The sequence below is a fragment of the Sporomusa sp. KB1 genome, from assembly GCF_007830295.1.
Classification (GTDB): Bacteria; Bacillota; Negativicutes; order Sporomusales; family Sporomusaceae; genus Sporomusa.
The window spans coordinates 868,311-925,981 of the sequence record NZ_VLKC01000002.1; the positions used below are offsets into that span (position 1 = coordinate 868,311).

The 57,671-nt window shown below is 43.1% G+C and carries 55 protein-coding genes, 1 pseudogene, 3 riboswitches and 2 other annotated features (2 of these 61 cut by a window edge); of the genes and pseudogenes, 16 read left to right on the forward strand and 40 right to left on the reverse strand.

What is annotated here, in order from left to right; translation table 11 throughout:
- Positions 1–320 carry the 5' end (the start) of a Na/Pi cotransporter family protein gene (locus SALPA_RS07820; RefSeq protein ID WP_145091958.1) on the reverse strand. Its footprint begins 595 nt before the window's first position, so 320 of the gene's 915 nt are visible here — the first part of the coding sequence; it begins with the start codon at positions 318–320; its stop codon lies off the left edge, out of view.
- 345 nt (positions 321–665) lie between these two features.
- Here SALPA_RS07820 and SALPA_RS07825 point away from each other — a divergent pair, with 345 nt between their 5' ends.
- Entirely contained in the window at positions 666–1,235 is a 570-nt protein-coding gene (locus SALPA_RS07825) for an acyloxyacyl hydrolase (RefSeq protein ID WP_145091960.1), read from the forward strand.
- Between the two features lie 284 nt (positions 1,236–1,519).
- Here the strand turns inward: SALPA_RS07825 and SALPA_RS07830 are convergent, their stop codons facing one another.
- A complete protein-coding gene (locus SALPA_RS07830; protein WP_145091963.1) occupies positions 1,520–2,728 on the reverse strand; it encodes an MFS transporter in 1,209 nt (402 codons plus the stop codon).
- A gap of 333 nt (positions 2,729–3,061) precedes the next feature.
- The gene (locus SALPA_RS07835; protein ID WP_145091966.1) at positions 3,062–4,357 is read right to left on the reverse strand and encodes a dicarboxylate/amino acid:cation symporter; all 1,296 of its coding nucleotides are present in this window, start codon (positions 4,355–4,357) and stop codon (positions 3,062–3,064) included.
- A gap of 426 nt (positions 4,358–4,783) precedes the next feature.
- Here SALPA_RS07835 and SALPA_RS07840 point away from each other — a divergent pair, with 426 nt between their 5' ends.
- A complete protein-coding gene (locus SALPA_RS07840) occupies positions 4,784–5,536 on the forward strand; it encodes an exodeoxyribonuclease III (protein ID WP_145091969.1) in 753 nt (250 codons plus the stop codon).
- A gap of 64 nt (positions 5,537–5,600) precedes the next feature.
- Here the strand turns inward: SALPA_RS07840 and SALPA_RS07845 are convergent, their stop codons facing one another.
- The 9 genes from SALPA_RS07845 to modA (SALPA_RS07885) all read right to left on the reverse strand — a co-directional run bounded on the left by SALPA_RS07845 (position 5,601) and on the right by modA (SALPA_RS07885) (position 14,177).
- Entirely contained in the window at positions 5,601–6,458 is an 858-nt protein-coding gene (locus SALPA_RS07845) for a YitT family protein (RefSeq protein WP_145091972.1), read from the reverse strand.
- A gap of 55 nt (positions 6,459–6,513) precedes the next feature.
- Positions 6,514–6,975, reverse strand: a complete 462-nt coding sequence (locus tag SALPA_RS07850; RefSeq protein ID WP_145091976.1) for a chemotaxis protein CheX — start codon at positions 6,973–6,975, stop codon at positions 6,514–6,516.
- Positions 6,966–7,823, reverse strand: coding sequence for a response regulator (locus tag SALPA_RS07855; protein ID WP_222427906.1), 858 nt, complete (start codon positions 7,821–7,823; stop codon positions 6,966–6,968). The genes SALPA_RS07850 and SALPA_RS07855 overlap by 10 nt, the downstream gene beginning before the upstream one ends.
- A gap of 270 nt (positions 7,824–8,093) precedes the next feature.
- A complete protein-coding gene (ilvN, locus tag SALPA_RS07860; protein ID WP_145091979.1) occupies positions 8,094–8,591 on the reverse strand; it encodes an acetolactate synthase small subunit in 498 nt (165 codons plus the stop codon).
- Entirely contained in the window at positions 8,591–10,288 is a 1,698-nt protein-coding gene (ilvB, locus tag SALPA_RS07865; protein WP_145091982.1) for a biosynthetic-type acetolactate synthase large subunit, read from the reverse strand. Before ilvB ends, ilvN begins: the two co-directional genes overlap by 1 nt.
- Before the next feature lie 54 nt (positions 10,289–10,342).
- Positions 10,343–10,603 (reverse strand) — a binding site (T-box leader).
- Between the two features lie 78 nt (positions 10,604–10,681).
- On the reverse strand, positions 10,682–11,488 hold the full coding sequence (locus SALPA_RS07870) for a polysaccharide deacetylase family protein (protein ID WP_186450968.1): 807 nt from the start codon (positions 11,486–11,488) through the stop codon (positions 10,682–10,684).
- Between the two features lie 332 nt (positions 11,489–11,820).
- Positions 11,821–12,540, reverse strand: a complete 720-nt coding sequence (gene modB, locus SALPA_RS07875) for a molybdate ABC transporter permease subunit (RefSeq protein WP_255450987.1) — start codon at positions 12,538–12,540, stop codon at positions 11,821–11,823.
- A complete protein-coding gene (gene modA, locus SALPA_RS07880) occupies positions 12,521–13,327 on the reverse strand; it encodes a molybdate ABC transporter substrate-binding protein (RefSeq protein ID WP_145091992.1) in 807 nt (268 codons plus the stop codon). The genes modB and modA (SALPA_RS07880) overlap by 20 nt, the downstream gene beginning before the upstream one ends.
- A gap of 37 nt (positions 13,328–13,364) precedes the next feature.
- Entirely contained in the window at positions 13,365–14,177 is an 813-nt protein-coding gene (gene modA / locus SALPA_RS07885) for a molybdate ABC transporter substrate-binding protein (RefSeq protein ID WP_145091995.1), read from the reverse strand.
- Positions 14,178–14,712: 535 nt separating this feature from the next.
- Positions 14,713–14,831: riboswitch (molybdenum cofactor riboswitch) on the forward strand.
- A gap of 172 nt (positions 14,832–15,003) precedes the next feature.
- Between modA (SALPA_RS07885) and SALPA_RS07890 the strand changes: the two genes are divergently transcribed.
- A complete protein-coding gene (locus SALPA_RS07890; protein WP_145091997.1) occupies positions 15,004–15,393 on the forward strand; it encodes a hypothetical protein in 390 nt (129 codons plus the stop codon).
- 133 nt (positions 15,394–15,526) lie between these two features.
- Here the strand turns inward: SALPA_RS07890 and SALPA_RS07895 are convergent, their stop codons facing one another.
- Positions 15,527–16,183, reverse strand: coding sequence for a redox-sensing transcriptional repressor Rex (locus SALPA_RS07895; RefSeq protein ID WP_145092000.1), 657 nt, complete (start codon positions 16,181–16,183; stop codon positions 15,527–15,529).
- Positions 16,184–16,904: 721 nt separating this feature from the next.
- A riboswitch (molybdenum cofactor riboswitch) is annotated at positions 16,905–17,022 on the reverse strand.
- A gap of 56 nt (positions 17,023–17,078) precedes the next feature.
- A riboswitch (ZMP/ZTP riboswitch) is annotated at positions 17,079–17,165 on the reverse strand.
- A 265-nt stretch (positions 17,166–17,430) separates the two neighbouring features.
- Here SALPA_RS07895 and SALPA_RS07900 point away from each other — a divergent pair.
- The 3 genes from SALPA_RS07900 (at position 17,431) to SALPA_RS07910 (ending at position 21,004) form a co-directional block, all read left to right on the forward strand.
- Positions 17,431–17,838 (forward strand): PaaI family thioesterase, encoded by a 408-nt coding sequence (locus SALPA_RS07900; protein WP_145092003.1) that lies wholly within the window; start codon positions 17,431–17,433, stop codon positions 17,836–17,838.
- Positions 17,839–17,961: 123 nt separating this feature from the next.
- Positions 17,962–18,804 (forward strand): TIGR00266 family protein, encoded by an 843-nt coding sequence (locus tag SALPA_RS07905; RefSeq protein WP_255450989.1) that lies wholly within the window; start codon positions 17,962–17,964, stop codon positions 18,802–18,804.
- A gap of 76 nt (positions 18,805–18,880) precedes the next feature.
- Positions 18,881–21,004 (forward strand): EAL domain-containing protein, encoded by a 2,124-nt coding sequence (locus tag SALPA_RS07910; RefSeq protein WP_145092006.1) that lies wholly within the window; start codon positions 18,881–18,883, stop codon positions 21,002–21,004.
- Between the two features lie 65 nt (positions 21,005–21,069).
- Here SALPA_RS07910 and SALPA_RS07915 read toward each other — a convergent pair whose 3' ends face one another.
- The gene (locus tag SALPA_RS07915; protein ID WP_145092009.1) at positions 21,070–22,320 is read right to left on the reverse strand and encodes a saccharopine dehydrogenase family protein; all 1,251 of its coding nucleotides are present in this window, start codon (positions 22,318–22,320) and stop codon (positions 21,070–21,072) included.
- Between the two features lie 28 nt (positions 22,321–22,348).
- A complete protein-coding gene (gene nspC / locus SALPA_RS07920) occupies positions 22,349–23,452 on the reverse strand; it encodes a carboxynorspermidine decarboxylase (protein WP_145092012.1) in 1,104 nt (367 codons plus the stop codon).
- A gap of 552 nt (positions 23,453–24,004) precedes the next feature.
- Here nspC and SALPA_RS07925 point away from each other — a divergent pair.
- Positions 24,005–24,352, forward strand: a complete 348-nt coding sequence (locus SALPA_RS07925) for an ASCH domain-containing protein (protein WP_145092015.1) — start codon at positions 24,005–24,007, stop codon at positions 24,350–24,352.
- Between the two features lie 166 nt (positions 24,353–24,518).
- Here SALPA_RS07925 and SALPA_RS07930 read toward each other — a convergent pair whose 3' ends face one another.
- The 6 genes from SALPA_RS07930 to SALPA_RS07955 all read right to left on the reverse strand — a co-directional run bounded on the left by SALPA_RS07930 (position 24,519) and on the right by SALPA_RS07955 (position 28,449).
- Complete coding sequence (locus SALPA_RS07930) at positions 24,519–25,133, reverse strand: thiamine phosphate synthase (RefSeq protein ID WP_145092018.1); 615 nt, start codon at positions 25,131–25,133, stop codon at positions 24,519–24,521.
- 7 nt (positions 25,134–25,140) lie between these two features.
- The gene (gene thiH, locus SALPA_RS07935) at positions 25,141–26,292 is read right to left on the reverse strand and encodes a 2-iminoacetate synthase ThiH (RefSeq protein WP_255450992.1); all 1,152 of its coding nucleotides are present in this window, start codon (positions 26,290–26,292) and stop codon (positions 25,141–25,143) included.
- A gap of 5 nt (positions 26,293–26,297) precedes the next feature.
- Positions 26,298–27,065: a thiazole synthase gene (locus SALPA_RS07940; protein ID WP_145092024.1), complete on the reverse strand. Its 768-nt coding sequence runs from the start codon at positions 27,063–27,065 to the stop codon at positions 26,298–26,300.
- A 14-nt stretch (positions 27,066–27,079) separates the two neighbouring features.
- Positions 27,080–27,883, reverse strand: a complete 804-nt coding sequence (gene thiF / locus SALPA_RS07945) for a sulfur carrier protein ThiS adenylyltransferase ThiF (RefSeq protein WP_145092027.1) — start codon at positions 27,881–27,883, stop codon at positions 27,080–27,082.
- A 2-nt stretch (positions 27,884–27,885) separates the two neighbouring features.
- Positions 27,886–28,080: a sulfur carrier protein ThiS gene (gene thiS / locus SALPA_RS07950; protein ID WP_145092031.1), complete on the reverse strand. Its 195-nt coding sequence runs from the start codon at positions 28,078–28,080 to the stop codon at positions 27,886–27,888.
- Between the two features lie 183 nt (positions 28,081–28,263).
- Positions 28,264–28,449 (reverse strand): hypothetical protein, encoded by a 186-nt coding sequence (locus tag SALPA_RS07955; protein WP_145092034.1) that lies wholly within the window; start codon positions 28,447–28,449, stop codon positions 28,264–28,266.
- Positions 28,450–28,604: 155 nt separating this feature from the next.
- Positions 28,605–28,811 (forward strand) — a binding site (T-box leader).
- Between the two features lie 143 nt (positions 28,812–28,954).
- Between SALPA_RS07955 and SALPA_RS07960 the strand changes: the two genes are divergently transcribed.
- Positions 28,955–30,355, forward strand: a complete 1,401-nt coding sequence (locus SALPA_RS07960; RefSeq protein ID WP_145092037.1) for a sodium:solute symporter family protein — start codon at positions 28,955–28,957, stop codon at positions 30,353–30,355.
- A gap of 92 nt (positions 30,356–30,447) precedes the next feature.
- On the opposite strand, the gene SALPA_RS07965 is transcribed toward SALPA_RS07960, so the two are convergent.
- The 8 genes from SALPA_RS07965 to SALPA_RS30200 form a co-directional block, all read right to left on the reverse strand.
- Positions 30,448–31,152: an ABC transporter ATP-binding protein gene (locus SALPA_RS07965; protein WP_145092041.1), complete on the reverse strand. Its 705-nt coding sequence runs from the start codon at positions 31,150–31,152 to the stop codon at positions 30,448–30,450.
- Positions 31,153–31,926, reverse strand: a complete 774-nt coding sequence (locus SALPA_RS07970) for an ABC transporter ATP-binding protein (protein ID WP_145092044.1) — start codon at positions 31,924–31,926, stop codon at positions 31,153–31,155.
- A 9-nt stretch (positions 31,927–31,935) separates the two neighbouring features.
- A complete protein-coding gene (locus SALPA_RS07975) occupies positions 31,936–32,916 on the reverse strand; it encodes a branched-chain amino acid ABC transporter permease (RefSeq protein ID WP_145092047.1) in 981 nt (326 codons plus the stop codon).
- A 15-nt stretch (positions 32,917–32,931) separates the two neighbouring features.
- The gene (locus tag SALPA_RS07980) at positions 32,932–33,801 is read right to left on the reverse strand and encodes a branched-chain amino acid ABC transporter permease (RefSeq protein WP_145092052.1); all 870 of its coding nucleotides are present in this window, start codon (positions 33,799–33,801) and stop codon (positions 32,932–32,934) included.
- 48 nt (positions 33,802–33,849) lie between these two features.
- Entirely contained in the window at positions 33,850–35,007 is a 1,158-nt protein-coding gene (locus SALPA_RS07985; RefSeq protein WP_145092055.1) for an ABC transporter substrate-binding protein, read from the reverse strand.
- A 31-nt stretch (positions 35,008–35,038) separates the two neighbouring features.
- On the reverse strand, positions 35,039–35,809 hold the full coding sequence (locus SALPA_RS07990; protein WP_145092058.1) for a creatininase family protein: 771 nt from the start codon (positions 35,807–35,809) through the stop codon (positions 35,039–35,041).
- Positions 35,810–35,928: 119 nt separating this feature from the next.
- Complete coding sequence (locus tag SALPA_RS07995; protein ID WP_145092061.1) at positions 35,929–37,323, reverse strand: ATP-binding protein; 1,395 nt, start codon at positions 37,321–37,323, stop codon at positions 35,929–35,931.
- A gap of 300 nt (positions 37,324–37,623) precedes the next feature.
- Positions 37,624–37,851 (reverse strand): hypothetical protein, encoded by a 228-nt coding sequence (locus tag SALPA_RS30200; protein ID WP_222427907.1) that lies wholly within the window; start codon positions 37,849–37,851, stop codon positions 37,624–37,626.
- Between the two features lie 110 nt (positions 37,852–37,961).
- Between SALPA_RS30200 and SALPA_RS31410 the strand changes: the two genes are divergently transcribed.
- The gene (locus SALPA_RS31410; RefSeq protein WP_255450999.1) at positions 37,962–38,084 is read left to right on the forward strand and encodes a hypothetical protein; all 123 of its coding nucleotides are present in this window, start codon (positions 37,962–37,964) and stop codon (positions 38,082–38,084) included.
- A gap of 133 nt (positions 38,085–38,217) precedes the next feature.
- Here SALPA_RS31410 and SALPA_RS08000 read toward each other — a convergent pair whose 3' ends face one another.
- Both SALPA_RS08000 and SALPA_RS33185 read right to left on the reverse strand, forming a co-directional pair.
- Complete coding sequence (locus SALPA_RS08000; RefSeq protein WP_145092064.1) at positions 38,218–39,111, reverse strand: LysR family transcriptional regulator; 894 nt, start codon at positions 39,109–39,111, stop codon at positions 38,218–38,220.
- 130 nt (positions 39,112–39,241) lie between these two features.
- A pseudogene (locus SALPA_RS33185) lies at positions 39,242–39,403 on the reverse strand (hypothetical protein); the annotation flags it as partial.
- Positions 39,404–39,530: 127 nt separating this feature from the next.
- On the opposite strand from SALPA_RS33185, the gene SALPA_RS08005 reads away from it, so the two are divergent.
- The 5 genes from SALPA_RS08005 to SALPA_RS08025 all read left to right on the forward strand — a co-directional run bounded on the left by SALPA_RS08005 (position 39,531) and on the right by SALPA_RS08025 (position 46,383).
- On the forward strand, positions 39,531–40,724 hold the full coding sequence (locus SALPA_RS08005; RefSeq protein ID WP_145088854.1) for an IS256 family transposase: 1,194 nt from the start codon (positions 39,531–39,533) through the stop codon (positions 40,722–40,724).
- 347 nt (positions 40,725–41,071) lie between these two features.
- A complete protein-coding gene (locus SALPA_RS08010) occupies positions 41,072–42,253 on the forward strand; it encodes an MFS transporter (protein ID WP_186450969.1) in 1,182 nt (393 codons plus the stop codon).
- A 29-nt stretch (positions 42,254–42,282) separates the two neighbouring features.
- On the forward strand, positions 42,283–43,392 hold the full coding sequence (locus SALPA_RS08015; RefSeq protein ID WP_255451000.1) for a uroporphyrinogen decarboxylase family protein: 1,110 nt from the start codon (positions 42,283–42,285) through the stop codon (positions 43,390–43,392).
- A 295-nt stretch (positions 43,393–43,687) separates the two neighbouring features.
- Positions 43,688–44,923: a hypothetical protein gene (locus SALPA_RS08020; protein ID WP_145092070.1), complete on the forward strand. Its 1,236-nt coding sequence runs from the start codon at positions 43,688–43,690 to the stop codon at positions 44,921–44,923.
- Positions 44,924–45,156: 233 nt separating this feature from the next.
- On the forward strand, positions 45,157–46,383 hold the full coding sequence (locus tag SALPA_RS08025) for an IS256 family transposase (RefSeq protein ID WP_145090181.1): 1,227 nt from the start codon (positions 45,157–45,159) through the stop codon (positions 46,381–46,383).
- Positions 46,384–46,804: 421 nt separating this feature from the next.
- Here SALPA_RS08025 and SALPA_RS30205 read toward each other — a convergent pair whose 3' ends face one another.
- Genes SALPA_RS30205 through SALPA_RS28865 form a run of 3 tightly spaced genes read right to left on the reverse strand, consistent with a single transcriptional unit; the run spans position 46,805 to position 48,088 of the window.
- Positions 46,805–47,017, reverse strand: a complete 213-nt coding sequence (locus SALPA_RS30205) for a hypothetical protein (RefSeq protein WP_222427908.1) — start codon at positions 47,015–47,017, stop codon at positions 46,805–46,807.
- A 59-nt stretch (positions 47,018–47,076) separates the two neighbouring features.
- Positions 47,077–47,847 (reverse strand): transposase, encoded by a 771-nt coding sequence (locus SALPA_RS08030; protein ID WP_145092073.1) that lies wholly within the window; start codon positions 47,845–47,847, stop codon positions 47,077–47,079.
- Positions 47,813–48,088: a hypothetical protein gene (locus SALPA_RS28865; protein ID WP_186450970.1), complete on the reverse strand. Its 276-nt coding sequence runs from the start codon at positions 48,086–48,088 to the stop codon at positions 47,813–47,815. The genes SALPA_RS08030 and SALPA_RS28865 overlap by 35 nt, the downstream gene beginning before the upstream one ends.
- Positions 48,089–48,164: 76 nt before the next feature.
- Here SALPA_RS28865 and SALPA_RS08035 point away from each other — a divergent pair, with 76 nt between their 5' ends.
- The gene (locus SALPA_RS08035; RefSeq protein ID WP_145092076.1) at positions 48,165–48,932 is read left to right on the forward strand and encodes an acetoin reductase; all 768 of its coding nucleotides are present in this window, start codon (positions 48,165–48,167) and stop codon (positions 48,930–48,932) included.
- 1,001 nt (positions 48,933–49,933) lie between these two features.
- Here the strand turns inward: SALPA_RS08035 and SALPA_RS28870 are convergent.
- Positions 49,934–50,245 carry a hypothetical protein gene (locus tag SALPA_RS28870; RefSeq protein ID WP_222427909.1) on the reverse strand — a complete coding sequence of 104 codons (312 nt, stop codon included), beginning with the start codon at positions 50,243–50,245 and terminating at the stop codon, positions 49,934–49,936.
- 131 nt (positions 50,246–50,376) lie between these two features.
- Here SALPA_RS28870 and SALPA_RS30210 point away from each other — a divergent pair, with 131 nt between their 5' ends.
- Positions 50,377–50,559, forward strand: a complete 183-nt coding sequence (locus tag SALPA_RS30210) for a hypothetical protein (protein WP_222427910.1) — start codon at positions 50,377–50,379, stop codon at positions 50,557–50,559.
- A gap of 581 nt (positions 50,560–51,140) precedes the next feature.
- Here the strand turns inward: SALPA_RS30210 and SALPA_RS08045 are convergent.
- The 5 genes from SALPA_RS08045 to hutH form a co-directional block, all read right to left on the reverse strand.
- Entirely contained in the window at positions 51,141–52,412 is a 1,272-nt protein-coding gene (locus SALPA_RS08045) for a lactate racemase domain-containing protein (RefSeq protein WP_145092079.1), read from the reverse strand.
- A 26-nt stretch (positions 52,413–52,438) separates the two neighbouring features.
- Complete coding sequence (locus tag SALPA_RS08050) at positions 52,439–53,602, reverse strand: UxaA family hydrolase (RefSeq protein ID WP_145092081.1); 1,164 nt, start codon at positions 53,600–53,602, stop codon at positions 52,439–52,441.
- 24 nt (positions 53,603–53,626) lie between these two features.
- Positions 53,627–53,926, reverse strand: a complete 300-nt coding sequence (locus tag SALPA_RS08055) for a UxaA family hydrolase (RefSeq protein WP_145092084.1) — start codon at positions 53,924–53,926, stop codon at positions 53,627–53,629.
- Between the two features lie 238 nt (positions 53,927–54,164).
- A complete protein-coding gene (locus tag SALPA_RS08060; RefSeq protein ID WP_255451005.1) occupies positions 54,165–56,030 on the reverse strand; it encodes a sigma 54-interacting transcriptional regulator in 1,866 nt (621 codons plus the stop codon).
- Positions 56,031–56,194: 164 nt separating this feature from the next.
- Positions 56,195–57,671, reverse strand: partial view of a histidine ammonia-lyase gene (gene hutH / locus SALPA_RS08065; RefSeq protein ID WP_145092088.1) — the 3' portion only. 53 nt of this gene lie beyond the right edge of the window; only the last 1,477 of its 1,530 coding nucleotides appear in the window; its start codon lies off the right edge, out of view — the gene reads right to left on this strand; it ends in the stop codon at positions 56,195–56,197.

Here is a 57,671-nt window from a genome sequence, read left to right on the forward strand (position 1 = left end):
CAAATATAATTTGACGGAAGTGTCAAGTTAACCAGTCCCAGAGTAGAACAGGTACCAATATTTGCTCCCAGGATAATGCCTAATGCCTGCCGAAAAGACATATAATCAGCACTTACCAAGCCAATTGTGATTAGACAAACCGTTGTACTGCTCTGAAATGCAGCGGCAGTCACTGTGCCTAATAGCAAACCACGCCAAGGCGTTTTCGTTAGCTTCTCTAAAGCTATGTACAACCGATGCCACAGCGCCTTTTTCAACCCATACCGCATGACAAAGATGCCGCCTAACAGCATACCTATACCCAAAAAAACCGCCAACATATGCGCACCCTCCAACATATACTTTCTTTTACCATATGTTGGAGGGTGTTTCTGTATGTTTGCCGTCTATTCTTTTCACGCGATAATTTTACGATTGTGCCTGCTCCCGCGGGCAGGTTCAAAAGGCGGACAAGGGGACGAGGGTATCGCCTTAATCTCAAGACAGTTCCTCTCGTCCCCCAATAGTGACAAGTAAAAAATCTTTTATATACTGGATATTTAACAGGAAAATAATTGAGAATATAGAATATAAATAATGTTTTGCTCTGAAAAGGAAACTATGGTTATTTTTGTATAAGGGCATATAATTAGCGGTATTGAAACTCAAACAAGGGGTGTCGTATTATGCGTAGATTAATTGGTTTAGTAATGGTCATTAGTTTTTTGCTGGCCTCCGTGCCAGGAACGTCCGATTGCTATGCGGCCGCTTCTAAGACTGAAGTGGAGTGGGATTATTTAATTCCAAATAATAGAGATAAACGTGATGTTGATACAGTATCACTACATATACTTGAAAAAATTTCTGAAACAAAAAATAGGTCTGTATATAGAGGGATTACAATCACCCGACCACACGGAAGCGTTATTCTTGAGGGAGAGACTCACTCTCGAGAAAGTTCTGCAGTCGGCATTGGGCCTACTTACATGATTCGCAATGAAAAATACCGCTCTGGCAAACTATCGGCAGCAGTCGATATAAGCGGCGGAATTATGCTATATGATAATGTGTTCCCGGCCGGGGGAAGACATTATGATTTTATGTGGCGGATCGGGCCTCAATTCATTTACAAATTTAACGAAAACTCATCAATTAATGTGGGGTATATGTTCATGCATGTTTCTAATGGTTTTACAACTCATAATCCCGGGTATGATGCCCACGGATTTTCATTTGGCTTTGTGACAAATTTCTAAATCGGTAATAATTCTAGTCAATCAGCTATCCAAAAGATACAAGGGGACGGTTTTTGAAGGGATCAATCGGAAGTTTTGCGCGCAAAAAGGCTCAACTAACAGCTCTCAGCTGCCAGTTGAGCCATAAAACTATCTACGCGCAAAATTTTTGATTGCCTCAGAAGAATGAAGTCGCTGGCTGCCTAGCTATGGAGGCTCAGAAATCCCGATACCAGGTGCCTATTTCATCGTTTTGGGCCAAAGGAACCTTTCCCTTGACCGTCTATTCTTTTCACGCGATAATTTTATGATTGTGCCTGCTCCCGCGGGCAGGTTCTATACATAAAGACGAGAAACACCAGCCCGCCCAGCAGCATAAGTATACTACCGGTAAAGAGGAACACAGAGGCAATTCCCAGCCACGAGCTAATCACACCGCCCAAAACCGGTCCCATCATCTGCCCCAGTTGATTGGCCATTGTTGTCAACCCAAAGACCCGGCCTTGCGCATCGGCATCGGCAGAAGATATGGCAATCGCATTAATGGCCGGAAACACACCCACGATAAATAACCCGTAAAGAAATTGCAGTATGCCGAACTGATAAATATCATTGGCGAAAAACTGCCATAGATTAAATACTCCGGCACCCAGGAAAGCGATAACCATAATTTTGAAAAAGCCTCGTGTTTGACCCAATCGCCCCCATATGGGCGCCGCTATTGCTCCGGCAATACCGGCCAGACTAAATACCAAGCCAGCCTTTAACGCAACTCCATCCATAGTTCCCTGCAATTCAGCCACATACAAAGCAATAACCGGCTGCAGCACCATGCCAACGGCTTGCACAGCAAATAACAACAGCATCATCTGCACTAACTGTCGGTTAGCAAGCGCGGTTTTCAAATCCCCTAGTATACTGCCGGTCTCCTGGCAGGCAGATTGGTTCTCTGTCTCCGGTTCCACCACTAGCCAGCCTACGAACAAGGTGCCGCCAAAAATAATGCCAGCAGCTACCACAAAGGAAAGACGCATACCAAAAATGTGAGAAAGTGTCCCTCCCGCCAGTGGCCCCAATATGCCGCCAATTAGCAGTGTGGTTTGCATAATACCCAGGCTAAAGCCCAAATTCTCCTTAGGTGTCGAGGCAGCGACAATAGCCATAGCCGCCGGGACAAAGCCGTTAGCAAACCCTTGCAGCAGCCTCACAAAAAACAAATCCAACGGGTTCCTAACAAGTGAACCCAGAAAATAAACCACAGCCAGACTGAAGCCTGACCGCATGACCATCCGGCGCCGGCCGCTTTTATCTGCGCATCGCCCCCAGTAAGGAGCCAGCACAGCAGCAACCAGAAACGTAACTGAAAGCACCAGCCCTGACCACATATTTACCGTCTGAGGACTGGCCCCGATATCCAAAAGATATAGCGGCAAGAACGGTATAACCATAGTATAACTTGAGCCTGACAGCATCACTGCAAAAGCTAAAGTCCAAAGATTTCTGCGCCAATTCAAAGCTGTACAACTCCTTCTTTATCATACAATTCTAACATTAGGTTATAGGAGAAAAAAGCACCCAAAACTTACCTCTTCAGTAAGTTTATGGGGGCTTTTTATGCATCAGAACTTTATCTTGTTATAATTATACACCATTTTACAAAAAACCGCTACATCATCTACAGTTTCTTTGGTGAGACAGCCTCCTTTAGTATCTTCCTGAAAACAAAAGCGGAAGCCGTCTCCGATGCGGCTCCGCTTTTGTTAGCTACACACCAATACTAGGCTTATCAGCATAAGCCTCAACTTCAGTTACATTAGCGAGCTAATTTTGATATCCTGTTTTTAGAATTAAGCGCTTATTCCTGGTTTATTCGTTTCAGGAGTATCTGTTTCGAAACCAGCGCTGACTAATTTGGCAATGACCAAATCACCGGATACATTCAAAGTCGTTCTGCACATATCCAGGAATCTGTCAACGCCGAGAATCAATCCTAAGCCTTCCACTGGTATGCCAACATTTACACACAAAATAGCAATGATTGGCAAAGTACCGCCAGGAACACCTGCTGTACCGATACCGCCTAAGACGGCGGTTAAAACTACTACCGTTTGCTGACCAAATGTCAAATCAACGCCGAATACCTGAGCTAAGAACAGTAGAACAGCACCTTCGTACAATCCTGAGCCGTTTTGGTTAGCAGAAGCACCACAGGTTAGTACAAAACGCGAAATCCTTGGAGGAAGTTTGCACGATTTTTCTGCAACTTCCAAGGCAATCGGCAAAGTAGCATTCGAAGACGCTGTTGAAAATGCATATACATAAGCCTCTTGGCATTTCTTAAAGTACTTCCAGGGATTTGTTTTGGCAAAAACCTTGAGGCAAAGGGCATATACAACAAATTGCTGAATTAATAAGCCTAGTACAACAACACCGACAAAGTAAGCGACGTTTGCTAAGAAACCGGCACCCATACGGTAGGTAGTATTGAATACGATAGCGAAAATACCATATGGAGCGATTTGCATTGCCCAGTCAATGATTTTTAATGAACAGTCGTAAATGGCCTCAAGCGTTTTAACGAAGGGGTGGTTTTCATCTTTAACACAGATACTCAGAGCATAACCGAACAGCAACGCAAATACCATCATAGCCATAATTTCGCCGTTGAAGGCTCTTGCTGCCGAATCGATCGGATTCTGCGGAATCAGATCCGTAATATATGTAGTCCAAGGTTTCGCTTGCGCAGCTTGCATGTTTTTGTCTATCGAGATAACGGCCTGGTTTTTGGCAAGCTGGGCCGGGTCAAACTGCAGACCAACACCTGGCTGCAATATGTTGGTCAGCCCAATGGCAATAAAAACTGCAATTACGCTTAACAGGACGGTAAATCCCAGTGACCTCATAGCAACTTTCCCCAAACTGCGGCCTTTGCCCAGTTCGTAAACACCAAGAATTAGAGCCGAAACCAACAACGGAACAACAACCATAAAAATCATTTTAAGGAAAATAGCGCCAGCCAAGGTACAAATTTCTGTCCACGTTTTCATCCATGGATAAACTTTTTCAGGCAAAGTATAATATGCGATAATGCCAGCAATAACACCAACACAGAAGCCCAAAATAAGTTTCTGATATTGTTTCACTCTCATCCCTACCTTTCATAAAATTTAATGGTTCTCTTCATGCACTACTTTTGACCGGTCCTCTTACTTTGATACTTCAACTTCTTGTCTCTACATTGCGGACAGGAAAAGTATCTCTCCAGTATACTTTTGGTAATCATCTCCCGTCATAATAGTAATATTAACATGACCTAGAACACAATTGTGTTTATTTTTCTATTATAACTCATGCCTACCTGCAATTTATAGTCCATTTAACAAAATATACAAAAAACAATTTAGTATTTTTCGAATATTCATAAGTCTTTTTTAGGTGGACCTGCAGTATTTTACATTCTTGCCATCTATTTTACTTTTACTATATTCTGTTACATTTTGCTAAGAAGGATAATAGCAAACCGGCAGGGAATATACTTCTCGACGATACCGCAAAGGAAGAGGGATATTATGAAGCTGATCTCGTGGAATGTCAATGGACTACGGGCTTGTCTCAATAAAGGATTTCACGATTTTTTTGTTACTGTGGATGCTGATATCTTTTGTGTCCAGGAAACTAAGATGCAACAGGAACAATCTGAATTGGTGCTGCCAGGTTATCACGAATATTGGAACAGCGCCGCAAAAAAAGGCTACTCTGGTACTGTTATTTTTACGCGGTTCAAGCCCTTAGCTGTGACCTATGGCATGAATATCATCGAACATGATCAGGAGGGACGAATCATCACCCTGGAATTTGCTGATTTTCATCTAGTTACTGTTTACGCTCCCAATTCCCAGCGAGAGCTTGCCCGCCTCAACTACCGTATGAAGTGGGAAGATGATTTCAAAACTTACCTTACTCAGCTTGACAAAGGCAAACCGGTAATTATTTGCGGCGACCTCAATGTTGCCCATCAGGAAATCGATATTAAGAATCCGAAAACCAACCGCAAGAATGCCGGTTTTACTGATGAAGAACGAAATAAACTGACACTGCTGCTCCAGGCAGGCTTTACTGATTCCTTTCGCGCTTTATATCCAGATAAGCAGGACGCCTACAGCTGGTGGTCTTATATGATGAATGCCAGAGCGCGGAATATCGGCTGGCGTATTGATTATTTCTTAGTGTCTAAACGGCTAACAACCTCTATCAAAGAAGCCAGTATCTATGCTGACATCATGGGCAGTGATCATTGTCCGGTTGGTCTTGAGTTAGTATAAATACAAAGGCCAGTACCTAATTTAAGTACTGGCCTATTTTTTCGCATTAATTATGAAATCGTGATTAGTGAATTGCCTTTTTCTTAAATTGACCGCCCATTACCTCATGAACATCATTAAAGGTAACAAAGGCGTTTTCATCAACTTCATCAACAATCGATTTTAGTTTGGCCATCTCTAACCGCGTAATAACGCAATACAATACATCTTTGCGTTCCTTAGTATAGCCGCCCTCACCATGCAGGACGGTAACTCCCCGGCCTAACCGGGCCATCAGTGTTTCGGTTATCTCATCAGTCTTATCTGATACAATCATAACCGCTTTCGATTCATCCAGACCCTCGATCACTGTATCAATGACCTTGAAGGCAACAAAGTAGGCCACCAGTGAATACATAGCCTTATCCCAGCTAAACACAAACCCGGCACTGGTAAGAATAAATAAATTAAAAAACATGATTATTTCGCCAACTGAGAAGCTGGTACGCTTGTCCAGCAAAATAGCGACAATCTCTGTTCCATCAAGAGAACCCCCATACCGGATAATCAAGCCCACACCAACACCGACAATGATACCTCCAAATATGGCCGCTAAGAACAAATCATTAGTTAATCCTGGTATGGGATGAAAGACCGAAACCCAATAAGACAATGATACGATAGAAAAGAGAGTTGATATCGCAAATGTTTTACCAATTTGTACATATCCCAAATATAAAAATGGTATATTGAGCACTACCAAAAACAGGCTTAAAGGCAACCCGGTTACATGACTAACCATGATAGATATGCCTACTACACCACCATCGATAATATTGTTGGGAACTAAAAAAATCTCCAATCCAATTGCGGCAATGATTGAGCCTATGAAAAGCAAGATATACTTTTTTAAAATACGTAAATTTGAATTTCGTTTTGTCATATACCAACCTCCTTTGATTTCATCTGCTACTTCTCTAAGTAGCTCAGCTGACTTCTTACTTGTACAAACCCACATAAACCTTTATCTTGATATTATCCACAGAAAAATCAACTACAATAATGTTCGGAACTGCTAGTCTTACCTGTCCATCACCAATCAGCAAGGTTGGGGGCGATATATCCATGCCGTTAGTGCCAGACTTTACAAAATTGGTGCAGACATTGGCACACACCATGTTTCCCATCTCAGAAATAGCACTTTGCGCCAAACTATCGAATTCAGTTACTTCCATGCCCATCATCATTTTGGAGGCAAACTGCTTAGCTGAATCAATATCCATGCCAATAAGTATTGCGCCTTGCACCGGACCAAGAACACCAACATTAATAAGTGCGCCCTGATAAAGCAAAGTGGACTCCGCTAGCGAAACCCCTTGCCTCGTTACTGTTTGAAACCCAATCTGCGGCAGAATATTAGTAAAAGCCTCAAGTACAGGATTAATTATGCTTACATCCATAATACTATTCCCTTCTTAAAACCAATACCTAGATATATGCGCCCAAAATCGTTATTCGTATAGATACCCTGCAGTTGAATAGTAGGGCTGGCAATTTTCGTCTGCTCTCCATAGAATACACTTGGCGGCGATACTCTGAGTCCAAATGCCGGTTCCTTTTTATTTAACATCGAGCAAGCCACACCACCAACTATGTTGGCAAATTCTGCTGCCATTGCCATAACCTCTTCCTGGTTCTTTGCTGGCCGATGCAAAATGACTGCTGCCATTTTTTCCGCTGTTTCCCGTGACAGATCCAAGATCATTGAGCCTGAATAATGACCAATTATGCCGATAACTACTGTTATCCCCTGCGAAACCTCTCTGTCTGACTGCGTCCGTTCCGAAAATGTAGTTGCTGTTTTGGTCATGCGAGTTATGCTTTGCGCCAATGCTTCCTGGAACATATCAATACTCCAGCTTTCCAGTTGTTCGTATAAACGGTCTGGAGACATAACCCCAGTAATAACCCGCTTCAATACCTCTGACTCAACCGGCTTTTGCACATAACCCACCACACCAATACGCCGGACCTCAGCTTCCGTTTCCTTATCCTTCATGGAACTAATTATGATAATTTTGGCCATTGAATCATGGGCAAGCAGTACTTTGCTGCACTCAAACCCGTCCGCCCCAGGCATGGCTATATCCATAGTCACAATATCCGGTTTACATTGGCTATAGGTTTCTACTAAAGACTCCAAACAATCGGCCTCACCAACAACCTCATAACCCTCTTGCTGCAAACTATCTGCTAAAATCACACGGGAAAATGCTGAATCGTCAACAATCATAATGCGAATACTCAAGTTTTAAACCCTACTTTCGTATTGTATTTTACATCGCCAACCACCACTAACCACCCCCCAAAATATGATTTCCTATGTTAATAATAACTCAAACTGCTTAAGATAACAACTCCGTAAATTATCAAAGACAAAGGAACTGGCCTTTGTCTTTGATAATTTCTATTAGTTATAGGGATATTTGACTCAATAATTAACAATGATCGGCTTGACACCACACCAAATAGTAACTGATATAGACTGGATAAACTGGTAAAGTAAAGTTTAGCAGCACTACATCTCTTTGGCCGGAACCGGCCCCCGCGCCAGTGCGATTTTACCTGTCCTGACGATCTCAATAATCCCGAAGTCTAACAATACTTCGCAAAAAGCGTCAATTTTGCTTTCCTCGCCGGTAAGCTCAATTGCCACCGTTTCCCGGTTAACATCAATGATTTTGGCCCGAAATATCTCTACGACATTTACCAGATCAGAGCGGTTGGTTTTACTGGCTCTTACCTTAATCAGCGCCAATTCCCGCTCAATAGACTCAACATAGGTAAGGTTGACGATCTTAATGACATCAACCAACTTAGAGAGTTGATTGACAACCTGCTCCAACTCAACCTCATTATCGGCCTCAACGCTAATAGTAATCCGGGTAGTGTCTGTCTCTTCCGTATAGCCGGCGGCAATACTCTCGATATTAAAAGCCCGCCGGCTAATAAGTCCCGAGATATGTGTCAATACCCCCGGCCTATTATCTACCAACACCGCCAATGTGTATTTCATCAGCCCATTCCTCCTAACAGCATTTCATCCAGCCGGCCGCCTGGTGGAACCATAGGCAATACATCCTCCGTAGGCGGCAGTAGTATCTCGACCAGCACCGGCCCTTCCATGGTTAGCGCTTCTTCCAGCACAGCATTGAGCTCTTCAGGATGAGTTACGCGCAAACCAGGTACTCCCATGGCCTCGGCAAGCTTGACAAAATCGGTTTTCCCCTTGATGCTGGAATGCGAATAGCGCTGACCGTAAAACATCCGCTGCCACTGATGCACCATCCCCAGCACTTCATTATTCATAACAAAAATCTTTAGCGGCAAGTTATTATCGGCTACAGTCGCCAGTTCCTGACAATTCATCATGATACTGCCGTCGCCGGTAAACAGCACCACATTTTTATCAGGCAAACTTAGCTGCGCACCAATGGCGGCCGGCAAACCATAGCCCATCGTCCCTAAGCCGCCTGAAGTAATGAACGAGCGGGCTCTGGGGAAATTATAGTATTGAGCGGTCCACATTTGATGTTGTCCAACATCGGTCACAATAACAGTATTCTCTTGGGTAAGCTGACTTACCTTCTCAATAACTGTTTGCGGCATAACTTTGGCTGATGCATGGTCATAGGTTAATGGCTTTTCCTGTTTCCAGGTTTGCATACGCTCATTCCACGTGGCAATTCCCTGCCGCCACTCTGCAGGACTGCGCCTGGCTACCTTTTCACAAAGCAGTGGCAATGACCAGCGAAGATCACCAACAACCCGCAGATCGGCACGTACATTCTTATTTACCTCAGCCGGATCAATATCAAAATGCACAATCTTGGCCTGGGGCGCAAAATTTTTGACTACGCTTGTTACCCGATCATCAAACCGAACGCCAATACCCAGTAAAAGATCACACTCGGTAGTAGCCATATTGGCAACATAGGTGCCATGCATACCCACCATCCCCAAATGCTGCGGCGAATCAGACGGAATACATCCCAAGCCCATCAAACTTGATACCACGGGAAAGCCGGTCAGCTCAGAAAACTTACGAAACTCCCCGGCGGTATCGGAAAGAGTAACACCGCCGCCAACAAAAATAATCGGATTTTCAGCTTCCAGCATAGCCTGTACAGCCAACTCCACGCTCTCAGAATCACCATCAAACAAGGGTGTATAGCCTCGCAATGCAACCGTTTCCGGATACTCGAAATCCAAAGTTGCGTTAAACACGTCGCGCGAAACATCAATAACAACCGGTCCCGGCCGTCCAGTCCGCGCAATATAAAAGGCTTCTTTCATGATTCTCGGCAAATCCTGAACCTTCTTAACTAAATAATTATGCTTGGTAATAGGGGTCGTGATACCCCGGACATCGGCTTCCTGAAAAGAATCTTTGCCTATCACCCCAACCCCCACCTGTCCGGTAATGGCTACCAAGGGGACAGAATCCATATAGGCAGTGGCAATACCAGTTACGAGGTTAGTTGCTCCAGGGCCTGAGGTGGCAAAACAAACTCCCGTTCTGCCAGTTGCCCGCGCATAGCCATCAGCAGCGTGAACGGCGCCTTGCTCATGACGGGTTAAAATATGGGGAAAATTAGCTTTAAACAACGCGTCATACAAGGTTAATACACAACCTCCCGGATAGCCAAACACCAGGTTTACCCCTTCGGCCTTCAAACACTCAATAATTGCTTCCGCTCCTAACATTTTCAAGCTAATTTCTCCCTTCTATACTTTTTATAAATAAAAAAACCTCTGTCCCTTATCAAAAGGGACGGAGGTTAATCCGCGATACCACCCAAATTCTATGGTTAATAACCATAGCTGCTCATAGGTACGGAGGTTGAACTCGATACCTCGCCGCAATAACGGGCGGCAATTTCTCTAAAGAGAACCCGGCGTAGCCTACTAACAATTCAGCTCGCAACTCGCGGATGATTTTCATTATATTTGACAGTGCTGGCTCACACCACTCCCAGCTCGCTGTTGCTATCATAATATAACTACTCTTCCGTTCATCGTCATTTCGTCTTCTATTTTACTGATTGTTATATTACAGAAAAATCGTCCGGTTGTCAAGAACATTCTTTTACTGTAACTTGCTAATCATATTTCCGGTGAATATTGCAGCAGCTTGGTTTTGACTTGATTAGTGTCCAACAGCATAAATAAAGCATTAAAGTCGGTAGTGCTGTAGATTGGTATGCGCCGTAATAAATAAATATTATCCCGGTCTGGGGTATTGAGACCCGGCAGGACAGTAAACGCCGCCTGATAACCGGCTGATGCTGTTACTTCCCAGGTACTTAGATTAAAATACCCATAGGGATAAGAAAATAATTCTGAAGTTTTAGCAGTAATCTGTCTAAGGTCCTTTTTGATATCCTTAACCTCTTGTTGCAACTCCCGCCCTGATAAAGCTGTTAAGTCACTATGCGTCACCGAATGGCCGCCAAAAACAATTCCCTGGGCGGACATCTCCCTTATCTGCGCGCTTGACAGCCGCTTGTCCCTGTCAATATTCACTCCCGGAATAAAAAATACAGCACTAAAACCATATTGCTTTAATATCGGAAAAGCATTCGTATAATTATCCTCATAACCATCATCAAACGTAATGAGAATCGGCTTGTCGGGCAGCGTAACCGGTTCCTGCCGCATATATGCTACAAACATTTCCGGTGAAATAGTTTTAAAACCAGCTGCTTTCAACATGTCCATCTGACGTTCAAACTCTTGCGGTGTCACCGTCAACTCCGGCAAATCACTAGTATCCTCACTCACATGATGATACAACAATACGGGAATACCATTAAGATACTGGGCATATGCGCTATTTGCAAACATAGCAGGTACAAGTCCAACAAGCAGGCAAATAAGTTGGTGACATAATAATTTTTTTCCAAGTTGCATTTGCATCCCTCTTCTTGTTTTATCTTCTTTTATTATAAACCAACTCCAACAGAAATAAAACGCCGTGTTGCCTGGGGCCTAAGATTCCCTTGCACGAATAAACCAGAAGGATAGCATAAAAATGCAAATAACGGCCTTGTTCCCAAATTAAGATAGGAAACAAGACCGTTTGCATGTTAGTCAACACGTTAACATGGCAAAAATTCATTTGATAAGAAAAGACTTGGCTTGTGCCGGCGTCCTCTAGGACGCCGGCACAAGCCTTAGTCGTTCAATCCAGGAAAAGTTACCCTTTCCAGCTGGACCAAAAAGCCGAACCAGCTGCCTGCAGCTTAGAATACGCTCTTTACTGATGATTTCCCGCAGTTCCTCTTAGACCACACATTAAGCCCAAAAATGAGAAAAAAGGTTATCCCACTGATCATTAGAACATACGCACCAGCCAACGTCAAATCATTAGATTCTGCTGCGAAGTAGATTGCCAGTGGAATCGTTTGTGTCTTACCGGGAATATTGCCAGCCACCATAATGGTTGCGCCGAATTCCCCCAGTGCCCGGGCAAAGGACAATACTAACCCGGCTACCAAGCCCGACCAGGATAAAGGAATGGTTATTGTCCAGAAAACCCGCCAAGAACTGGCTCCTAACGTCCTGGCTGCATCCTCAAGGTTGCAGTCTACAGCTTGGAAAGCTGCTTTGGCACTCTGATACATTAACGGAAATGAAACCACTGCAGCAGCAAGCACCGCTGCATAAGGAGTAAAAATAAATTGAGTATGGAAACTTTCAGACAGAAATTTCCCTATCGGCCCTTGCTTTCCAATCAAAACCAGCAATATAAAGCCAGTCACTACAGGTGGCAATACTAACGGCAAAGCAAATAACGCCTCCAACGCGCTTTTGCCTGGAAATTCAAAGCTTCTCATACCATAAGCAGCAGCAACTCCAAAGATAAATACAAAAATTAATGAACTAAGTGCAACCTTGATTGATAGTAGGACTGGCTGCCATTCCATCACAATATCACCTGCTTTATTGGCTTGAACCGACAAAAGTAAAACCGTATTTCTTAAAGACCGCAGCACTTTGCTCACTACACAGATATGTCAAAAACGCTTCAGCCTCTTGGGGATGTATAGAATTAGCCATAATTACTGCTGGAAACGTAACCGGCATATGCCATTCATCGGACGCAACCGCGACGACTTTAACTTTATCACTTAACGCTGCCACTGTCGAAAATGCAATTCCTGCATCAACATTTTCCGTCTCAACATGAGTGATGACTGTGCGAACATCCTTAGCCTGCACAGCTTTATCTTTAACAGCTTCCCAGATACCAATACTTTTAAGCGACTCGATAGCATATTGACCAGCAGGCACTGTTCCCGGCTCTCCCATTCCAAACCTTGCAACCTTTGTTAAATCTTGAAAACTTTCGATTGCTGATTGAGAATTTTTAGGAACAACCAGAACCAGTTTATCACTAACCAGTACTTTACGGGTAGCAGGTACTACGAGATTTTTGTTTTGCAGTTCATTCACCTGTTTCGGCGAAGCAGAAATAAACATATCTGCAGAAACTCCCTGTTCCAACTGTTTCTGTAAAACTCCGGCAGGCCCAAGATTAAACACAAGTTTTACATTCGGATTCGATGCTTCATATTCTTTTTGAATATCCTGCAGAGCATCTTTCAATCCGAGTGCGGCAGAAATATTAATTTCTACCGGCTCTGTCAGTTTAACTGGTGCAACAGGCTTTATTGCCCAAATCGTTCCGGCAACAGCTATAACTGCAACAACTATAAACAGCCAATTAACTACAACCTTCCCTTTCACGGTTAACTCCCCCTCGTACTACCAGCAGCACTACCTGCTATTTCCCCATAACAAAGCCGTATTTTTCAAATATAGCTTTGCTTTCTGCACTAAACAAATACTCCACAAAGGCTTCGGCTGCTTTCTGCTGCTTGGTACCGGTAGCCACGGCAATAGGATAGACAATAGGCTGATGAGTGCCTTCCGGGGCAACAGCGACAACTTTCACCTTATCGCTGGAAGTAGCATCTGTTTTATACACAATTCCTGCCTCAACATTACCTGTTTCAGTATACGCCAAAACAGAGCGGACATCTTTGGCAAATACGACCCGATCCTGCAGTTTATCCCAAACACCCAGTTTTTGCAAAACCTCCTGAGCATACTGGCCGGCAGGCACCGTGGCGGTCTCACCAAGCGCAATCTTTTGCACACCATCCTGAGTTAAGTCTTCAAACTTGGTTATGTTGAGTTTCGTTTCCTTTGGCACAACTACAACTAACTTATTTTCAACCAAGTTTTTGCGGGTGGCTTTGTTCATTAGATTTTTAGTTTCCAATTCGTTCATTTGTTTAGGAGCAGCAGAAATAAAAATATCTGCAGGTGCACCCTGCTCGATTTGTTTCTGCAAAGCGCCAGAGGCCCCAAAATTATAGACAAGTTTACTATTGGGGTTTTTTGCCTGATAATTCTTTTGAATGTCCGCAAGTGCATCCTTGAGACTCGCCGCAGCTGACACATTAATTTCTACCACCTGCGCTTGCTGCGCCGCCGGTGGAGCTTGTTTTTCCCCGCCGCAGCCAACCAGACTAAAAATAGCAACTACTACCAAGGCCAGCATACCAAATACGCTTGAGTTAATCCTTCTCATCTTTCTTCCCCCTTAAATTTGCTCTATCTCGCAGGCTATCCAGCGGATAGGCATATAGTACAGAACTAACCGCAGAGAATATCAACCAACCCGGCAAATTTCTTACCGTAGCTAGCATAATACCGCCAGCCACCCTATTTGGAGTTTAGGGCTTATCTGCCGCAGCTCCTGCACAACCTTTTTTAACTATATCGACTTCAAAATGAATGTTCAACCACCAGGAAAACCACTTTAGAGACAAGTCAATCATAAACTAACGTATTATAACATAAACCAACAATAATCCCCATGCTGTTATTATAGTATTTGTTATATGCTATTTGCAAGAGATTACCAAATAATTTTGTACAACCTCCTAAAATTCGAAGAATCAGGACTCCTGCTTACCTGCATTATAGTCCAAACTGAAATCGCTCTCCTCAATATACGTCTTCCCTATTGCTTTATACAATACCAAACAATATAATAGTATTGTAGTTTGGTATTTTTGCTTACGTTAGTTAATGTTGGAAACGCACCTCCAAAGTTTCACAAATTGAATAGTCTGCTCCTTAGCCGATTTACCTAAGCCTCTCAAGGTATGGTATCCGGCCGATCGGTATAGCGGGAAACGGCTATGTCTCCCTTTTGGAAAGGAGCAATATTTTAAGCGGTGCATTATTTGTGCCTATTTTGTGATTCTTTCTGCGCCCGCTTAAATTCATTGCCAAGCCCTTTCCGTTTCGGATAGGCTTGGCATATTTTATTGTTGTTTAGAGTTGAAATCGTGACTGTTATGGCAGCACAGATCTATGTCAAGAATACTATTTTGCTAGGAGGAACAATTATGTTAGAACGAATCCATGCCAACAGCGATATTTTGACAAGCGGAAAAATAATGCTATTGGTCGACTGCGAACCCGGCTGTTACACACTAACCGACTTAGAATATTCAGAACACACACTTCAGGAACTCCTTGTTGATACCCATAAAGCCATTCAAGAAGCCATATCGACCAAAAACGACTTTACTTTTGAAGCCTATGTCACTATCCTCGTATCGTTGACAGACAACATTAAAAATATCACGGAATCTCTGCTTACAATCAAAGCAGCAATCCAGGCCGCCAAAAGCGAGCAAGGTACAATTATTTCTGAGTCTTACCAAAAGGAAAGGGTGAGTATACTGCAAAACTGCAAAAAAATTGCAGTAAATCACCCAAGTCATGGAACATAAAAAGAGGACTCCTGACTCATCGACTTTGGTAAATGCAAATGGCCTTGGCTAACCCACAATTTTGTAGGATTGGCCAAGGCCACTTGCATTTATCTAGCCACACTTTCCGGTTCTTTCCGGTTCTTACAATTAATTAACTACAGCTATCATTCGTTGCTACATGCTTAAGATCAAAGGTCAATTGGCTAAACAAAGAAGTCATATTTACCTGCGTTATGGCAATATCCTGAGGAGCAAAAATTGGGAATGAAGAAAAATTGACAATTCCTTTAATCCCCGCCCGAATCAATTGATTTGCAGTTTTCTGGGCATGTGATGGTGGCACAGCCAGTATACCAATAGTAATTTTTCTGCTGCAAATAATATCTTTAATATTTTCAATCGACTCTATTGTTAATCCTAGATTATGTACTGCCATACCTTGATTTTTCTTACCCAGGTCAATAATAGCTGCAATTTTAACTGCCTCAGGCCACAAACGCGGATAACACATAATGGGTACTACTGTCGGCATATCCAAGCCAACCAAGACTGTATTCCAGCTAGTGTCATAACCCAAAATTTCCTCGATTCGTCGAAAAAGGTAGTCAGTTTCATACCCTACCCCTTTAGTACCAAATCCCCCAAAATACGCTAAATCTTTTCTGATGAGATGTGGCGATATACCGGTTCGCCGGCCCAATTCCTTGGAAATACAAACGGTTATACCCTCCTCCTGCATCAGCTTTAAAACGCTGTGATATAAAACCATTCTTTGAATAGTAAGCCTAGATATATCTTCCCGTAACATTGTGTCCCTCCTATCTCTTCAGAAGGAAAATCCTTATTATTTTACTTAATCGATTCAGGTTCCGAAACAGATTTCCAAACATCATTCATTAGGAACAAATTTTTTACTGTTAAAACGAAGGTAATGAGTAGTCCCAACAATAGAAGAGGAAGTATCAACGCGAACATAAAGGTATACTGATGAGCCTGATTTGCATAATCATCTTTAAGAAAGGCTACTATCTGCGAGCCTACGATTCCGCCGCACCCCATGCGACCTTCTTTTCCCACATAGTAACTTTTCTTGCACTTACAAGTAATTTAGGGCACAAGTACAACCAATACAGTGAAGCACTTCTATTGTCTACTGCCGACAACATTTTTTTCGCAACACCTCCCTCTGTGGTTTAATAACAGGCTTATGTCAAAAAGCATTCCTACGTTAAGCCCTCTATTTTGACAATTGTATTTCAACTGTCTCAATATTCTAATTAGCAGCCGATATTTTTATCATTTTATCTTCGCCCATCAAGAGTTGAAGCCGCTGCAATTACACATTCTGCCTTGCAAAATAATAAAGGCCGGACGTCTCCTAATTGGGCAAGGAGGCACCTGGCCTTTAGCGTTAATCAATCCGGGTTCCATATTGCGAATAAAAAACTAAGCCATATGGCATTGGTATTTATCGAGCTATATACTTCACTGCAGCCCCAAAACCCAATCAATAGGACATAACTATCCCGAATATCAATGGTAACGCTCCTTTCCAAAAGGGAGGCACAGTCGTTTCCTACTGCACCCATCGGTTGTCTATCATACCTCAATGGGTTTAGAATAAACAACTCGGAGCTGATGAAATTTAACGATGCACGGAGATCACAAAAGACCACCTGAGCATACATTTACACATTTATGTGAATTGTTGCCCAGACGGTCGACATTGCCTTCAAGAATTTGCACTTCACGTGGTAACCGCCACTTAACCGTCAGTAGCACAAATCTACTATTTGACTATGTACATAGTTTAACAAGCTTTTCAGTAATCGTCAAGACAAATCTTTTGGACAAATATGGGTACCAAAAACAAATATACCTTCGCTTGTACAGGCAAAACTTTACTGTATTTTATATAGGTTTCCAGCAGGACATAGTCTTTGCCATATAGAAGATATTCTTAACCTGCCATGAGAGTAGATATGTTTTTTAACACATTGTATATAGCACGCTAAAATAATGGTTATTGCCAGGAGGAATATAGGAGGATATAGAATGGAAAAAGTCAAGCAGTTTTTTTCTACTAATGATCAATTTGCCAAGCATGTGGGTCTTGAGTTATTAGAAGCCGAGAAGGGTTATGCCCGGGTAAAAATGGTAATCCAGCCACACCACTTGAATGGAGTCCAAACCGTACATGGTGGCGCTATTTTTACACTTGCCGATTTTACCCTTGCGATAGCTTCGAATTCTCATGGTCGTATTGCTATGGGTGTTAATGCCACTATCTCATATATGAAGGCCGTTAGTACCGGAATCTTGTTTGCTGAAGCGCGGGAAGTCTCACTAAATCATAAACTGGGGCATTACCTTGTAAATATTTATGATGAGCAGCACGAACCAATAGCTTCGTTTCAGGGAATGGTATATCGGAAAGAAGCACAATTAACCTTCGAGGGTTAATTTTTTTTAAAAATTCTGCAGGATTTTGGAACGCTGCAGGATTTTTTTATTTGGCTACGGAATAGTATATTACTTTCAAATTATGGCATTGTTTTATTTTTAAAAATTAGAGGTGATACTGAGATGAGTGGAAATTACGCTGATGAGATTGACTACAAAATTTTCGGCTCAGAAATGCAGTTTGTGGAAGTAGAACTTGATCCTGACGAAAGTGTGATTGCCGAAGCGGGAGCCATGATGTACAAAGATAGCACCATCAATATGGATACCATATTTGGTGATGGCTCGGCAAAAAGCAGTCAGGGCGGCTTTTTCGATAAACTGGTTGGCGCCGGTAAGCGCTTACTTACCGGTGAAAGTTTGTTTATGACAGTATTCACCAATAAAGGTCGTAACAAAGGAAAGGCGGCTTTTGGCGCACCGTATCCTGGAAATATAATTCCTGTTCACCTGCCGGAAATCGGCGGTACAATTATCTGCCAAAAAGACAGTTTTTTATGTGCAGCCAAAGGCGTTTCTGTCGGTATTCACCTGCAACGCAAAATTATGACAGGCCTGTTTGGCGGCGAAGGCTTCATTATGCAAAAACTCGAAGGCGATGGCCTAGCCTTTATGCATGCTGGCGGAACCATCGTGGAACGCCAACTTCAGCCTGGCGAGGTCCTACATGTTGACACCGGCTGCGTGGTGGCTTTTGAACCTAGTGTGCAATTTGAAATACAACAGGCCGGCAATGTGAAAACTGCGTTATTGGGCGGTGAGGGCTTATTCTTTGCCGTCTTGAGCGGGCCAGGTAAGATATGGTTGCAGTCCTTGCCTTTCTCCCGCTTAGCTGGCAGGATGCTGGCTGCAGCACCGAAACAAGGCGGTTCGAAAGAAGAAGGCAGCATCCTTGGTAAAACGGTTTTAGGCGGAACTGTACTTGGCGGCCTGGGAAGCTTCCTTGGCGGCGACGACAACGACTAATTTTGCGAAGGTTTGGCTCAAAGAGGAATCGCGGGGGCGGTTCCTCCTTGATTTTTTATAAAAGGATTTGACGCTTATGAAATACTTAGATATTCGAATGTCCTATAAAATATTCTTAGTTATTGTAGTTATGTCCCTTTTCCTTGGCATAGTAGGTTTTTCCGGATTTATCGCTATTAAAGAACTTTCCCGCAATATGGAGATTATGTATAATAAACGGGTCGTTTCCTTGGAAATGCTGGGACAATGCCGAATTCTCAGCAAAAATATCGAGCTAACTATGCTAACTATCATTACAAACAGGACAGATAGCCTAGAACGCAACTGTAGTAAAGATGCTGTTATACAAAACCTAGAGGAAATTGACCGGTTGCTTGCCGGATTGCATGATAACTCCCTGGATGCGCAGGAACAAGCTTCCATTGATCAACTATTGGTACAAAGCTATATTTATCACAATGGCCTAAGTACTGTCCTCCGACTGATCAATGCCGGGGATTTTGTTTTGGCCTCCAGCTATTACGAAGAAAACGTCAAAGGTTACGCCAAGCACATAGATCGTACCCTTTGGCAAATGATGAGCCAAAATCAGTTTTTGGCCGATAAGCAAAACATAGCTGGACAGCAACTAGTGAACCGGTTTTCTACTGGCATTATACTTCTTTCCATTGTTTTTGGTTTTATAGCTATTCTTGCAGGAATACGATTTACGAAAATGATCACCCATCCGATCAATGAGATGGTACGCCAGGTTGAGCAGGTTGCCTCAGGAAATGTAACTGCGTTAAGTAATTATGTCCCAATAGATACTACTGATGAAATAGGCCGGTTATCCCGTAGTTTTTACCATATGGCAAACACATTAAAAGCTTATGTACAAGAAATTATCACGGTAAATGAGCAACTCTTGAAAGTTGCCTATCAGGATGCGTTGACTGGCCTGCCCAATCGCCGGTATTTTTTCGAACGGTTAAATAAACTTTTTTCAGAAAAAACAACACACCATCTGGCACTCTTATTTATTGATTTAGATCGTTTCAAATATATCAATGACACCTTGGGACATCATGTCGGTGACCAGATATTAGCTGCTGTTGCCGAACGGATGGCGGCCTGTTTGCCTGACATAGACACCCTGGCCAGATTAGGTGGCGATGAATTTATCTTATTATGCCAAAATATTACGAATGAACAACAGGCTGCTACGCTGGCAGAGCAAGTCGTCGCCATATTTGAGCAGCCTTTCTCAGCCCAGGCTAACGCCTTTTATATCACCTGCAGTATAGGCATTAGTTTATATCCGCAGGACGGCAAAGACATGGACTCCATTTTGCGGGCTGCCGATACGGCTATGTATGCTGCCAAACAACGCGGCAACAATAGTTTTCATTGCTACACAAGAAAAATGCAGCAAAAAGTTCTTCGCCGGATGGAATTGGAAAACATTATTCATCAAACCATTGAAAAGGATGGCTTTCAAGTTTATTATCAGCCCCGGGTTACTAGTAACTCCGGGCAAATTGTGGGAATGGAGGCCCTACTGCGTCTACCCTATAACGGCGGTTTTATTTCGCCGGCTGAATTTATTCCAGTTGCTGAAGAAACCGGGCTTATTCTTTCTTTAGGAGCGTGGGTCCTGCGGACTGCCTGTAGACAAAATAAGCAATGGCAGTTAGCCGGCTATCCGCCGCTGCGAGTTTCCGTCAACCTCTCTCCCAACCAATTTAACCAGAAAGATTTGCTGCTTCAAATCAAAGAAACCCTTACAGAGACAGAACTTGCCGCTTGTTGGCTAGAACTTGAAATTACCGAAGGGGCCTTTATGAACAAAGCAGCGGCAACACTGAAAACATTTGCAGATATAAAAAGTCTGGGAATCCAAATATCAATTGATGATTTTGGAACAGGCTATTCTTCTTTAAGTTATTTGAAACGCTTTGATATTGACTGTTTAAAAATAGATAAATCCTTTGTGGATGAAATTGGCCAGGATTCCAAAGACTCCAGCATTGCCCACACAATTATTAGCATGGGCAAAAGCCTGCATATGATGCTTGTAGCCGAGGGGGTTGAAAAGCAGGAGCAATTGGAGTTTCTACAAAAACACAATTGCGATCAAATACAGGGATATATTTTTTCCCGGCCTCTGCCGCCTACCGAATTTGAGAAGCTATTGCAAAAACAGGTTCGATTCATTTAGAAAAAACCTCCTGCGGCTACCCAACCGGGTAACCGCAGGAGGTTTTCATATATAATCAAACACCGCTATAAGGATTCAATAACTGGTGCCATAAAGGTTGCAGGCTTTTCAATAACTTCTGTCGGCAAGCCCATGTTATCTAACAACTCGATAAATGGCCTGGGATCCAGCTCTTCTACATTTACCATGTGTTTTACGTCCCAGTCGCCACGGGCAATCAGGATGGCTGCCGCGACCGGGGGAACCCCTGCCGTATAGCTGATCGCCTGAGATTCCACTTCGTGGTAACACTCGGCATGATCGCAAATGTTATAGATAAAAATTTCGCGTGGTTTATTGTCTTTGGTTCCCTTAATAAAATTGCCAATGCAGGTTTTACCGACATAGTTAGGCGCGAGGGAGGATGGGTCCGGCAACAACGCTTTTAGTACTTTAAGCGGTGCAATCTCCACACCTTCAGCTATTTTAAGCGGTTTTTCCGAGGTCAAGCCAAGGTTGGTCAAAACCGAAAACACATTCAAATAATGCTCGCCAAAGCCCATCCAAAAACGAATGGAATTGGCATCAATATTCTTAGAAAGAGAATGCAGTTCATCATGGCCTGTCAAATACACCGGACAATTGCCTACAACCGGAAAATCATAGTCCACTTTTATCGCGTGTACTTTTTGCAGCACCCATTTGCGATCAATCCAGGTCCATACTTTTCTAAATTCCCGGAAGTTGATCTCCGGATCAAAGTTGGTGGCAAAAAACTTACCATGGCTGCCGGCATTAACATCTAAAATATCAATGGTATCAATCGTATCAAAATAGTCCTTTTGGGCCAACGCACACCAGGCATTAACCACTCCGGGATCAAAGCCAATCCCTAAAATCGCGGTAACACCTTTTTCCGCACACCGCTCCTTGCGTTTCCACTCGTAGTTGGCATACCAGGGCGGATTTTCACATACTTTGTCCGGATCTTCATGGATAGCAGTATCCATATATACAACACCAGTTTCAATGCACGCTTCCAAAACCGTCATGTTAACATAGGCCTGACCAACATTAATAACGATTTCCGATTTAGTATCTTTGATTAACTGAATCAAAGCTGGAATATCCATCGCATCCACTGAACGTGAGTATAGCTTTTTTGTTGTATCCTTCAGATGATTTTTACGTAATACACTTTCAATAATCGCATCACATTTTTGCTGGGTACGCGAAGCAATGCAGATATCACCCAATACATCATTGTTCATTGCACATTTATGGGCAACTACATGACCCACGCCACCAGCACCGACAATTAAAACGTTTTTTTTCATTTCCTTCTCCTCTACTCGTAAATTTGAATTAGGACAAACTATTTGTAAAATCTGTATAACTAAATTTGCGAATAACCTCTATTGACCCATCCAGCCTGCGCACAGCAATTGCAGGCATTTGTAGTCCATTAAACCAATTCTTCTTTACCATAGTATAACCAGCTGCATCGGCAAACCGAATTTCACTGCCGATTTCCAGCTTATTTTCAAATTGGAAGTTGCCAAAAACATCGCCTGCCAGGCAAGACCGCCCAGCTACTATGTATTTATGCTTCCCGGCATCGCCTGAATCAATTTTGGCTGACAACCGGTATATCAATAAGTCCAGCATATGTCCCTCGACAGAAGCATCAACAATAGCAATATCCATATCATTATGCACCAAATCAACCACACTGGTAACCAGTTCTGCACAGCCGGTAATGGCGCTTTCTCCTGGTTCTAAATACACCTGTACATCGAACTCGCGCGCAAATTCTGCCAGCCTTTGGCTAAACTTTTCTACCGGGTAGCCCTCTTTGGTGAAATATAAGCCACCGCCAAGACTTACCCACTGCAGTCGTTTAAGCATATCCCCATAGCAGTCACCAATTATATCCAGTTGCTGACAAAAGGTATCAACATCATCATTTTCACAGTTATAATGAAATAGAAAACCACTAAGGCGATGTATTTGTTTTGCCAGCTCATCTTTATCCACTACGCCCAGCCGCGAATGCTTGCGCGCTGGATCGGCCAGATCAAAATGTGAGTAACTGATTCCCGGATTGACACGCAAACCAAGTTTAGCTGACTTGGCGATATCGTAATATCTGTCTAGCTGGGAAACCGAATTAAAAATGATTTTGTCGGCAAATTTAGTGACAGCCAGGATATCCTCTGGAGAATAGCCCACACAATACGCATGAGTTTCCTTGCCGAATTTTTCAAACCCCAGTCGTGCTTCAAACAGCGAGCTTGAAGTTGTGCCATCCATATACTGCTTCATCAGCTCAAATACACTCCAGGTGGAAAAGCACTTTAGCGCTAGTACCGCCTTAGCTCCCGCAAGCTCACGCACCTGCTGAATGATCTTTAGGTTGCGCAGCAGCCTTTTCTCATCAATAAGGTAATAGGGTGTGGGAATTTTCATTGCATCAGGCTCCTACTTCTGAATGATGTCCTAAATTTAGTATAATTAATCTACTTAATAATAATAATAACCGAAAATAAGCCGCCTTGCCCCTAATAATCCGACCAGCAAATTATTAGGGACAAAGCAGCAGAAAAAAGCATGTTTTTTCCATCGATTACTATTTCTGCATCCTACTTTTATCTATGACTTTAATAATAGCAAAAAACAATGCATTTGTCGAATATTCTTTGAAAATGACCAGATTTTAGCGATAAACCTCGTTTCACAGCAAAATTCCAGGCTCTCTAGCTATCGCTATCCCATCATGCCTCACCGCACATAAGCCTTAGCGCCACTGAAGCTGCGGCTCATGCATCCTGCCTGGCTGCTATTGGGGAGTTAGATTTTTATCAATAGGCTGCTACTTCTTCTGATTTATTTGTTTAATCAAGAAGGCATGCAGGATTTTATACACACATGCAGAAACAATATACAAAAGATAAACCCGTCTTTACGCAACACCGCCCTGTATGATCGATTTTATAAAATACCTATAATGGAGGGATTACGATGTTCGCACTTAACTTTATTTCGGAACACAACAAACAGTTATTACTGTCGCGCCAGAAGAGCACGACAATTCGTCCAGGAGATATCAGAGATAGCTATCCTGAGAATTCAATTGTTTGGGTTACTTTTGGTAAAAGATATGGCCAGAAAAAGCGACTGTTTAAAGCCATCATTGATAAAGTACTCACAAAAAAATACAGTGATTTGACAACAAGTGAATTGTCTCATCAAAATCCGGAGATTCAAACTGCCGAGGAACTTATTCGTATCTTTGAAGAGATCTACGAAAGACAAATCCATATTGACGATGTGGTTACCGTAATTCATTTTTCAGAAATAATAGAATAACACTGCAAAATGTAAAAAGGCTTAACTCCTTCAATCCGGAGCTAAGCCTTTTTGATTAACCAAGCGCCAAGCTTCCTCTGGAGAGACATAAAAGCCCAGCAAAATGAACCTCCCTTAGGAAGGCACATTTTGCTGGGTTTTATTATTGACCACCACAAGGGGACTATCACCCACTATGGTTACAAACTACAGGGAGAAACGCCGTCGCAAATTCATGTACCAGCGCCGCCGGCTCCTGGCAGGTCATGGCCTCTGACATGGTGCAGCAACCTTTCGCTCCACTTTCCAATATCTCCTTCACGTTGTTGCTGGCAATCCCGCCAATGGCAAAAACCGGCAGGGAAACTGCCTGGCAGACCTGCCGCAAAAAGGACAACCCACGGGGCGGGATTTCTTTTTTGCAATCTGTGGCATAAATATGTCCAGCCACAATGTAAGCCGCCCCCAATGCCTGTGCTTCCTCAGCTTCTGCAACCGAGTGGACCGACGCCCCCACAAGTAAGGAATGCCCTCCCTTCTGATAGGCTCGCAAAGCCGGCAGCGACAATTGCAAATGGGTAAGCTTCATTTTCTCGGCAACCGTGCTGTTTTGATGGAGAATCAGGAGCACTCCATAGCGGTCACATATTTCTTTCACTTTCCAGGCCAACCGCTCATAGGACGGTAAATCCAAATCTTTTTCCCGCAGCAGTACCGCATAGGGCTTTGCCTGGGCTAATTGCTGAATGCGGTACAAAAAATTCTCTTGGCACAGCTTGCGCTGAGTCACACAAATCAACATATGCGCTCTACACTCTCACATAGTCGGTATAAACCGGTTGGAGCCCTCTGCCAAGAATCATCTGATGAACCTCTACTACACTGCGTGGATCGGCAATCTCAAATTGCTCGTCGCCTTTTTCTTCTGCAGTATGACCCCCGACACCAACACTAACTCCGGCCGAGATTTTGGTAGCCGCCATACCAATGACATGGTCGCGAAACCCGGCGCGCTCCCGGGTGGAAATTGTTATTCCCGCAAAAGGCATGAATAGGCGATATGCCAGCATGACCTGCAAGAGTTGCCGTTCGTGAACATCATTGGAATTGTTCTCAGCATTATTAATAAAAGGCCGCAAGCGGGGAGTCGAAAAAGAAATTTCTGCATGGGGATATTTCTGCTGCAGAAAGTAGGCGTGCAGACCAACAGCAAAGGCATCCTTCCGAAAGTCACCCAATCCCAGCAATGCACCAAAAGCTACGCCCCGCATTCCTCCCCGCAGAGCCCGCTCCTGGGCATGAAAGCGATAGGGATAAATTCGTTTCGGTCCACGCAAATGAACCTGCTCATATTTGTCTGTATTGTATGTCTCCTGATAAACGCAGACAAAGTCGGTCCCGCATGCATGCAAGTACTCATATTCATCGCTGTTTAAGGGGTAAATCTCAATCCCAACCGTCGAAAAATAGCGGGCCGCACATTTGACGGCCTCCCCAATATAGTTAACTCCTGACTGATGGCGGGATTCGCCGGTGAGCAGCAGAATTTCTTTTAATCCTGTTGCAGCGATCGCTTTTAGCTCCGCTTCGATTTCCGTTAAGGTCAGCTTTCCTCTGTTGATCCGATTGTGGCAGTTAAAGCCACAGTAGACGCAATGATTCTCACAATAGTTGGCAATATACAGCGGTGTAAACATCTGGATCGAGTTGCCAAAATGCCTCCGGGTCGCCGCAGCGGCTTTCGCAGCCATTTCCTCCAGATAATCCGTGGCTGCCGGAGACAAAATTGCCGCGTAATCTTTAATCGAAAGCCGCTCTTGCCGCAGTGCTCGCTGTACATCAGCACCAGTAACCTGCTGATAATCATACGTTTCCACCAAAGCACTGACTTTTTCCATCAAGTCTGAGTCAATAGCCTCCATCCCTTCCAGATATGCCATATGATTTTCCCGGCCTGTCATTATCATCACTCCTCCAAAAATCCAGTCAACGGGCTAGATGCCTCCGCCTGACCAGTCAAAATACGCCCCAGACCGGCTAGATACGCTGCCCGCCCTGCCTCAATGGCCTGTTTGAAAGCGCTTGCCATTTGGGCAACATTGCCTGAGGTAGCAATAGCCGTATTACACATCACCGCGTCCACACCCATTTCCATCGCTTCACACGCTTGCGATGGCCGGCCGATTCCCGCATCGACAATGATTGGCAGCTCGATTTCCTCCACCAGAATACGGATGAAATCTTTGGTACACAGCCCTTTGTTGCTGCCGATCGGCGCCCCCAGGGGCATGACTGAAGCCGCCCCGGCATCAACCAATGCGCGGGCGGCATTCAGATCCGGATACATGTAAGGCATAACAATGAATCCTTCTCTGGCCAGAATCTCCGTAGCCTTGATTGTTTCGTAGTTATCTGGCAGCAGGTATTTAGAATCATGAATGACTTCCAGTTTGATAAAGTCCCCGCAGCCTATTTCCCGGGCCAGCCGGGCAATCCGAACGGCTTCCTCGGCGTTTCTGGCACCGGAAGTGTTCGGCAAGAGCGTAATCTCCTTAGGAATGTATTCCAGGATATTCTCCTGGCCCCCGACATTGGCACGGCGCAAGGCAAGTGTCACCATTTCCACTTCACCATGTTGTATCACCGCCTGGGTCATTTCAAGGGAAAACTTACCAGATCCCAGAATCAACCGGGACTTAAATTCATGTCCTCTAATTACAAGCTGATCGTTCATACGAAGCACCTTCCTCATATTTCTTCCCTTCCCACTAACAGCCGCAAAATCATATTGGCCTGATGTCCAGCACAAATCTGGACTCTGGGAGCCATTAATCCTGAGCCGATTCCGGCGCCGTTTTCAAGGTCCCCACACACATACAGCCGCTTAAGCGGTCTTGTTGTTTTGATCAAATTGGAACTCGCAAACCCGGCCATGCCCGAAGCGGCAACAATCTTGGTATCCGGCAGTTTCTCCAAGGCCGTATTCACCAGCATCGCTTTAGCATCTGGCTTATCAAAAGCCTCACACAAAATTTCGTAGCCGCAGAACAATTCGGTCACGTTGCCTGCTTCTACCCGTACGGTACGGGTTTCGATTTGAATGAACGGATTAATTTCTGCCAACTGGCTTTGCAAGGCCAGGGTTTTTGTCATCCCCAGATGGCGAATGTAGTAGCTTTGCCGGTTCAAATTGCTGGGTTCAACAATATCAAAATCAACCAACAGCAACTGCCCAACGCCAATTCTCGCCAGCATAACCGCAATATTGGAACCCAGCCCTCCTAATCCAGCAATGGCTACGCGACCCTGTTTCAACTTTTTATGTACTGTTGGAGTATGCCGGGCCATCATCATGCTTTCCAGTTCGTCCTGGGCAGGCATAGTGCCTTTACGGATGATTGTCAAGGTATCCTCTTCCGTCAAAGGACAGTCACTGTCAATCTGAAAGCCATTTAAAATAACAATGTCGGTATCATTTCCCAGCTGCGCTCGTGCTTCAAAGGCAGTACGACAAGCGATACACTGCTTTTTCCCATTGACCTCAATCTGCATCTTCAACCACCTCCTACAAAGCGAACGATTTCCAGCCTATCTTCATTGGAAAGCCAGATGTTTTCATACTCCGCTTTGGGAACAATCTCCCCGTTGCGCTCCACCGCAATTCTTTTGCAATCAAACTGCTCTGCCGTTAAGAACTCGAATAAAGTTTGCTCTTGTTCCAGCAGTACCACCTTACCGTTTAGTTTCATTGCTTCCCCCCCTTTTTTTGCTGACATAAAAAAACACAAAATGAGATTGACACCCTTTCGGTGGTGTCCCCCATTTTGTGTTTTTTTTCAATTTTTAATCAATATAACAATAACACGTTCCCTGCTACAAATCAAGTGTCCGGTTTTAGTTACTTATAGTATCTCATATGACAAGCGCGGCACTTATCTAAGCTGTGCAGCAATATCATATCTGCCAATTTCTTTGAGTTTTTCTCTTGCCTCTTCTATTGTTTTGCCGAGTATTATCTTCTTCATATCCTGCGTAGTTATCAAGACATATTCGCCATTGAAATCAGCTATTTGCTCACTCATATCACTATTGACCCAAATAGTCGGAGCCCCAGCCATAGAAATACCCCCTCTTTCATTTTTATCTTAACCTTCGACGAAAGTTAAAGCTTTCCTGCAAATGGCCTTACATATCATGGAATTTGTAAATAGTAGTGCGGAAATATATTGACAACCATCCATTAGGTGACTATAATAACGATAATAAAATAAATTTACCGGTGATGACGGAAAAAAGTAATTCAGTACTTTCATTCAGAGAACTAGTGGTTGGTGCGAACTAGTTGAAACTACCGGGTGAAGTTCCTTCCCGAACCGCAGGCTGAAAATTATAGTAGGCCGTGCCGTAATGTCTACGTTACAGACTTAAAGTAGATCTTAGGATTAAAACAGGGTGGTACCGCGGCTTTTTCGCCCCTTAGGTACTCCCTTTTTTTATTTGCTTAAGATCCGAATTGGGTGGTACCACGGTAACTATCGTCCCTCGGCCAGAGGGGCGATTTTTTTCTTTTATAGCTGGCATAAAAGAAAAAAGCACGAAAATTCTATATTTCAGGAGGTTATTATGCATATTCCTTTCATCATTGTTTGCCTGTACATCGTCCTATTATTTTTGATAAGTTATTATGCTAAACGTCGCTCTGCTGGCAGTGCAACAAACTATGTTCTTGCCGGCAGACAGCTTACTACCCCACTCATTACCGTATCGATTGTGGGGCTTGCCGTTGGCGGCGCATCCACAATCGGTGTAGCCGAACAAGCCTATAAGGTCGGCCTTTCTGCCGGTTGGTATACCACTGCCTGGGGGCTGGGCGCCATTGCTATGGGTATGCTGGTGGCCAAAAAATACCGTCAATTAAATATCACCACAATCCCCGAATTACTGGGCCGCTATTATGATAACAAAGGAATGATCGCCGGAATCGCCTGCCAAATAGTCATTCAACTGGTGATAATGTCCCTCCAGTACGTAGCTGGCGGCAGTATCCTTTGTGCCCTAATGCCCGAAATTTTCACCCTAACCTCAGGTATGCTGACAAGCGCGGTTGTATTTATTGGGATTACATCTCTTGGCGGCATGTGGTCTGCCAGCTTATCCAATCTTTTAAATGTTAGCTTAAAGTATATCGGTATCATCCTCGCCACAATTGTCGGAGTAACCCATGCCGGTGGTCTGACAAATATTAAGACGCAGCTGCCAGCCAATGTACCCTACATGGATTTTTTTGACGGTGTCGGCCTTGTCGGCATTATTACCTGGATTGTGGTATTAGTAACTGTCAACCTGTCACTCCAAAGCATTATTCAGATATCATTGGGAGCCAAAGACGTACGGACAGCACAGCGCGGCTTTATTATCGGCGGATTGATGATGCTGCCTATCGGCTTCGTTAGCGCCTTAATGGGAGTCATGGCTAAATCCATGTTCCCTGATGTCACTCCGGCCTTGGCACTCCCGATGACGATTATGTCCTTAGACCCCGTTCTTGCCGGTATCACTCTGGCTGCGCTGTGGGCAGCCGACGTATCCACCGCCTGCAACCTGCTGCTTAGCTCAGCAACCTTGTTTTCACAGGATATTTATAAGAAATTCTTTAACCCTGCCGTGAGTGAAAAAAACTTTCTCAGAGTCACCAAAGGGGCTGTAGTATTCCTCGGCTTACTTACCCTGATGTTAGCCATGACCATCAGCGGTATTATTAATACCCTCATGATTGGTCTTAGCCTTACTGCTGCCTTCAGCGTTATTGTATTGTTTACCCTTTTCGCACCGCGTCTTTGCCGGAAAAATTCCGCCTTTTATACAATATTGACCGGTGTGGCCGTATTAATTTTATGGCAAACCACCCCAGCCATCCGCATCTTCCCCCATGTTATCTATCTTGAGTGGCTGGCCTGCCTTAGCACCTTTTTCTTAACCTATCTGCTTGACCGGGCACCAATAGCCAGCAGCGAATGTGGCTGATTGTTTTTTAGGCTGTTACAACCATATTTCCTGACAGTTTCATTGTGAAACTGCTAAAAAGACAATTTGTGAAACTGAAATAATGCATATGATTATAGACCTAAATATGCTTTTTCAACTTCAGGGTTTTTTAAAAGATTTTTGCCTGTTCCAGATAAAACAATATGTCCCAATTCAATGACATGAGCATGATAAGCAGTTTCCAAAGCTAAGGCGGCATTTTGCTCAACCAGCAAAATAGTTTTTCCTTGGTTGATAATTTCTTTAATAACCTTAAAAACCTCTTCCACCATAATGGGTGCAAGACCCATTGAGGGCTCATCCATCAGCAGCAGTCCAGGATTAGCCATTAAAGCCCGCCCCACAACCACCATTTGCTGTTCACCGCCGGAAAGAGTGCCCGCCAATTGACCAAGGCGATCTTTCAGTTTGGGAAACAAACTGAATACCCAGTCATAATCGCGTTTAATACCGGCTTTATCTTTGCGTGTATAAGCTCCTAATTGCAAATTTTCGGCAGTTGTCATATCAGGGAATACATGTCGACCTTCAGGAATAAGCGAAATTCCCCTCCGAACAATTGTCGCTGGAGAAAGTTGGGAAATATCTTCTCCATTCCACAATATTTGCCCGGTAGTTGGCTTCAATATTCCAGCAATACAATGTAAGGTAGTTGTTTTACCGGCCCCATTAGCTCCAATCAAGGTAGTTATCTTTCCAGTTTCAGCTCTAAAAGTAATATCATGGAGAACTTCCGTAGCTCCATAACCGGCTTTAATTCCTTTTAATTCAATCATTCATGTCTCCCTCTTCCCCAAATAGGCGCGAATTACTTCGGGGTGAATGCGAATATATTCCGGATTACCTTCCGCGATTTTTTTACCATGATCCAATACAGAAATAGTATCACATATATTCATGATTAATTTCATGTCATGTTCAATAAGTATGATCGTATAACCGTTCTCACGCAAAGTCGACACAAATTGTAATAAATTTGCTTTTTCTGTGGGGTTCATTCCTGCGGCAGGTTCATCCAGTAAAATCAGTTTGGGTTTTGCTGCTATGGCTCTGGCAAATTCGATTAGCCGCTGCTGACCGTAGGAAAGATTTTTTACAATTTCCGCGGCTTTGGCTTCCAACCCCACAAAGGCCAGTGCTGTCAACGCCTCCTCCCTGGTTTTCTTTTCCCAATTACGAGCAAATTCAGTATTTAGGATAATAGAAAAAACAGGCGTAGGAGTATGCACATGTTGACCAATCATAACATTTTCTAAAACTGTCATATTTTTAAACAACCGAGTGTTTTGAAAGGTACGGGCAATGCCCATTGATACAAGCTTATGGGGTTTTTGGCGGGGCAAAAGCTTTCCTTTCAATAAAACACTGCCCTGATCAGGACTAATCATCCCGGTTATAACATTAAAGAGTGTTGTTTTTCCGGCACCGTTAGGACCAATAATCCCGTGCACTGTACTTGCAGTGACGGAAATTGATACCTTGCTCAATGCCTGCAATCCGCCAAACCACTTTGAAATATCATTTATGTGAAGCATTGGAGATGTATTCATAATTTCCTCCTATGGACGTCCTGACGGCTTGACGGTATTTAGCCGTGCAACAATACGTATTTTCCTTTCTTGTATCAGTCCCGCCAATCCCTGAGGCATATAAATTACGGTAAAAATCAGAATAACCCCGTAAATGATCAGTCGATAAGCCTGAAAAGCGCGTAATGCTTCCGATAAAACTGTCAGCATAAATGCCCCGATAACAGCTCCTGCAATAGACCAGCTGCCACCGATGACCGACATACACAAAAATCCCACTGAATCCTCAAAAGTGAAATTATCCGGACTGGCAACACCTGAAAAACATCCGTATAACGCACCGGCAATTCCGGCATACATCGCACTGATAATAAAGGCTGCTATTTTATAGCGGTTTACCGGTACACCCATAGCTTCTGCCGCCAATTCGTCTTCACGAATAGCAGAAAACGTGCGCCCAATTTTTGATTGAGCAAGACGGTACGCAATATATGTCCCCAGAAGCAGGAAACTCATAATTAAATAATAAAAGTCTTGTTCGGAAGATAGTTGTATGCCAAAAAATTCTGGCAGCGGGATTCCGGTCAGTCCAGCTGCACCCTTAGTTACTGGCGTCCAATTTAACAATATTAGGCGAATAATCTCACCGAATCCAACAGTTGCCAACACCAAATAAGGGCCTGATAATTTCATGGCCGGAATTCCGATAACAGCGCCACCGACAGCACAGGTAATCAATACCAACGGCAATGTCAGCCAAAAACTAAATTGCAGATTAAACATGAGCAGAGCCGATACATAAGTTCCGATGGCAAAATACCCTGCTTGCCCCATGGATACCTGCCCCGTATAGCCGAAAAGCAAATTCAAGCCAAGAGTTATCAACGTATAAATACCCGCCAAATTAATAATGTGCAAATAGTAATTGTTAGTAAGAACCATTGGCACAAGACCTATCAGTACAACAACAACTAGAAAAATTTCTTTGGCGCTACTTAGTACTTTACTCATCAGTACACCACCTAGTTAAACTTTTTGTCTTGTTTTTTGCAAAAATAAACCGGTAGGTTTGAGCCACAGTACAAGAATGAGCAGAGCAAAGGTAATTGCATCCCGGTAACCGGAACTAATTTGACCACCAGCTAATGACTCTATAACTCCCAGAAAGAAGCCTCCCGCTATAGCTCCGGGAATGCTTCCCAAGCCACCAATTACTGCGGCGACAAAACCTTTTAGACCGATTCCCACACCCATATTAAATGTTATAAAAAATACAGGAGCAACTAATATTCCTGCTGCAGCACCTAAGGCAGAGCTTGCCGCAAAAGCTATTGCATCACTTCTTTCCGCATCAATGCCCATTACTATTGCTGCATAACGGTCTTGCGCCACGGCCCGTAAAGCCCGCCCTTCGGTTGTGTATTTTAAAAAAACCTGCAAAATCAGCATAAGCAGAATTCCAATAGCAATAATCAAAATGTCCTGTGGTGTAATACTTAACATACTAAATTGGATTGGGTTATTACTAACAGGCGATGGAATGATTTGTGCATCCGCTCCCCAAATGACAAGCGCTATATTGCGCATAATAATAGCTACCCCCAGTGTGGCGATAACTACGTTAATTTCCGGTGCTTGCCTTTTCTGCAGTGGACGGAGAATGAAGAATTGCACCATAATTCCTATCACAGCCAAGGTAATCATAGAAATACATAAGGATACGCTGAAGCCGAAATTCATAATCTGGAAAAAAGTAAAACCAAGAAACGCTCCCAGCATTACAATATCACCCTGAGCCCAATTCAATACGCCGGCTGAAGCGTATGTCAGGCTAAAACCTAAAGCTACCAGCGCATAAATCGCTCCAATTGGTAATCCATTTAAGATGTATTGCATGATCACTTCTCCTGATACTTTATTTGATGAAGCCTGCCAAACACCTGATTAATTCGTTGAAACGGTTTGAATCAGTTCATACATATTGCCTTTAATTGCGGTAATTAACAAATGCTTACCGATGTCGTTACCCTTGTCATCAAACTGGGGATTTCCCGTAACAAGTTTCAACCCTGTTGTTTTTGCGATAGCATCCCTTAAAGCATCCGGTTTGTTGCTATTTGCCTTCTTTACCGCATCTGCAAGTATATACACTGTATCATACGCTTGAGCAGCATGAGGAATAGGATCTTCCTGATACTGATTTTTGTACTTATTTACAAACTCGCTAACTTTTGGGTCAGGAGAACCAGGCAAGAATGTTTGAGTGAGAATCAGTCCCTGTACCGCATCGCCGCCCAATTCAATTAACTTTTGCGCCGCCATTCCGGAAGCACCGAACAGTTGCACATTCAGTCCGAGCTGTTTCGCTTGTTTGGCAATCAGTGCGGCATCGTTATATAATCCCCACATGAAAATAGCTTGCGCTCCGCTGTCTTTAATGGAAAGAAGCTGAGGTTTAAAATCCTTGTCGCCGTTATTATACGTAGACTTATTAGTAAGCTCCAAACCTTCTTTTTGTGCAGCGATAAGCAATAGTTTTTCACCGCTTTGTCCGTAATCGTCAGCTGCAGTTAAGGTAGCGATTTTCGTTACCTTGGTAACATCCTTAGCATATTTTAGAAGTGCATTTGCCTGAAATTCATCATTAACAGCTGTGCGGAAAATCCACTTATTGCCTTGCTCTGTAATCGAAGCTCCTGTAGATCCTGCTGTAAGCTGGGGAATACCGCTTCGTTGCGTAATAACCATATCTGCCAGGGTTGCCGAGCTGTGAATAGCTCCGATAATTACATTTACTTGTGATTGCTGAATCAGCTTGTTAGTTGCACTGGCCGATTTGGTAGGATTGCCTTCATCATCTTCAAAATAAGCTTCCACTTTCCAGTCACCGGCCAGCTTTTGAGCATTAATCTCATCCACCGCCAATTGAATTGCTTTCCGCTGTCCCTGACCTAATTGGGCCGCGCCGCCGGATTCAGGACCGATAACGCCGATTTTGAGAACCTTTTGTGATTCTGTATTGCTGCACCCGGTTAGACCTACTAAACTGGTGACAACCAAAAGAACAACCAGTATCATCCCGACAATTTTTTTGTTTTTCATACGTTTTTTCTCTCCTTTACTTTTTGTTGGACTAATTTTGCTGAAGCTGTATAATCACCTGAATCAAATGGTTTACCAAATGTTTATGATATTTTTCGCCTTTTTCAGCCGAGGCTTTGCTGGGTTTGCCTGTAGTACCGCCTGCGGCATCAATAGAGTTTCTCATGTCTTTGACAGTGCTGGGAACATAACACAAAGTATCGCCGGTGAAAGACGGATCACAGGAATAAAGAGAATTTTCAAGCACCGGATTGTCAACAGCCTTACTCATATCAACCAAATTCGGATGCCTGTACAACATATGAGATGTTTCAATTTCGTCCGAATGACCTACCGATTCAAATTGAAGGTCATCCATAATGTCTTTGGACATAAACGCCGGATCAAATAACACCACTTTTACTCCTAATTGACGTTGGGCTTTTTCAGCAGCCACTTGCATCCAGGCAATATTAACTATACGATGTCCGTTAATGATGACAAACTTTTGAAAGCCGTGAACCTGCAGCGAATCAATAATATCATATAAAACCTCAATCAAAACTTCAGGACGGAAGGTTATCGTTCCAGGAAGCGCCATATGGTGGGGACTCCAACCAAACCAAAGGGGTGGAGCAACAACTGTTTTTGTTTGTTGTGCAGCATCTTCGGCCAGCGACATAGCTACCATAGTATCAGTCCCTAGTGGCAAGTGATAGCCATGTTGTTCCGTACTTCCCACTGGTATAATGATGACATTTTTTCCGGTTTTTCGAAGTTCATCTAATTCTTCCCAAGAATTTTCTTGTAACCAAATACTCAAAACAATTCATCCTCCTCACACCATCTGTCTCCAAGTAATTTGAAATAAGCCCTATAAGGTATAATACTGATCTGGCCGGAGTGTCCAAATGCTGGATTACCAAACAACCTGACAGGCATTTAGCCCGTCTTAGTTGGAAAAACAATAATAAACTTTGTTCCCTGACCGTCCTCTGATTGTACTTGAATGGTTCCTGCATGCCGCCGTACAATTCCTGCACAAACAGAAAGCCCCAACCCTGTACCGTTGGCTTTCGTAGTAAAGAAAGGGTCAAATATTTTATTCAGGTACTCTTTGCCAATGCCACAGCCACAATCCTTGACAAATAAGTGCACCATATCGTCCCTGACACTCGTTTCGATAGTAAGGATTCCATGCCCGCTCATAGCTTCCAGACCATTCCTAACAAGATTCAAAATCAATTGTTTAATTTCTTTGTCATCTAGTAATAGATCAGGACACCCCTTGTCTAACACTATTGCCAGTTCAATATCTCGTTTATTTGTATCACTTAATATAAGGGGAGTAATTTGCTTTATGATAGTATTCAAATTTTGCGATTTTCGCTCTATTGCCTTGTTGTTAGCGAGGGAAAGAAAATTGGTAATAAGCTGCTCGACTCGCTCCAATTCATTCAAAACAATAGTAAATTGTTCTATCATATCACTCGGTACCTTGCGGCTAAAATATTGCAAGTAGCCTTTAATAACTGTCATAGGATTTCTAACTTCATGTGCTACCCCTGCGGCCATTTCATTTACCAAATTGAATCTATCTAATTTTGCTATTTCCGCTTTCATGCGTTCATATTCCGTAATATCGTAAAACACTCCCATAGCACCAATAGTATTTCCGTCTTTATCGAGTATAGGAACGGCATTGGAGACGACCACCCAATCCAGACCGGTTTCAATGCAATTTAATATTTGTTTTCCATTGAGAGCACTATAAACAGCGGTACTTTCCCAAGCCACTCCCAAACACCCTGAGATATATCTACCTGATCTACCGATACATTCTTCTTTTTTTAAACCCGGGAGAAATCTTTGAATGTAAGCCGAGTTAATAGTCTCTATAATTCCTTCCTTATCCAATATATAAATGCCAAGAGGGCATAATTCAATCAATTGGTTTAGTTGTCTAGACCAGCTTTTAACTTCCGATTGGGCCTTTTTCATTTCATCTATGTCTTGAGCATAAACTATTAAACCGTCTTCTACTGGACACGCTCGGATTTCTAGCCATTTCTTTTGAATAGTAGCAAAGGTTTCAAAACACACCTCTTTACGTTCCGATATTGCCTTATGATATTCATGATCAAGTCTATTCCCAATAGCTTCTGGAAATATGTCCCATATTACCTTACCTAAGAGTTCTTCACGGCTATAACCCCATAATACTTCTGCAGCAGAATTAATGCAGGATAATCTCCAATTCTTGTCATATGCATAAATCGGTATACCAATATTTTCAATAATATCGCTAAGCTTTGGCCCCGAGCTCTCGCTAAGCATACATTTTTCGCCCTCCTACACACTACCCCGACTTTATCGATACAATATCTGTATGGTAATTATATTCCTGGAATATTATCTATTTCCTCCCAATGTATTACAAAAAATGACTTTTTTTTATAATTTATCTCTATCTCCCCAAACCAGCGCCATTTCTCCTGGCTTTAGCCTCTCAAGAAGAAGCAAAGTCGAGTAGAAGCGCACCTCGCGGCGCGCTTCTACTCGACTTTGCTTACACACTTTACTTGACAAGCGAAGGGAAGCAACGGGACGTTCGAAACCACTGAAAAACCCTTACTTTTACGCAGTAGCTCTCTCTTGAAACCTCATATCTACCCTTTTGATAAAAACGAACAAAGTTGCATGAATAAAGAGAGAAGTAGACTTGCTATTCTCTTTAGATTTACCGCCAACTCCTGAAAAGTTTTCAAGCTCATATCTGCTTTTTAGCTGACTGTATTTAACTTCAATTCCCCAGCGTTTACAATAGAGAACTTTGAAATCATCAGTAGTTAGTTCCACATTCATAATATTGGTAATTAGCTTTCTACTTCACCAGTTGGCAGAATAACGCTAATGATGCTCAGCTTATAAACAGAGCCATCTGGCTATAATCACCATTAAGGGAGTGTTCGAAAATGGGATCACAGTACACCAATGACCAGCGAAAAGAGATTATTCAACTTCATACAGAAGGCGGTTATTCAACACGACTTCTGGCTAATAAATATCAAATTGGCAGAACGGCTATCCAGTCATAGTTGCGAGCATACCGTAATGAAACTGGCGAAGCGCCACAACCTCAAAATCGAAATATTGTAAGATGCTCGAAGAAAGCACTTGCCAAAAAGACAATGATTAAAATCGCTGTTGATTTTCACTTGCGAGTTGGTGTTAGAAGTTAAATCTGTCAAATTCTTTTAGAAACAGTGAAATAGCAGGATTAGGATTATCTCTTTTCCAGTAGGCTGCAACATTTCCATAAGAGTCGTTGCCATTCATTGCCACGAAAGCAATATCATTACGCAGTATTTGACAATATACTGGATCAAAGTGAAAGTACGCAATACCTGCTCCTGCTGCGACATACCAAAATACAGTCGTTACATGAGAAGGACAGATAGCGATATTAGGGGTAAATCCTCGCATATTGCATTGCTGAATAAACCAATCAAAACCCTGTGGGAACTCAGATTGGGCCTGAATAATAAAACGCTCATCTTTGAGGTCTGCAAGATCAAGTGAGTATTTGTTAGCATAAGGGTGCTTGCGCTGTAGCAAAAAAACCAGACGGGATTTGCGTATATGCCGTGTTTTAAATTTAGACTTTAACTCATTGCCCATAAAGGGTTGAAACCCGATGTCAATTTCCTGGCTTTCCAGGAGATTATTAATCATTAGTATGGGAAGTATGCTAATATCCAAAGTGATGTGTGGAAAAAGAGCCATAAAATGTTTAGAGATTTTTGGCAAAAAGGAATATTCAAATCCAACACAACCAATTTTTAGTTTTCCCCAGCATTCAATCTGTGAATTACGTGTTTTTTCAAACACTTCATTGATTTTATCAAGAAGAGGAACGGACTCTTTATATAAGGTGAAACCAGCAGGCGTTAAGCGTACGAAATGATGGCTGCGGATAAATAACTGTACGCCCAAATGCTCCTCAAGTTCAGCGATGTGTTTACTTAAGGCGGGTTGGCTAATGTAGAGATGCTCAGCAGCCATGGTAAAATTTAAGTATTTGGCAAGAAATATGAAGGAACGTAAGAATCGAATATTTTCCATGTGATTTGCCCTCCGTTTACGGTAATGCTCATCGTCTGCTTTGATTCATCCAGGTGAGTTTATAGTGAATATATGTGTATACTAATATTCACTATAGGTTGCACTTGGAAAAATGTCAATAATTAGCCGATTATATCTTAAAAAAACGGGTTAATTCTAATGGTTGAATGATAATGGTTCGCGCCAAATTCTTGAAGCAAAAAGACAATTTTTTTAAAAGACTATGTAACATAAGAAGATGATTTCTGTACTGAACAGGAGTCATCTTTTTTAAATGCCATTGATAGCTGTAGTTATTTTAATAGATAAGGTACAATAAGTTTCGCAAATTGAAATACGGCTAAAAAAGAGGACAAGTTTGCAGTTCCCCGGTAAAATGAAGTCACCACACACCATTTACCGAAAGGGGAAGAGCAAACATGTCCAAAGAAATTATACAGTTGAATGAAGAAATCATCAAGGTAGAACTGAAGGAACTGGTGCGTAGCAGCGTGGAGGAAACGCTCAATAACTTGCTGGATCAGGAAGCCAAAGACCTAACCCAGGCGGCCCGATATGAGCGTACTGAAACCCGTCAAGGTTACCGCTCCGGTCACTACGACAGGCGGTTGACTACTACCTCCGGCGATGTCACGCTGAAAGTTCCCAAGCTCAAGGGCATTCCTTTTGAAACCGCCATTATCGAACGCTATCGCCGGCGGGAAAGTTCCGTAGAAGAAGCGCTCATCGAAATGTATCTAGCTGGCGTATCCGTCCGGCGAGTGGAAGACATCACCGAGGCTCTGTGGGGCAGCAAGGTATCGCCGTCCACCATCAGTGAGTTGAATAAGAAGGCCTATGTCCACATTGAAGAGTGGCGCAGTCGGCCGCTGCAAAGTGGTAAGTATCCCTATGTTTACGTCGACGGCATTTACTTACGCCGCAACTGGGGCGGTGAATATGAGAATGTGAGCGTATTGGTGGCGATTGCCGTCAACGAAGACGGCTACCGTGAAGTGCTGGGAGCGGCCGAAGGCATGAAAGAAGACAAAGTCAGTTGGCTGGAATTCTTCAAATGGCTGAAAAGCCGCGGTTTAACAGGCGTCCAACTGATCATTGGTGATAAATGCCAAGGGATGCTGGCAGCGGCAAATGAGGTCTTCCCCCAGGCCAAATACCAGCGCTGCACTGTTCACTTTTACCGCAATGTCTTTTCAGTTGTTCCCCGCTCCAAGGTCAAAACGGTTGCGAAAATGCTCAAAGCGATTCATGCGCAGGAAAGCAAGTCCGCTGCCCGGGAAAAGGCGGCACAGGTAGCAAAAAGCTTGCGCGACATGAAACTCAAAGAAGCGGCGGCCAAAATCGAGGAAAGCATCGAGGAAACGCTTGCTTATGCCGACTTTCCCGGCGAGCACTGGACAAGAATCCGGACTAACAATGTGATTGAGAGACTCAACCGGGAGATCAGGCGGCGAACCAGGGTCGTGGGTGCTTTCCCGGATGGGCAGTCCGCTCTGATGCTGGTCTGCGCCCGCCTTCGCCACGTTGCTGGAACCCAGTGGGGCAGTAAAAAGTATATGAATATGAAACATCTAGAAAATACCGACCCTGAGTCGGATTTTAGTGATGACTGATTTTACTACCTAGGACTGCAAACCTTTTTGCGAAACTTTCTTGACACTACCTTTTAATACGTATTCTTTTTTAGAATAGTGCAATAATTTTTTATTATTTCCGTTTAAGATTTAAGAAAATTATAATCAAAGCTGTAATTACTTTATTATGAAAATTAAAAAATTCGGGGGAGGTAGAAAGAGCGGCTGATTATTTAATATATTACGCCTAGGCCATCAATCACTGCGGCTACAAAAATTTACAGGAGGTATTCAAAATGAAAACACCATGGAATTGTACAATGAGCATTTGAACAGGCTTACAAAAACGGTCGCCGGTAATGAATTAAATGAGAAAGGGTGAAACCATGAATAGAACACTTCTGAAAGTCGTGATATTATCTATTTCAATATTTGTTTTGGGAGCTACGGCTCTTTCGCCGGCGTTAGCCAATATTAGCACGGTATTTAAGGATGCAAGTGCGCAAACCATTATGCTGCTGGTTACGTTGCCGTCAATAACACTGGTGTTTGGTTCGCTGGTATTTAGTAAGTTGAGCGACTATTTGAGCAGGCGAGGTCTTTTTTCTCTTGGCGTAGTGCTGTTCCTAATTGGCGGTTTAACTCCTTACTTTATGAATGATTTAACGATGATTCTGGTAATGAGAGCCATACTGGGATTAGGTATAGGTTTGCTATTTCCGCTTTCTACTGTCCTTATTACGGATTTTTTCGAAGGAAGCGAAAGAGGAACCGTCATGGGTTTGCAAAGTATTTTTATAAATATTGGCGGGATTGTTTTTCCCTTGCTGGGCGGCTTGCTATGTGCAACTGGGTGGCAAAACACCTTTCTGGCCTATTTGGTTGGCATAGTACTGTTCCTGTTTGTGTACACTTATCTTCCTGAGCCTGCGAAGGTAATACAGGTTTTAGAGCAGGGCGGTTTGGCAGAGAAGGCTCCTATACCTTGGAAAGTTTATTTTGTGGAATTCGTGTATTTTATCTATAGCATTCTGTATTTTGCTTTCTTTATCAATATAGCTATCCAGGTTGTTGGTGAAAACCTGGGAAATGCTGCTAGTGCTGGTTTTGCGGTAACAGTCTATACCATCGGCGGCCTTTTGACAGGGTTAATATTTGGCAAAATTGCGCGAATACTGAAAGGAATGACAATTCCCGTGGGATGGGTGGTAACCGGCATTGGAATGGCAATTATTTCAGGGGTTTATGACTTTAATCTCATATTAGTGGGTTGTTTTGTTGGCGGTATTGGTTTTACAATTGTTTGCCCGGCAGTTTTTAATGAACTTTCCATTATTTCCCCACCATCACGAGTTGCGTTTACGATTGCTATAGCATGCGTGCTTAACGGTATGGGGCAATTTGTAGTGCCATTCGTTTTTGACGCAATTTCCGGACCATTTGCCCAAGGTCCTGGAAGATTTCCTATACTGGTTAGCGCGATAGCTCTAGTGGTTGGCGGTGTATTACTTATACTGCAACAGAAAACACGGCAACCAAATGCGACTGACCTAAAGATAGAGATCTAGAAATCATAAATTAAATGAGGAGTGGATTCATGATGAAAACAGCGCAAGAATTACTGCAGGAACGCACAGAAAGATTGAAAAAAACTATTATATTTGAGAAAACGGATCGAGCACCGGTCATGGTTACCGGAGATGCTGTCTTCGCTAAGCATATAGGCATGAAGCTGTCAGAGTTTTGCTCAAGTATGAAAGTGTCCCATGAAACAATTTTAACTGGATTTAAAGATTTAGGCGATGTTGATGGAACTGGCGCTACATTCGCGACAGCAACGATGTTTCCCTTAATATTTTATACAAGAATCAAATTACCTGGGCGTGAACTTCCGGATGATACTCCTTGGCAGCTTGACGAACAGGAAATGATGACGGTGGAAGACTATGACACCATCTTGAATAAAGGTTGGAAAGCATTTAGTGATGATTATTTGAAGAACCGGTTAGGTATTGATGTTGATTCGTTGTTTGCACAATTGGCTGATGTCCCACAATTTGCGAAAAATTTTGAAGATGTCGGTTATGTGATATATAGTCCTATCGCATCAAGCGTAGTGAATGAATTCCTGGGCGGTGGACGGTCATTTCCAAAATTTATGAGGGACCTTTTCAAGATGCCTGATAAGGTAGAGGCAGTCTTAGATGTCATTCATGAAGAGACGATGAGGGATTTCCGGCAGCAAATACGTGCTATGAAACCTTTAGTCACCTTTATTTCACCAGCCCGTGGGGCAAGTCAATTCTATTCACCGAAGCTATGGGAACGCTTTGTCTGGAAATACCTGAAAGCAACTGCGGAGATGATCATTGAAGAAGGGTCGGTTGCAGACCTGCACCTTGACGGTAACTGGGAACGCGACCTGGAATATTTTAAAACCTTACCTAAACAGAAGTGCATCTTCGAATTAGACGGCGCTACCAATATCTATAAATCGCGAGAGGTTCTCGGTGATCACATGTGTATTAAAGGGGATGTACCGGCCGCCTTGCTGGCTCTTGGTACCGCTGATGAAGTATATAATTATTGCGCTAAATTGATTAAAGATATGGGACCAGGTTTCATCCTTGCTTCCGGCTGCACTATACCGCCAAATGCAAAATTTGAAAATGTCAAAGCTATGGTTGCTGCCGCTAGCGGCAAGTAAGCAAACAGGAAACAGCCTGCTTTAACGAAACAGAGCAGGCTGTGTACATTTTCACCAGTAGCACCTCCAACAACTGCTAAGAGTTCTCCGAACTTGCCAGCTTTGTTGAGCCATGGTGGGGATGCGGTTTCGTTTAGTTTCCCCACCCCTATTCTTCTCTTGAGAACGTGGTACCAGTAAGCGACAAAATGGACTTCTTTGCCGCTTCTTTATACTCAAAAGGGCAACCATTATTGATGCTTAGTAAAAACGAAAAAGTAAAATGAGTTAAAAGCAGGTAAAAGGTGGGAAAAAGATGAAAAAAAGGCTGGTTGTAACCTTAATTGGTGTATTCTTATTCTGTATTACAGGAACGGCATTAGCTGCAGACAGTTCCTCCAACAATGCTGCTGCCGAATTGAAGAATATTCAGTTGCGCATCAAAGCGCTTGAAGACGAACTTGCAGCGCAAAAAGATGAACTGGATAAAAAAAATAAGAGTGAGAATGAGCTTACTAATTTAAATGTTCGCGTAAATACTTTGGAAAAGAAAAGTGATAAGTTAACTGTTTCCGGATTTCTTCATTTATCAGAACAAGTTTGGAATAATAGTGGTGACTTCAAAAATATTACTGCTAAGACGGGCGAAACCCCGCACACTAACGATGGTCATTATCCGGCAGTGGGTATCGACCTGTATATTAATTACAAAGTCAATGATAAATGGGCAATAAAAGTGGAAGACGAAGTTGTTAGAGATTTGAGAAACGGTGGTTACTGGTCTAATGGGGCAGATGGCTCAGTAGCTGCATCACAGCACGATGATCAACTGTATGCAGAAGGTGTTGTCGGTGCTACTGCTATTAAGGCTGGTAGATTTGATTACGGAGCTGCTTATGGCCTGATGGTAGCGCAAGGGCGCAGTAAAGGAATAAACGGTGTTCAGTTTGCCGTTGGCGACAAACAAAAAACGATTTTTACTTACGGCTATTATGGGCAAAGTTGGTCTGGTATCGCTATTAATCCCAACATTATTTCGTCTACGACAGATAACCGCTATGTTGCTCTTGAATTTGATACACCACTTTCCCAAGATTCCAATTTTAAAGCTGCTTTTCATAACATAAAAAACAATGGTTCAGATCCAACTCTTATATCTGATAACATTAATTTATGGGAATTTGGCGCAGATAAGATGATTGCCAAAGATTTGCAGCTATTTGCTACCTACGGCCAATCGAATGCATCCACCCAAAACAAAACCTATGCAGCCGGGCTGACCTACAAGCAACTTGATATCAAAAAACCTGGCTCCTATAGCATTACGGCGAGTTATCTCAAATCAGAAGCAAAATCATCGATAATGCCTCCCGCTTCTAATTACTGGGTTTCTAAATACGATTGGGGTCTGGAAGGTCCTGAACTAAGCGCCGCGGTTATGTTTGACAAAAATTTGGGTATGAATTTTTGGGCTTCCGCTCTCCGGGCGACTGACGGTATTCACACAGGAAGAGTAAATACTGTTAAAGCCCAATTTAGCATTTACTTCTAAGCAAGACGAGTGAACTCCTCCAACTAAATCTGAATATCGAGATTGAGGCGGTGGAGGACTCGCCCCCCAACCAAGCAAAAATAAAAGGAGATAGTGTGAGTCCAATTGATGTTGTTAAAGCAGTAACCGAATTGGAGAGGGCACAGAAAATTTTGTGTAAATAAGTTTGAAACATCTTCCTTACTGGCAAGAATAGGAATAAACCTATTTGAGTCGGAAAGGAAGATGTTTTTATGAAAACAATACCCAAGGAAGTCATTAGAGATTTGATCAAAGATGAAAAGTTCAACAATACCACGGAAGTTATGAATGCAATTAAAGAGATGTTCCGAGACGTGCTCCAAGAAATAATGGAAGCAGAATTAGAAACAGAATTAGGCTACGAAAAACAGGAACGACGGTCGGAAAATGTCAATCCAGCTGTGTCGAAAAATTATCGAAACGGCTACTCAAAAAAGAAAGTAAAAACGCAACTTGGTGAAGTAGAGATTGCAATTCCCCGTGATCGAAACGGTGGGTATGAACCTCAAATTATCGGCAAATACAGCCGCAATGCTGATGGCATGGAAGAAAAAATATTATCGCTCTATGCTGCAGGACTTAGCATTCGAGATGTATCAGACCAAATAAAAAGCCTGTACGATGTAGAAATTTCGCCAGAGCTGGTAAGTAAAATCAGTGAAAAAATCATGCCTCAACTTACTGAATGGCAAAACCGGCCCTTGGAAGCAGTATATCCTTTCATATTCTTGGATGCGATACACTACAAAATTCGCGAAAACCATCAGATCATTACTAAGGCAGCTTATGTTGTATTGGGCGTAAACCTGGACGGTTATAAAGAAATTTTAGGTATATGGATTGGTGAAAACGAAAGCAGCAAATTCTGGCTTAGTGTCTTAAATGAGCTGAAAAGCCGCGGCATACAAGATGTTTATCTATTCTGTGTTGATGGGCTAAGTGGCTTTAGGGAAGCCATTGGTGCCGCCTATCCTAAAGCCGGGATACAGCGCTGTATTATTCACCAAATTCGTGCGAGTATGCGGTATGTAAACTACAAACATGCAAAAGCCTTTACGGCTGATTTAAAAGAAGTCTACACATCCGTGACAGAAGAAGCAGCACTGGAAAAGCTAATGATCTTTAAAGAAAAGTGGGGACAAAAATATCCGGCTACCATAAAAAGCTGGGAAGACAACTGGGATATTTTATCTACCTTTTATGCATATCCCCCCAGTATTAGGAAAATAATATATACAACAAATATTATAGAAGGATTGCATCGGCAATTTCGGAAAGTAACCAAGACCAAAGCCGTATTTCCTAATGATGATGCTTTACGCAAAATGTTATACTTAGCATCGAATAATATTGTAAAAAAATGGACTCAGCGTTACCGGGATTGGGATATGGTTTTGAACCATTTGGCCTTACTTTTTGAGGATCGATACGTAGGATAATTGCCCCTTTAAAGTACGATTCCCCAGCCGAGACAGAAGCATTCACGCTAACGCGTGCATACTTCCGTCTCGCCCAGGGAACTGATTTATCAAGGGACAATGAACAAATATGTTTTTACAAAGCCACTATTTCTTGCCATGAGGAATTTCAAATTACACAAAATTATCCGCAGACCCGAATTGGAAGAGTATTAAAGTGTTAAAGCACAAATTTTTAGAAGCACAGCAAGTCTGCCAAATAGCAGGCTTGCTGTGTTATGTAACTAGATCAGTATTTGGAACAATTAGTAGCTTTTTTCGTAGGATTCATTTGAGTTTTTTCTGAGTATTCGTACCTCCTTCAACAGCAGCAACTTCGCTGTTGTCGATACTTTCTTCCATTGTTTTTAGCATTTCCCACGTTTTTTCGGGTAATAGCTTGTCAGGCCAAGCATAACTGGTGTCTATGAGAAAGTCGGCTTTGACGGTCTCTTCCTTTTTGCCGTCGCCGTTTTGTCCGCCGCAGCCAGCTTATCCGAACTCGAACTGTCTGAAGCGGCGTTTTTGTCAGTCCCATTTGTCTGATCCGGGCCACCAGACTTTTTGTCGCTCGCCGTTTTTTTTTATCCGTAGTCTCGCCAATCAAAACCCTCATATTTTTGCCGATGACAATATAGGAGGAAGCAACGGGACGTTCTTTTTGCTTCCCTTCGCTTACACCTTAAAAATAATACTTTGATGTATCCCGGTTACTCTGGCTATTTGTCGTTGTGTTACTCCTACGATTCCTTTGATTTGTTTGATAATTTTATTACGTTGTACAATATCCAGACCTTGCAAAATTCCAATCGGTTGTCCATTCAGTAGTTTTTTAACTTCTTGGGCTAACTCCTCATCACTTTTTCGCTGTTTCACTGGGACATCCATAAATTGATCGGTATTCGTTTGCTGCATAAAATCGGCAAATTGCTTGATCGCGCTTTCTCTGTTGCTATTCAATATATCCAGAATAAATGACGTATAAAGCAGTTCAAAGGAATCCTTTCCCCCATAATATACCTGACAACTGCTCCATTTGTACTCCTCAGGTATTGCTGCCAGATTTGCTTTTACAGGGTTATTATGGATGTACCTTAGCACGCTCAACAAATATGCTTCTGTTTCGATGGGCTCGCTTTGAAAACGATTCTGAAAAACATGCCCACCTCGTTCATATTTTTGATTATACCACCATGCATAGCTCGTACCGATACGCTTCATGATAACAGATAGCCCCTCATCTTCTTCCTGCAATAGGAGATGAACATGATTCCCCATCAAACAATATCCATAAATGACACAACTTCTACTTTCTTTGACCCGTTTCATTATTTCTAAAAAACGGCCGTAGTCTTCATCGTCCAAAAAGATATCCTGGCGATTTATCCCTTGCATCATGATATGATAGATTCTATTGGCGCTCTTTTTTCTTGCACATCTTACCATATTTCTCTCCCTTTTTTTGCTTTATTATATCATTCTTTGCAATGCGAAGCAAAAAGAACGTCCCCATGCTTCTTAAATGTATCGCTACACTTGAAACATTTAAAAACAATTGTATCGCTACACTTGAATTATTTGAGAATAGATTCCTGCTTTGGCTACGATTATCAATGGAGGAAATTGTATCAATTAAGCCAGAAAGGCGATAAATAGCAAAAATTCTATAAATATACTGTTTTGGCATAAAACTTGCGACCATAAATTTATGGAACTTACTTTATTAATGTAAAGTAAAAATCTAAAACAAGGAGGATCTAAATTTGACTAGAACAGCGATTGTAACAGGTTCAGGCCGGGGAATTGGCAGAGGAATCGCACTGAGATTGGCTAAGGATGGTTTGGATGTAGTAGTTTGTGACATCAATGCCGAAAACGCTAAAGAGGTATCACAAGAAATTGAAGCTCTCGGACGTAAATCGTTAGCCATTGTAGGTGATGTATCCAATGAAAAAGATGTTTATTCCATGGTTGACCAAGTGGTCGAAAAGTTCGGCAAATTAGATGTAATGGTCGCTAATGCCGGTATATGTCATATCAAGTGGGCTACCGAATTGACTACCGCCGAATGGGACCAAGCTTTTGCAGTAAACTGCCGGGGAACGTTTTTATGCGACACGGCCGCAGCTAAACAGATGATTAAGCAAAAAGGCGGAAAAATTATCAATTGTTCAAGTATAGCCGGTCACGACGGCTTTAGCCTATTGTCCGCCTACAGCGCAACAAAGTTTGCCATACGGGGTTTCACCCAGGCTTTGGCTAAAGAATTAGGTCGTTATGGAATTACTGTAAACGCATATTGCCCTGGCATCGTAGGTACCGACATGTGGGATCTCATTGATGAGAAGATGGGCCCTTATTTGAAACTTGCCAAAGGGGAAGTACTAAAAGAATATACCAAACTTATTACTATGGGACGAGTTGAAACTCCAGATGATGTTGCTAGTTTTGTATCCTACCTAGCTTCGTCTGATTCTAATTATATGACAGGTCAAACAATTATGATTGACGGTGGAATAGTGATGAATTAAAGGGAAAGCAAGCTACTACATATATCAGATCTGCTTTCATCAATTAAATCGTATACCAAATAACCAGTCTCTGCCCAGGGTAGAGGCTGGTTTGTGTTTGTTTAACTTTCGCCATACAAAACAAATGCAGCCCAATAGCGAGAAACCCAGAAAATCAAAGGTTCCTGACTTTCCGTTACTGTCACCCTTATCCCTTTCAACCCTCTTGCCAAATGCAATAATTTTGGTCTTTTCTTTTGCTATTTCCAGCTTGAATTCCTCAACCCAATCTTCTGTGCATACACAAATTTAGATACACAGTTAATCTTACAAAAAGAAAATGTTAGAATATCATTTTACACTGATATATAATAAGAGGGAGTCATTTGTTTGATGACTGAAGAAAAGTTAACCGTAAATTTTCATAATTTAATGATAGCACCAATAGGCGGAATAAAACTTTGTATTAGGTACAAGAAAAACGGGTGATTTTGAAGAAGCTTATCAAATCTCGCGCTGTATATATGTAAAAATGCTATTTTTATGACTGCGAGACCAGCAAATGCGAAAAGTATTTATTGGATTTACGAGGGTACAGCAAGAGTTTTAACCGCTAAAGCTAAAGAAGCGGCGGGGGGCAAGACATTTGCCGATTCTCGTCAACAGTCAACAATGGATTGCTATTATTAGAAAACTGGGAGTTATTTAGCAATTTCACGGAATAGTATCTCTTTAATATCGGCATTCAACTACCAAAGTGAAGATGTCATTTTCGCGACCTCAGCTTTAGCAGCTGAGTACTTGACCAGTATGGAACCAGTATCTTTGTTTGATATTTTACCGTATTGCGAGATTTAAATGACGGAGACAGTTTAAAGGTTATATGAATGTTCCTCCCATTTCAGAGGGTTAATAAGTTTTAGTCTACAGTTCAAGTACAGAAAGAAGAAAGGAAGTTTAACTTAATATGAAAAAAAATGTTTTCGTAGGATTTATTTTAATTGTATTTTTGTTTGTGCCTGTCATTGGTCGGGCCGCGGATAATTCTCAGCAGCAACAGCAGCAACAGCAAGAACTTGAGCGTAAAAAGAAACAACAACAGCAGCAATCCCCGCAGCAACAACAACGTCCTCAGCAGAAGCAACCCCCGCAGCAACAGCAACGTCCTCAGCAGAAGCAACAACCCCCGCTATATCATCCACAACCGAATCATCAACAACAGCAACAAATACTAGAGCGTCAAAAGCAAATTCGTAGGGAAAACCGCCCACTACCCTACCGCCCACATACCGAGTTTCACCCAGATCCAAAACACCGTCCACCTCATCACCCATATTTCACAGACATACAACTACATCAAAGGCAGGAACATTACCGTCATCAATGGTTACATTGGTATGAGTTATATCCAAATAAGAGCCCAGAATTTTTTACATTAATTGTTTCTGAACGGCCTTATTATTTAATGAATGTTCGCCCGGGAGTATGGTATTATAATAGTGAAACAGTAAACTTTGTAGTTCCGCAAGAATATGTTGTTGTGTCCCAAGACCAAGTATGGTATGCCGGAGATTTCGTCGAATCCGAGGAATTCGTGTTGTTCACCGAGGAAGCATACTCTGCCAATGAATCTGAGGACGCAGAATAAGTTTATTTAATAATTGCAGGCTTGTATGATGGAGTGTGTAACTGCTCCCGATGCTCAATCGGGAGCAGCTTTTTATTTCAAAGTTCACAGTGCAAGAGAGAAGCAACGGGACGTTCTTTTTGCTCCCCTTCGCTTACACCTTAAAAATAATACTTTGATAAATCCCGGCTACTCTGGCTATTTGTCGTTGTGTTACTCCTACAATTCCTTTGATTTGTTTGATACTCCTCAGGTATTACTGCCAAATTTGCTTTTACAGGGTTATGGATGTACCTTAGCACACCCAAATAACTTCGACCTTCAGCAATTTATTTGTCGGTAATCCCATCCCTATGAGTCACAATAGGACAACCCGCTTCAAACAAAATCTGTTCGGCCATCTCCAATTGATTAGCATAGCATTAAACTATATATTGGTTACTGTGAGTTCAAAAGGGTCTGATGCAAAAAATAAGCCGTGATATAATCACGGCATGAGAAAGGGACAGGTTGAAAAAATTCAATCTGTCCCTTCTGAGGTTAAATTTATAAACAAAGTCATGGGTATCGCGGCCTGATATTCACCAGAACCATTTCTTATGTTAGTCCAATAAATTGCCAGCCTCATCAAACTCCATCTCCATAAGCTCGCCGCAAATTTCAATATCCGGGTTGGCCTGAGCCTCTGGTAATAAAGCTTCAGAGATAATGATTTCTCCTATATGGAGGGTGTCTTTAATTCTAACTAATTTTACTTTTGACATATCGCGGGCATTGCAGGTTTTAACTGCAGTGAGCAGGGCTTCCCGGTCATCGGCCAGCATCATCGGCAGACGGGCAGGCCCAGGAGTCGTATTTGTTATTAAATTAGAATAGGTGTACTCAAAATCTATTTTATTAAACAATTTGCGGGTAGTATAATCCGCAACCCCCATCCCGCAGGCGTTACCATTTGTCTCTTTTGTCAAATCAAGCACTACCACTTTGTTAGCATCCAGACCACCGCTGGCATATGGCGTAGGAAAACGTCCGGTTATATTCGGATCCATTCCATCGCCGGATATTTCCTTGCCGATTTGATCGACGACGAGAACATCAATTGGATCAAATAGTATCCGTGGCATCTTGGCTTTGGCCTCAGGCAGCAATTGCTGGTCGACTTCCATAATTTTCTCAGCCGGTACTGCCACGAGTGTTGATATCTTGTCATAAGCATTCTCGACCGTTGCAATAGCAAACAATACCTTGCAGCACGCAAGTTTTACCTTAGCCATTTCAAAAACATGTTCGGCCATATGCTTGAAACTATACATGTGACAAGTTTCTGCACCTTTTTGCTTACCAAGACCAATGGTAAGCATTTTGGCTAAACCGCTTTCGCAGGGCCCACGGTAAGCAGTATGGGGTTTTATCCGGTTGATAATTACAATCCCATCTGCTTCATAGGCGTTTTTATCGATATGCACGGCAAGTCCGTTGCTAATTTTACCAATTTCAACAACTTCCATTGATGAAACAATTGGACAGCCAACACTCTCTTCGGTAACCCCAAGACTAGCTAATACTTTGGCTTGTCCGGCAGCGGTAGCGCCACCGTGGCTGCCCATGGCCGGTACGACAAAAGGTTCGCCGCCGCGCTGTCTGATTTCGGCTACTGTCAGCCGAACCAACTCAGGAATCCTGTCCATACCCCTGCTGCCTACGGCAATAGCAATACGCATACCTGGTTTTACTCTGTCACCAATATCTGCTTTAGCTAACTCCTGCCGCATAGTTCCTGGTATATCACTGATTTCTGTTACCTTAAAATTCTGGCGGATTTTTACCACCCGCGGCAGCTGTATTCCCTTCAGTAATTCTTGTATAATCCCCATTAGCAGCTCCTCCTTCTTACATCTTACTACATCGTTGGGCCAATACGCATAATTGCAAAATCGTTATGTCCCAATACCTCAGCCTTCGTAACTTTACCGGAAGCAACCGCCAGCATTTCAGCAACTATCCGCTTGCCAACCTCTTGAACGGTTTCATCACCAGTTATGACTGTGCCGGCATTAAGATCCATATTATCGCTCATTCTTTGGAACATGGCCGTATTGGTAGCAACTTTGATAGTCGGTGCAATCGGCGACCCGGTAGGAGTGCCACGACCAGTGGTAAATACACAAATATGGCAACCACCTGCCACCATTCCAGTTAATTGTTCAATATCATTACCAGGCGTATTCATAAAGACAAGCCCCTTGGTAGTCACCTTTTCCGCCCAGTCAATAACGGCTTGCAATGGTCGCGATCCACCCTTATACACACAGCCCAGAGACTTTTCTTCGATAGAGGACAGGCCACCTTCTATATTGCCTGGCGTCGGATTACTGCCCCGCATATCTACTCCCATCTGCTTGGCAGACTCTTCAAAGCCCTTGATAGTGGCATAACACTTCTCTTTCACAGCCTCATTAATTGCCCGTTCGGCAATAATATGGTCAGCCCCAATTAGTTCAGCGGTCTCGGCAAGTATCGACGTGCCACCGGCATCAATTAAGATATCGCTAGCTACGCCCAGTGCTGGATTGCCTGATAGTCCGGAACAGGCATCAGAACCACCGCATTCTGTTCCCAGAATTAGTTCTGCTGCATCAATAGGCTCACGTTTTAGCATCGACGCTTCAATCACCATGTTCTGAGCAGCCGCTGCACCGGCTTGTATGGATTTAAACGAGCCGCCCTCGTCCTGAATAATGATGGTATGCACAGGTTTGTACGGACATTGCTTTTTGATGGCCGCTGCCACATCCTGCGCACGTATTACTTCACAGCCCAGACCAACAACGACTATCCCGTAGACATTAGGATGAATACCATGGCCGATAAAGGCACGTGTTGTCTGCTCTGCATCTGCCCCCAACTGCGAACAGCCATGTTGGTGTTCCACCCAGGTAGTTCCCTTTACATTTGCCGCAATACCCCGCGCCACTTGGTTGGCACAATTTACTGTTGGTAAAACCAATACATGATTACGAATTCCCACCGTTTTATCCGGACGGCGATATCCCATAAAATTCATCGTTTATCACTCCTATAACTTTTCTTATTTGCTGACCAAGTCACCGCGCCCACGACAGCCTACTATATTGTGTACATGGGTATGCTGCCCTGCCGCTATGTCGGTAGTTGCCATCCCGATAACTTCACCATACTTAATAATTTTTTCGTCCTTGGCGATAGCCTTAATGGCTACTTTATGTCCAAAAGGAATTCGGTCGGTAACATGCAGAGTTACTGTTTCACCATCAATATTGATTGCAATATCTGAGCCTGCTTCAACATCCTCGGTCACAGTCGCAACATTGTCTTTGCTTTTCATAACTATGGCTTTGAATTTATTCATATTGTTCCTCCAAAACTCATTTATTCATTGTGAGTAATTAGTCTCATTCCATAGTAATAGCAAGTTCCGTGCCAAGCTTGTTTCTCTTGTTTTACGACTTCAGCCATAGGCGCTCATGCCTGGATTCACTGCTCTGGCCTCAATAGCCATCAAGCTGTGGCGTATACGATCCGTCAGTCGTACCGCAACGAATTGTTTCAGATTAACATATCGTTTCATTATTTGTTCCACTATCTATTCACTGCCGCAGCTTTCGCCACAAGGTGGTGCGGCTAATTCCCAGCCTTTGGGCAGTCCGCGTATAATTGTATTTTTCCTCAAACAATACTTGTTCAATTTCATGCCTTGCCACGCCATCCCGCGCAGCAGTACTTGGAGTGTCACTCACAACAGGTCCGTAAGCGGCCAGTTCCTGACGAACCATCACTTCCTCAATAAATGGTCCGGCAGCAAGCAGCTTAACCCTTTCAATAACATTTTCCAATTCACGTATATTACCCCGCCAATATTGCTTTTGCAAGAATTTCACTGCACCCTCAGTAATTCCCACAATATTGCCGCGCGGAGATTTTTCCAAAAAGCTCTGTATCAACTCAGGAATATCCTCCACCCGCTCTCTGAGGGGTGGAATATGCAGCCGCAAAACATCTAAGCGGTAGTACAAATCAACCCGAAACTTCTTTTCGTCAACTAAGTGCATCATATCTTGATTAGTAGCTGACAATATGCGTACATTTACCGGAATAAGCCCTTCAGCCCCTAAGCGCATTACTTCTTTTTCTTGCAAAACCCGCAATAGCCTGGCCTGCAAGGATAAAGGCATTTCACCAATCTCATCTAAAAAAATAGTTCCACCATGCGCGACCTCAAACAAGCCGGACTTTCCGCCTTTTTTCGCTCCGGTAAATGCTCCTTCCTCATAACCAAAAAGCTCACTTTCCAACAAAGCTTCCGGCAGTGCAGCACAGTTTATTGCTACAAACGGCCCTGTCTTCCGTTGACTTAAGTTATGAATACTCTGCGCAACCCGTTCTTTGCCAGTCCCAGATTCACCGGTGATCAGTACCGTCGCGTCATTAGCCGCATATTGCCGCACACGTTCTTTAACAACTTTCATCTGTGGTGAAGCAGCACTTATTTGTTCCAGATAGAACTTAGCCACAAGCCCTTTCTTATTCAATTTTTGCCGCACAACCTGCTCAAAATACTGCAATTGCGTGACATCCTGCACATTGGCAATAGCCCCGACGATGTCCTCGCCAAGCTTAATGGGAATTCGTTTTATTGCAAAAACCCGGTTGTTTATACTCCGTACGCTTTCCTGTTCACACGTATCACCTGTTAGGCAATCCCGCAAACCATCATCAGGAATAATATCGCCAATTTTCCTGCCAATAACCTCGGCGCTTTGAATTTGATACATTCGTTCTATGGCCGGGTTTAACGTAGTAACCTGTTCATTTTTATCAATAGCAATGATTCCATCAGCAGTAGCATCGATAATTGTACGAAACAGCTGTGCCTTTTCCCTTTCACGCCGGCGAACATCAGCAAGCTTGATGGCCTCAGTAATAGCTTTGCTTACAGACTCTACCGCTGATTCAATAAGTCCCACCTTTAAACCTCGTTCAATAAGCAGCCTGGCCGAGGAAGCATCTCCCAAAAATGTATTGATACCTTGACGGCAGGCTGTTTCAATCATTTCTTGGGCAATCATTTCGTTTTCCACAAAAATTTCATGGATAGGTATGCCGATCAAATCGCCTAGCTTCTCACACTCAAACAAAAAGCGCCGCATAAATACCACACCCACCGTACCCGAAACATGACCAACACTTTTTAAAGCCCTAAGAATATCAAAGGCGGTAACTTGAATCTCTACTACCGGAACATCCACATGGTTGGCAATCAAAGTCGCTGTTCCCCCACGGCTAATGATGACATCAACGCCTCTTTTTACAGCCTGGTATGCTTGTTCTAATCCGATTTCCAAGAGACCAGGTATTATCTCGATCTCACCTCGCCAATTAAAGTCTTGTTTTGCCAACGCCTCCTTGGCAGCATCAACAATATTGGTCATAGGAGCAATAATCGCAATCCTCATAAACTCCACCTCGTTTGTTCACCAATATCAAACATAGTTTTCATCACCTGTATGCTTTTATATTCGCAAATAATCATATAAAAAAAGTACCCACAACCTATGCCAGCTAAGTTATGGGTACTTTCTCTATGCAAAATACAAATTCCTCTAAAACTACTAGAGTGTTAGCTTATTTTAAGCGTTCCTATCGCTTCTTCTACTTTTATTACCAGTGTTCTGTCAGCAATTAAATCATAAATACTTTTGATATCCGGGGCAGGCATTCTGTCTTCATCTAAATGAGGCACTACCTGACGAATAGCCTTGTGAGCTGCACCGGTACCTTTGCCGGGGTTCAGCGGCGACAAGAAGTCAATACCCTGCGCAGCCGCCAAACACTCAATTGCCAATATATAACGCACATTATCCAGGATCTCTCCAGCCTGCCGGGCGGCAATTGTCCCCATACTGACATGATCTTCCTGGTTCGCCGAGGTGGGAATCGAATCCGCACTGGCCGGATGGACAAGCACCTTGTTCTCCGATACTAAGGAAGCAGCTGTATACTGGGTAATCATCAAACCGGAGTCTTCGCCAGGATAGGCGGTCAGAAACGGCGGTAACTCGCTTAAATGGGAATCAAGCAAACGGTTGGTGCGCCGCTCGGAGATATTGCCGATCTCCGCCAGAGCCAGCTTGAGATAATCCATGACTAAGGCAATAGGCTGCCCATGGAAGTTACCACCAGAGATGGCTTCGCCCGTATCAGGCATAATCAACGGATTATCAGTAGCGGCATTAATTTCGACTGTTAATGTTTCTTCCAGCCGCCGCAGGGCGTCTTTGGATGCGCCATGAACCTGTGGTACGCAGCGCAGGGAATAGGCATCCTGCACCTTGGAGCAATTGACATGGGATTCAATAATAGCACTGTCAGCCGTCAGTCGCAGCATGTTCTCTGTAGTAGCAAGCTGTCCAATATGCGGCCTGACCTGGCTGATACGCGGATCAAAGGCAGTACGGGTTCCCTTAAGGGCTTCGATACAAAGCGCGGCAGCCACATCAGCTGTCTTCATAAGATCAACAGCATCCTGCCAAACCATACAACCTACAGCTGTCATAATTTGAGTACCATTAATAAGAGCCAATCCTTCCTTGCCGCCAAGCGCCACCGGTTTGAGGCCATTTTGCGCTAACGCTTCGGCCCCGCTCACCAGCTTACCATTGACAAAAGCCTGACCTTCCCCCAGCATGACTAACACCATATGAGAAAGAGGCGCCAAATCACCACTAGCCCCTACCGATCCTTTTGCCGGAACAGCCGGGCACACCCGCTTATTTAACATAGCAAGCAGCATTTCTACAGAAGAAAGTTTAATTCCTGAATAACCTTTGGCCAATGAATTCGCTCTAAGCACCATGGCTGACCGCACAACATCCTCAGGTAAATATTGCCCCACGCCAGTCGCGTGGCTTAAAATTAAGTTTCTTTGCAGCTTTTCCCGTTTTTCCTTGGAAATAAATATCTGGCTAAAATCACCAAAGCCTGTAGAAATTCCGTAGACCGGACTTTCCTCTTCCAAAATTTTGTCTACAATTTTCCGACTGTCGATAATTTGCTTACGCCCCGCTTCACTTAATCCCACTGTTTCATAGCCCCGG

Coding starts and splice junctions, on each gene's coding strand:
- SALPA_RS07825 (WP_145091960.1), top strand. CDS start 666: ATGCGTAGATTAATTGGTTTAGTAATGGTCATTAGTTTTTTGCTGGCC.
- SALPA_RS07840 (WP_145091969.1), top strand. CDS start 4,784: ATGAAGCTGATCTCGTGGAATGTCAATGGACTACGGGCTTGTCTCAAT.
- SALPA_RS07845 (WP_145091972.1), bottom strand. CDS start 6,458: ATGACAAAACGAAATTCAAATTTACGTATTTTAAAAAAGTATATCTTG.
- SALPA_RS07850 (WP_145091976.1), bottom strand. CDS start 6,975: ATGGATGTAAGCATAATTAATCCTGTACTTGAGGCTTTTACTAATATT.
- ilvN (WP_145091979.1), bottom strand. CDS start 8,591: ATGAAATACACATTGGCGGTGTTGGTAGATAATAGGCCGGGGGTATTG.
- SALPA_RS07870 (WP_186450968.1), bottom strand. CDS start 11,488: ATGCAACTTGGAAAAAAATTATTATGTCACCAACTTATTTGCCTGCTT.
- modA (WP_145091995.1), bottom strand. CDS start 14,177: ATGAGAAGGATTAACTCAAGCGTATTTGGTATGCTGGCCTTGGTAGTA.
- SALPA_RS07890 (WP_145091997.1), top strand. CDS start 15,004: ATGTTAGAACGAATCCATGCCAACAGCGATATTTTGACAAGCGGAAAA.
- SALPA_RS07895 (WP_145092000.1), bottom strand. CDS start 16,183: ATGTTACGGGAAGATATATCTAGGCTTACTATTCAAAGAATGGTTTTA.
- SALPA_RS07900 (WP_145092003.1), top strand. CDS start 17,431: ATGGAAAAAGTCAAGCAGTTTTTTTCTACTAATGATCAATTTGCCAAG.
- SALPA_RS07905 (WP_255450989.1), top strand. CDS start 17,962: ATGAGTGGAAATTACGCTGATGAGATTGACTACAAAATTTTCGGCTCA.
- SALPA_RS07910 (WP_145092006.1), top strand. CDS start 18,881: ATGAAATACTTAGATATTCGAATGTCCTATAAAATATTCTTAGTTATT.
- SALPA_RS07915 (WP_145092009.1), bottom strand. CDS start 22,320: ATGAAAAAAAACGTTTTAATTGTCGGTGCTGGTGGCGTGGGTCATGTA.
- nspC (WP_145092012.1), bottom strand. CDS start 23,452: ATGAAAATTCCCACACCCTATTACCTTATTGATGAGAAAAGGCTGCTG.
- SALPA_RS07925 (WP_145092015.1), top strand. CDS start 24,005: ATGTTCGCACTTAACTTTATTTCGGAACACAACAAACAGTTATTACTG.
- SALPA_RS07930 (WP_145092018.1), bottom strand. CDS start 25,133: ATGTTGATTTGTGTGACTCAGCGCAAGCTGTGCCAAGAGAATTTTTTG.
- thiH (WP_255450992.1), bottom strand. CDS start 26,292: ATGACAGGCCGGGAAAATCATATGGCATATCTGGAAGGGATGGAGGCT.
- SALPA_RS07940 (WP_145092024.1), bottom strand. CDS start 27,065: ATGAACGATCAGCTTGTAATTAGAGGACATGAATTTAAGTCCCGGTTG.
- thiF (WP_145092027.1), bottom strand. CDS start 27,883: ATGCAGATTGAGGTCAATGGGAAAAAGCAGTGTATCGCTTGTCGTACT.
- thiS (WP_145092031.1), bottom strand. CDS start 28,080: ATGAAACTAAACGGTAAGGTGGTACTGCTGGAACAAGAGCAAACTTTA.
- SALPA_RS07955 (WP_145092034.1), bottom strand. CDS start 28,449: ATGGCTGGGGCTCCGACTATTTGGGTCAATAGTGATATGAGTGAGCAA.
- SALPA_RS07960 (WP_145092037.1), top strand. CDS start 28,955: ATGCATATTCCTTTCATCATTGTTTGCCTGTACATCGTCCTATTATTT.
- SALPA_RS07965 (WP_145092041.1), bottom strand. CDS start 31,152: ATGATTGAATTAAAAGGAATTAAAGCCGGTTATGGAGCTACGGAAGTT.
- SALPA_RS07970 (WP_145092044.1), bottom strand. CDS start 31,926: ATGAATACATCTCCAATGCTTCACATAAATGATATTTCAAAGTGGTTT.
- SALPA_RS07975 (WP_145092047.1), bottom strand. CDS start 32,916: ATGAGTAAAGTACTAAGTAGCGCCAAAGAAATTTTTCTAGTTGTTGTT.
- SALPA_RS07980 (WP_145092052.1), bottom strand. CDS start 33,801: ATGCAATACATCTTAAATGGATTACCAATTGGAGCGATTTATGCGCTG.
- SALPA_RS07985 (WP_145092055.1), bottom strand. CDS start 35,007: ATGAAAAACAAAAAAATTGTCGGGATGATACTGGTTGTTCTTTTGGTT.
- SALPA_RS07995 (WP_145092061.1), bottom strand. CDS start 37,323: ATGCTTAGCGAGAGCTCGGGGCCAAAGCTTAGCGATATTATTGAAAAT.
- SALPA_RS30200 (WP_222427907.1), bottom strand. CDS start 37,851: ATGAATGTGGAACTAACTACTGATGATTTCAAAGTTCTCTATTGTAAA.
- SALPA_RS31410 (WP_255450999.1), top strand. CDS start 37,962: ATGGGATCACAGTACACCAATGACCAGCGAAAAGAGATTATTCAACTT.
- SALPA_RS08000 (WP_145092064.1), bottom strand. CDS start 39,111: ATGGAAAATATTCGATTCTTACGTTCCTTCATATTTCTTGCCAAATAC.
- SALPA_RS08005 (WP_145088854.1), top strand. CDS start 39,531: ATGTCCAAAGAAATTATACAGTTGAATGAAGAAATCATCAAGGTAGAA.
- SALPA_RS08010 (WP_186450969.1), top strand. CDS start 41,072: ATGAATAGAACACTTCTGAAAGTCGTGATATTATCTATTTCAATATTT.
- SALPA_RS08015 (WP_255451000.1), top strand. CDS start 42,283: ATGATGAAAACAGCGCAAGAATTACTGCAGGAACGCACAGAAAGATTG.
- SALPA_RS08020 (WP_145092070.1), top strand. CDS start 43,688: ATGAAAAAAAGGCTGGTTGTAACCTTAATTGGTGTATTCTTATTCTGT.
- SALPA_RS08025 (WP_145090181.1), top strand. CDS start 45,157: ATGAAAACAATACCCAAGGAAGTCATTAGAGATTTGATCAAAGATGAA.
- SALPA_RS30205 (WP_222427908.1), bottom strand. CDS start 47,017: ATGAGGGTTTTGATTGGCGAGACTACGGATAAAAAAAAACGGCGAGCG.
- SALPA_RS08030 (WP_145092073.1), bottom strand. CDS start 47,847: ATGGTAAGATGTGCAAGAAAAAAGAGCGCCAATAGAATCTATCATATC.
- SALPA_RS28865 (WP_186450970.1), bottom strand. CDS start 48,088: ATGCCAAAACAGTATATTTATAGAATTTTTGCTATTTATCGCCTTTCT.
- SALPA_RS28870 (WP_222427909.1), bottom strand. CDS start 50,245: ATGGGTGATGAGGTGGACGGTGTTTTGGATCTGGGTGAAACTCGGTAT.
- SALPA_RS30210 (WP_222427910.1), top strand. CDS start 50,377: ATGAATGTTCGCCCGGGAGTATGGTATTATAATAGTGAAACAGTAAAC.
- SALPA_RS08045 (WP_145092079.1), bottom strand. CDS start 52,412: ATGGGGATTATACAAGAATTACTGAAGGGAATACAGCTGCCGCGGGTG.
- SALPA_RS08050 (WP_145092081.1), bottom strand. CDS start 53,602: ATGAATTTTATGGGATATCGCCGTCCGGATAAAACGGTGGGAATTCGT.
- SALPA_RS08055 (WP_145092084.1), bottom strand. CDS start 53,926: ATGAATAAATTCAAAGCCATAGTTATGAAAAGCAAAGACAATGTTGCG.
- SALPA_RS08060 (WP_255451005.1), bottom strand. CDS start 56,030: ATGAGGATTGCGATTATTGCTCCTATGACCAATATTGTTGATGCTGCC.